The organism is Nocardioides sp. DN36 (assembly GCF_055380375.1).
This window is the reverse complement of sequence record NZ_AP043823.1, coordinates 447,227-504,897: the sequence shown is the minus strand read 5'-3', so window position 1 is coordinate 504,897 and position 57,671 is coordinate 447,227. Positions and strand designations below refer to the sequence as shown.

The window sequence follows — 57,671 nt, the reverse complement described above, 5'->3', positions numbered from 1 at the left end:
GACGCATCACCCGTTGTGGGTGAGGGCGCCCGGTCCGGACCACCCGCGAGGCGGGGCTTTCGACTCTGTCGGCCGCCCGGCGGCAGTGCTCCTCTGGCTGCAATCGGGGGCGTCCACAGGAGGAGCACATGACCACGACCGACGCACGCACCAGCTGCAGCATCGACACCCCGGACGAGACCCGTCCCTTCAAGGACCACGGACACATGGACGTGGTGACTCTCGGTGACTTCACCCTCGGCCGCGGTGTCTTCGAGCCGGGCTGGCGCTGGTCGGAGGACGTCAAGCCGATCGCCGGCACCGACAGCTGCCGGACCCGGCACACCGGGATCTGCGTCTCCGGGCGGATGACCGTGCGGTACGACGACGGCGCCGAGATGTCGGTCGGCCCCGGTGACGTCGTCGTGATCGAGCCGGGTCACGACGCCTGGACCACCAGCGACGAGGCCTGCGTCATGTACGACACCGGCGTCGCGGCGTACGCCCGACCCAGCTGATCCCCCAGCTGGTCCCCCAGCTGGTCCTTCAGCGGCCCGGCAGCACGCCCAGCAGCTCGTAGGCCACGTGGGCGGCGGCGATCCCCGTGATCTCCGCGTGGTCGTACGCCGGCGCGACCTCGACGATGTCGGCACCCACGACGCGCAGCCCGGTCAGGCCGCGCAGCATCTCGAGCAGCTGAGCGCTGCTGAGGCCACCCGCCTCGGGCGTCCCCGTGCCGGGGGCGAACGCCGGGTCGAGCACGTCGATGTCGAGGGACACGTAGACCGGCCGGTCCCCCAGCCGGTCGCGCATCCGGTCCACCAGGTCGTCGATCGGGTGCCGCACGAAGTCGCGGCAGGCCATCGCGGCGAACCCGAGCGCCTCGCTCTCGTCGAGGTCCAGCCGTCCGTAGAGCGGCCCCCGGATCCCGACGTGCAGGGAGTGGTCGAAGTCGACCAGGCCCTCCTCGGCCGCGCGGCGGAACGGCGTGCCGTGGGTGTACGGCGCGCCGAAGTAGGTGTCCCAGGTGTCGAGGTGCGCGTCGAAGTGCAGCACGGCGAGGGGGCCGTGCCGCTCGTGCTGCACCCGCAGCAGCGGCAGCGCGATCGTGTGGTCCCCGCCGAGCGTGAGCAGCGAGCGGGAGGTGCCCGACAGCTGGCGGGCGGCAGCCTCGACGGACCCGATCGCCTCGTCGATCGAGAACGGGTTGACGCCCACGTCCCCGCCGTCCGCGACCTGCGCCCGGGCGAAGGGCTCGAGGTCCTGCGCGGGGTTGTAGGGGCGCAGCAGGCGGGAGCTCTGCCGGACGTGCTGGGGCCCGAAGCGGGCGCCCGGGCGGTAGCTCACGCCGCTGTCGAACGGGACGCCCCAGACCACGGTGTCCGCGTCGTCCACGTCCGCGAGTCGCGGCAGCCGGGCGAAGGTGCCCTCGCCGGCGTAGCGGGGCACCCGGGTCGCGTCGACCGGCCCGACCGGGTCGCTCACGAGACCCGGTCCCAGCCGCGGCGGGGGCGGTGGCTGCCCAGCTGCACGTCCCGGCTTCGGTAGACGATGTAGGGCCGCGTGAGGTAGCCGAGCGGGGCGCTGAAGACGTGCACCAGCCGGGTGAAGGGCCACAGCGCGAAGAGCCCGAAGGCCACCAGCGCGTGCAGCTGGAAGCCCAGCGGGGCGTCTGCCATCAGCCCGGCGTCGGGCTGGAAGGCGAGGAACGAGCGGTACCAGACCGAGACACCCTCGCGGTAGTTGTACTCACCTCCGAGGGTCATGATCGAGCCCGCCACGGTGTTCCACATGCCGAGGACGATGACCACCGCCAGGAAGGCGTACATCACCTTGTCCATGGCCGTCGTCGCGGAGAAGACCGGGCCGACGGTGCGGCGCCGGTAGATCAGGATGGCCATGCCCACCACGGCCATCACCCCGGCGAGGAGGCCGCCCGCGACCGCGACCACGTGGTAGGCCTCGTGGCTGATGCCCACGGCGTCGGTCCACGACTGCGGCACCAGCAGGCCGATGACGTGGCCGCCCACGACGCCCAGCATCCCGAAGTGGAACAGCGGCGAGCCGAGCCGGAGCAGCCGGTCCTCGTAGAGCTGCGAGGAGCGCGTGGTCCAGCCGAACTTGTCGTAGCGGTAGCGCCAGACGTGGCCGACCACGAACGTCGTCAGGCACAGGTAGGGCACGATCACCCACAGGAAGGTGTCCATCAGCGAGCTCCTGGGAAGGACGGCATCGGCAGCGGCGTCGGACCGTCCGGCACCGCCGGGCCCGGGTCGAAGCCGGGGGTGGCGTACGGCGTGAGGCCGACCTCCTCCTCTGGCGGGCCCTCGGCCGCCAGCCGGCGGATCGCCGCGACCTCGTCGCCCACCAGCGGGGGCAGGGTGGCGGTCACCGCCTCGACGGCCCCGGCCCACCGCGAGCCCGAGTCGGCCAGCGCGATCCGGAGCAGCTCGAGCCCGGCACGGTGGTCGAGAAGCAATCGCCGGCCCTGCTCGCGGTCGACGATGGCGGCGTACTCGAGGACGACGCAGAGGTGGTCGGGGAGTTCTCCCCCGGCCTCGTCGAGGACGGCGCCGGACGCGAGGTAGGCCTGCTTGAACCGCAGCAGCGCCATCCCGCGCTTGCGGGTGTCGCCGTGCGCGAAGTAGGTCAGGAACAGGCTGTGCCGCCGACGGCTGTCGAACGTCTCGACGTAGTCCGCCTCCAGCTCCTCCAGGGGGGTCCCGCCCAGGCGTACGACGCTCGCCCGCAGCGGCTCGCCCACGTGGTCGGGGAGCTCCCGGGAGGCCCGGTGCACGAGCTCGAGCCGGTCGAGCAGCGCCCGGTCCGGGTAGTCGAGCAGCAGGGAGGCGGACTGCCAGGCGACCGTGAGCTGGTCGGGGGTGAGTCCTGGGCGGCGGCTCACCGTCCACCCTCTCCGTGCGTGGGCTCGCGGTCCGGCTCCTGCTTCGGCGGGAAGAGCCCCGGTGGAGATCCCTTGCCGTCCCAGTTCAGCAGGTTCACCCGCGCTCGCTTGTCGTCGGGCGCGGCCAGGGTGTCGGCGGTCTGGCGGTCCTGGAGCATCCGGAAGTTCTCGACCGCGAGCGGTGTCAGGCCGCCCGACCCCTCGCCGAACATCTCTGGGTTCCCGCCGCCGTACTCGCTGACCGAGCACTCGGTCGCCAGCTCCTCAAGGGAGTGGGCCTGCTCGGCGTGGGCCGGCGGGATGACGTAGCGCTCGTCGTACTTCGCGAGGGCGAGGAGCCGGTACATGTCGTACATGTGCTCCTCGCTCATGCCGACCGAGGCCGGGATCGAGGCGTCCGGCTCGCGGCCCATGTTGATGTCGCGCATGTAGGAGCGCATCGCGGCGAGCTTCTTCAGCACCCCCTCCACGGGTGCGACGTCGCCGGCCGTGAACAGCTCGGCGAGGTACTCGACGGGGATCCGCAGGGCGTCGATCGCCGCGAACAGGTTGCCCCGGTCCTCGGCGTCGTGGCCGGTCTCCCTGACCACGTCGACGACCGGCGAGAGCGGCGGAATGTACCAGACCATCGGCATGGTGCGGTACTCCGGATGGAGCGGAAGCGCCACCTCGTAGGTGTTGATCAAAGCGTGGATCGGCGAGCGCTGCGCGGCCAGCACCCAGTCGCGCGGGATGCCCGCCTCCTCGGCGGCCCGGACCACCGCAGGGTCGTTCGGGTCGAGGAAGACCTCGCGCTGGGCCTCGTAGAGGCCGTGCTCGTCGGGGGTGGCGGCGGCCGCGAGCACCTTGTCGGCGTCGTACAGGACCAGGCCGATGTAGCGCAGCCGCCCGACGCAGGTCTCCGAGCAGACCGTCGGCAGCCCGACCTCGATGCGCGGGAAGCAGAACGTGCACTTCTCGGCCTTGCCGGTGCGGTGGTTGAAGTAGACCTTCTTGTAGGGGCAGCCCGAGACGCACATCCGCCAGCCCCGGCAGCGGTCCTGGTCGACCAGCACGATGCCGTCCTCGGAGCGCTTGTAGATCGCACCACTGGGGCAGGAGGCCGCGCACGACGGGTTGAGGCAGTGCTCGCAGATGCGGGGCAGGTAGAACATGAACGTCTGCTCGAACTCGAACTTCACCTTGTCGGCGATGTTCTTCAGCATCGGGTCGTGCTGCTGCGTGGCCGCCGAGCCGCCGAGGTCGTCGTCCCAGTTCGAGGACCAGGAGATCTTCATGTCCTTGCCGGTGATCAGCGACTTCGGGCGGGCCACCGGCGTGTGCTCCTGGGCGGGGGCGTCGGTGAGCGTGGCGTAGTCGTAGGTCCAGGGCTCGTAGTAGTCCTGGATCGAGGGCAGCTTCGGGTTGGAGAAGATCGTGGCCAGCTTCTTCAGCCGGCCACCTGCCCGGAGCTTGAGCCGGCCGCGCTGGTTCAGCTCCCAGCCGCCCTTCCACTCCTCCTGGTCCTCGTACCTGCGCGGGTAGCCCTGGCCGGGCCGGGTCTCGACGTTGTTGAACCAGACGTACTCGGTGCCGGTCCGGTTGGTCCACGCCTGCTTGCAGGTGACCGAGCAGGTGTGGCAGCCGATGCACTTGTCGAGGTTCATCACCATCGCCATCTGGGCCATCACGCGCATGTCAGTACTCCACGTCCTGCGAGCGGCGACGGATGACCGTCACCTCGTCGCGCTGGTTGCCGGTCGGTCCGAGGTAGTTGAACGCGAAGGAGAGCTGGGCGTAGCCGCCGATGACGTGGCTGGGCTTGACCAGGATCCGCGTCAGCGAGTTGTGGATGCCGCCGCGCTTCCCGGACGTCTCGGCGAGGGGTACGTCGATCAGCCGGTCCTGGGCGTGGTGCATGTAAACCGTGCCCTCGGGCATCCGGTGGGAGACGATCGCCCGCGCCACGACCACGCCGTTGCGGTTGACCGCCTCGATCCAGTCGTTGTCCTCCACCCCGACCTTGGCGGCGTCCTTGTCGCTCATCCAGATCGTCTGGCCGCCCCGCGAGAGCGAGAGCATGAAGAGGTTGTCCTGGTACTCCGAGTGGATCGACCACTTGTTGTGGGGGGTCAGGTAGCGCACCGTCACCGTCCGCTCTCCCCCGGCCTCGCCCAGCGAGCCGATCGCCGGCTCGCTGAACAGCGCGCCCATGTTCAGGGGTGGCCGGTAGACCGGCAACCCCTCCCCGATCTCGCTCATCCAGTCGTGGTCGAGGTAGAAGTGCTGCCGGCCGGTGAGCGTGTGCCAGGGCTTGAGCCGCTCCACGTTGATCGTGAACGGCGAGTAGCGCCGGCCGCCGGTCTCCGAGCCCGACCACTCCGGCGAGGTGATCACCGGGACCGGTGCCGCGACGGTGTCGGCGAAGGTGATCTGCTTGCCCTCGTGCTCGGCCGCGAGGTCGTGCAGCAGGTGTCCGGTCCGCTTCTCCAGGGTCTTGAAGCCCTGCGTGGCGAGGTGCCCGTTGGTGGTGCCGGACAGCGCGAGGATCGCCTCGCAGGCGTGGACGTCGCGCACCAGCGAGGGCCGCCCGTCGGCGGGACCGCCGCGGACCGCGCCGTTCTTGTGCAGCAGGTACTCCACCGACGCGGTCACGTCGTAGGTGATGCCCTTGGTGGTGGTGCCGAGCTTCTCCATCAGCGGGCCGAGCGCCTGCATCTGGGCGCCGATCGCGGTGTAGTCGCGCTCGACCTCGACGATCTTCGGCATCGTCACGCCCGGGACCGGCTCGCACTCACCGTGCTTCCAGTCCCGCACGACGCCGTGCGGGTTGGCCATCGCGTCGGGGGTGTCGTGCAGCAGCGGCACCGCGACCACGTCCCGGCGGGTGTCCAGGCGCCCGGCGGCGAGCTCGGAGAACTTCGTGGCGATGGTCTGGAAGGCGTCCCAGTCCGTGCGCGTCTGCCAGGGCGGGGAGATCGCGGGGTTGAAGGAGTGCACGAACGGGTGCATGTCGGTGGTGTTGAGGTCGTGCTTCTCGTACCAGGTCGCGGCGGGCAGCACGACGTCGGAGAAGATCGTGGTGCTGGTCTGGCGGAAGTCGAGCGTCAGCAGCAGGTCGAGCTTCCCCTCGGGCGCGTCCTCGCGCCACTCGACCTCCTGCGGCCGCTGCCCCTCGCCGACCTCGGTGGCACGCAGCGAGTGGTCGGTCCCCAGCAGGTGCTTGAGGAAGTACTCGTTGCCCTTGCCCGAGGAGCCGATCAGGTTCGCGCGCCAGATCGCCAGCACCCGCGGGAAGTTCTCCGGAGCGTCCGGGTCCTCCGCGGCGAACCGCAGGTCGCCCGACCGCAGCCGGTCCACGACGTACTCAGCGACCGGGGTCCCCTCCGCCGCCGCCTCGTCGGCGAGGTCGAGCGGGTTGCGGTTGAACGTCGGGTACGACGGCATCCAGCCCATCCGCGCGCTCTTCGCGATGACGTCGGCGGTGCTCATCCCGGCGAACCGGCCGGTGCCGGTCTTCGCGGCGACGACGTCGGCGCCGAAGCTGTCGTAGCGGAACTGGTTGGTGTGGAGGTACCAGTACGCCGTGTGGATCATCTGCCGCGGCGGGCGCTTCCAGTCCAGACCGAAGGCGAGCTGCGCCCACCCCGTGACCGGTCGGCACTTCTCCTGGCCGACGTAGTGCGCCCAGCCGCCCCCGTTGACGCCCTGGCAGCCGGTGAGGGTGGTCAGCGCGAGGAAGCCCCGGTAGATCGTGTCGGAGTGGAACCAGTGGTTGGTGCCAGCCCCCATCAGGATCATCGAGCGGCCGCGGGACTCCTCGGCGTTCTGCGCGAACTCGCGCGCGATCCTGGCCGCGGCGGCTGCGGGCACACCGGTGATCCGCTCCTGCCAGGCGGGCGTGTACGGCGCGTCCGCGTCGTCGTACGACCTGGGCCAGCTGCCGGGCAGGCCGGGACGGCCGACGCCGTACTGCGCGAGCATCAGGTCGAAGACCGTGGTGACCAGGTGGCCGCCGACCCGGCGCACCGGGACGCCCCGCACCAGCGAGTCCGGTGCCCCGTCGGGGCTGTCGAAGCGCGGCAGCTCGACGCGCACGCTGTCGGCCGAGGTGTCGCCGAGCGTGAGCTTGGGGCGCACGCCCTCGAGGTCGAGGTTCCACCGGCCGGCGCCGGTGTCGCCGAAGCGGTGGCCGAGCGAGCCGTTCGGCACCGTCGGCTCGTCGGTCCGCTCGTCCATCACGACGGTCTTGAAGTGGGCGTTCTCGAGGTACTCGTGGCCAGGCAGGTCCGCGGCCGTGAGGAACTTGCCGGGCCGGTACGTCCTGCCTTCGGTGGTCGAGCCGGCTTCGGTGGTCGAGCCTGTCGAGACCTCGTCGAGCACCACGAGGTGGGGCAGGTCGGTGTACCGGCGCGTGTAGTCGGAGAAGTACGCCGTCTCCCGGTCGACGAAGAACTCCTTGAGCACGACGTGGCCCATCGCCATCGCCAGCGCCCCGTCGGTGCCCGGCGCGACCGCCAGCCACTCGTCGGCGAACTTGACGTTGTCGGCGTAGTCGGGCGAGACCACGACGACCTTCTGGCCGCGGTAGCGCGCCTCGGTCATCCAGTGCGCGTCGGGGGTGCGGGTGACGGGGACGTTCGACCCCCACATGACGAGGTAGCCGGCGTCCCACCAGTCACCCGACTCGGGCACGTCGGTCTGGTCGCCGAACACCTGCGGGGACGCGACCGGCAGGTCGGCGTACCAGTCGTAGAAGGAGAGCATCGAGCCGCCGAGCATCGAGGTGAACCGGGCACCCGACGCGTGGGAGACCATGGACATCGCCGGGATGGGCGAGAAGCCCGCGACCCGGTCCGGTCCCCACTTCGCGATCGTGTGCACGTAGGCGGCGGCCACCATCTCGGTGGCCTCCTCCCAGCTGGCGCGGACCAGTCCGCCCTTGCCGCGGGCGGCCTTGTAGCGCTTCGCCCGGGCGGGGCTGTCGACGACGTGGGCCCAGGCCTTCACCGGGTCACCGTCGTGCTGGGCCTTGCCCTCGCGGTACATCTGCAGCAGCACGCCCCGGACGTAGGGATACCGCACCCGCGTGGGCGAGTAGGTGTACCAGGAGAAGGCAGCGCCCCGCGGGCAGCCGCGGGGCTCGTACTCCGGCTTGTCCGGCCCGACCGACGGGTAGTCGGTCTGCTGGGTCTCCCACGTGATGATCCCGTCCTTGACGTAGACCTTCCAGGAGCAGGAGCCGGTGCAGTTCACGCCGTGGGTGGAGCGCACGACCTTGTCATGGCTCCACCGGTCCCGGTAGAAGTCGTCGGCCTGACGGCCGCCCGCCTTGGTCAGGGTGCGGAGGTCGTCGGAGACGGTCCCCCTGGTGAAGTACCGCCCGCTGCGAACCAGAGCGTCGCTCAGTCCCCCGTCCATCCCTGGCTCGTTACTCACGCGGTGGTCCTCTCCTCGGCGGATGCCCGGGCGGTGTGCCGGACGACGGTGACGGTCAGCAGCAGGGTCAGCGCGGCGGTGATCGAGAGCATCCACAGCCCGATCGCGTAGGAGTCGGTGCGGCCGTAGACGTAGCCCATGACCAGCGGCGGGATGAACCCACCGAGCCCACCGGCCGCCCCGACCAGGCCGGTCACGCCGCCGACGCGCGACGGCTCGGTGACCCGGGCGATGAGCGCGAAGGTCGCGCCGCTCCCGGCCCCCAGCGCCGCGGCCATCCCCAGGAAGGCGACGGTGCCGACGTGCTCGAGGATCGGGTTCGTGGCGGCGATGCCGGCCCCGACGACCACGACCGAGTACGCCGTCGCGAGCACCGGGATCGGGCCGAAGTGGTCGGAGAGCCAGCCACCGACCGGCCGCATCACCACGGCCACGACCACGAAGCCGGCCATCCGGTTGGCGGCATCGGCCGGGGTCAGGCCGTAGTCGGTCTTGAGGTACGCCGGCAGGTAGACCGAGAAGGCGACGTACCCGCCGAAGGCGACCGCGTAGAGCAGACAGGCCTGCCAGGTGATGGGCAGCCGGGCGTTGCTGACCAGCCGGCTCGCCAACGAGGTGGTGGGAGCGACCCGGCCGGGTGCGTCGCGCAGGACCAGCCACGCGACGACCGCGTAGACCGCCAGGACCCCGGCGGTGATGAGGAACGGCGCCTTGGGGCCGACGTTGGAGTAGAGCTTCACGGTCGTCAGCGCGCTGATGGCGGTGCCGCCCATGCCGGCACCGAAGATGCCGATCGCCAGGCCCCGCCGCTCCGGCGGGAACCACGCGTTGACGAAGGGGACGCCGACCGCGAACGCCGTACCGGCGATGCCGAGGAAGAAGCCGCCGACCAGGATCAGGGTGTAGGAGTCCAGCGCGAAGAACGCGAGGAACAGGATCGGCAGGATCGTCACCCCGGACACGACCGGGAACATCACCCGGCCGCCGAGCTTGTCGGTGAGCGCGCCGACCACGATCCGGCCCAGCGACCCGACGATCACCGGCACGGCCACCATCAGGGCGACGTCGGACTCGCTGAGCGTGCCGAGGGTGCCCTGGTCGCGGAACAGCGGACCGAGCGGGCTGATCAGCGCCCAGGCCCAGAAGTTGAGCGCGAACCCGATCGTCGCCATCGCGAGCATCAGCCACGGTGAGCCTCCGGCCGCCTCGCCGCTTCGCGCACGCTGGCCCGGGGTCGTCACCGCTGACCGCTCCCCCGCTGCGTCACGGGCTCCACCTTCGTCCACGGAGGAGGTCTTGCCAATGGGCACGCGCTGGTCAGTCATGGCTGCCCACCAGCTCGTGCAGGCTGCCGAGCAGGTCGGCGACCGAGACGTCGGGGTCCGCGACCAGCAGCGGCAGGACCTGGTCGTTCTCCTTGGCGAGGTGGACCTCGAAGACCGCGCGCAGCGCACCGGCGGCCACGGCCGCGTCGACCGCACAGCCCGCGTCGACGAGTCCGTCCACGTGGCGGAGGATCGCCTCGTGCTCGGCGAGCATCGCCTCGACCAGCAGCCGGCCCTCGGGGCGTCCCGCGGCGACCCGGTAGAGGGTGTCCTCCTCGGCGACCGCGTGCGGCACCAGCTCGGTGCTGCACCAACGGGCCAGCTCGTCGCGTGCGTCGGCCGCCGCCCGCTCCCTGCCGGCCCGCGCCCTCGCGGTCAGCGTCTCCGCCCGCAGCGCGAGCGTTCCGGCCATCTTCGCGTGGTGGTGCTCGACGGCGCGGGCCGCGCGCGCGTCCGCCTCGCTGGAGGCGATCTCCTCGAAGTCCATCGGGTTCTCCTCGGGTTGCAGGTCGTCCGCCTGACGGCCCGAGCCCAGATTTACTACAGTGAACTCCGTGGAAAATAGAGGCCGTTCGGCCCCCGTGCGCGGTCCGCGCCCCGGCGTACCGGGCCGCCGGATGTCGGCCTCGCGCACCGCGCTGCTCAACACGCTGCGCGACCAGCCCGAGCCGGTGACCCTCGCGGCACTCGTCGCGGCCACCTCCCTGCACGAGAACACGCTGCGCGAACACCTCGACGCGCTCGTCCGGGCGGGACTCGCCCGCCGACGACGCGCGCAGCCCACCGGACGCGGGCGACCCGCCTGGCTCTACGAGGCCACCGACGGCGACGTGGCGGAGTACGCCGGCCTCGCCGCCGCGCTCGCCGCCAGCATCGCGCGGACCAGCGCCGACCCCGAGCAGGTCGCCGCCGCCGCCGGCGAGGAGTGGGGTCATCAGCTCGCCCGCGGCCGCGGCGCCGTGCCCTCGTCTGCCGAGGAGGCGCGCTCGCAGGTCGTCGCGCTCTTCGACGACCTCGGGTTCGAGCCCGAGACCGGCCAGGGCTCCCCCGCCGACGTGCGGCTCACCCGGTGCCCGCTGCTCGAGGCCGCCCACCGCCACCCCGGCGTCGTGTGCTCGGTGCACCTCGGGATCGTCCGGGGGGTGCTCGAGGAGCACGGTGCGGATCCGAGTGGCACGCGGTTGCTGCCGTTTGCGGAGCCGGGGGCTTGTCGGCTCGTCGTACCGCCGATCGCTGGGGCCTGATTCTTCCGGCGGTTGCCGGGCTTCTCCCGGGCTGTGACTCGCTGCTGGCTTCGTGTGGCCCTCCGCCGCGGACCGTGCGCCGTCGCTTGCTTCGCTGCGGCGCCGGTCCCTCGCCGCTGGGGTTGGGCTCCGTTTCGGCGCCTTCGCTCGCTTTTACGCTCCTCGCGCGCGGTTCGCGGCTGCGGGCCACTCCTGGCCGGCAGCCTCTCCTTCGCCCCTTCTCTGCTGAGGTGGTTGTCGGTCCCTGACCGTGCTCGATGCCCCGTGCAGCTCGCTGATCGCGTTGCTCACTCGCGTCGGGGGCGGGATCGGGTCCACTGATCGGGCGGGTGGCCGGGCCTCGGGGGTGGCCGGAACTCCGGCTTGCCGTCTGCGGGGCTGATCCGGACCTGCCAGGGGGTGTGGTGGACGGTGCGGTGGTGGTGGCCACACAGCAGCACGAGGTTGTCCAGGCTGGTGGTGCCGCCCTCGGTCCAGTAGGCGATGTGGTGGGCGTGGCCCATCACGGGTGGTCGGGTGCAGCCGGGGAAGGCGCAGTGCCGGTCGCGGCAGACCAGGGCCCGCCACAGGGCCGGTGTCACCAGTCGATGTGCCCGTCCGACGTCAAGCACCTCGCCCCTGCCCCCGAGGGCGATGGGGATGATGTCGGCGTCGCAGGCCAGCCGCCTCACCACGGCCGGCGTCAGCTCCAGGCCGTCGTCGGTCACCCCGCCGACCGGGGTGGTGGCGTCCAGGGTGGTGGCGTCGAGTGTGGTGCCGAGGGTGGCCCAGTCGATCCGGCCCCGGAGCACGTCGAGGCTGACGGTGACCGCGATGCGGGGGCGGGCGCCGTGGCAGTCGGGGGGTAGGTCGGTGGTCAGGGCGTGCCGGGCGGTCTCGACCAGCGCGTCCCACAACCGGGCGCCGTGATCCCTCGGGTCCTTGGCCTCGGCGCAGTCCGGGTCCTCCTCATCATCCGTGCCGGTGCCGGTGCCGGTTGTGGTGGCGGTGGCGGGCTGGGGCTTGGTCAGCGGGAGGAGGGCGGCCTTGATCAGGGCGGCGTCCTCGACCGTGCCGCGGCCGCGCAACCGGATGCCGCCGGCACCGTCCTCGGTGATGGCGAGGTACCGGTGGTGGTGCGCGGCCCGGTCCTCCCGGTCCAGCGCGGCCTCGAGCTGGCGTTCGGCCTTGTCCGGGTCCACCAGGACGGCGAGGCGTTTGCCGACCGTGGCCAGGTCGGTGGCGTTCAACCGGCCCGCCTCGGCCAGCAACGCCGCCTCGCCCTCGGCCCGGACCGTTGGGTTCAGGGGGAGTCTGTCGACCGCGGTCACGATCACCGACGCCTGCTCCGGCGAGATCGCACCCCGCGACAGCGCCGCGTGGGTGGTCGCGTAGTCGCCGACGAGGGCCGCGGCCTGGCGGACGGTGCGGTGGCCCTCGGCGTGGTGCAGGCCGGCGAGGTGGGTGAACCACGCCGCGGTCGACCCCCACGCCAGCTGAGTCTTCGCGACCCCGCGGGCCTCGATCTCGGCCAGCACCGGCGCCTGCACGGCCGCAACCTGGCAGCGGACCTGCTCCAACGCGGCGACCACGTCGACCAGCTCGTCACTGGTCTTCGCAGCCCACAGCACCTCGCCGAGCTGGGTGAGCAGCGCGGCCGCGGCGGCGGCCACCCCGGCGGGGCTGGTCGTCGTGTCGGTCGGCTGCTGCTCCATGACCTGACTCAACCAGAAGGCACCGACAGTCCCGGCCTCCTGACCTGTGGATATCTCGCTGAGCGAGATGCTTTCCGAAGAAAGTTTCGAGGAGCAGGTTGAACGCCTTGGCGGCGCTCTTGGGGGCAACCGCAGGGACCCTCGCCGAATGGTCACAGACTCCACCGGATCGGCCAGATTCGATGCGGTTGGTGACCAAACCACACGCCCGGAAGCCGGGAGCCAGCCCCGACCCCAGCTGACCTGCCCCGTAGCCGGCAAAGGACCGTCACCGAAGGCAGCCCGCAGGGCCGGGAGCGATCCGGAGCTGAAGCCGAACGCCAGCCGCCCGGCCGAGTCGCCCAGGAGGGGTGCCGAATGGTCACAGACGGCATCGAATCGCGCCGATCCGATGCGGTTGGTGACCAAACCGCACGCCCGGAAGCCGGGAGCCGGCGCCGACCGAGGCGGACCTCCCCGGTATCCAGCCAGGACCGCCACCGAAGGCAGCCCAAGAGCCGGGAGAGAGCCGGAGCTGAAGCCGAACGCCCGCCGCCCGGCCGGGTCGCCAGGAGGGGTGCCGAATGGTCACAGCCCGCATCGGACTGCGCCGATCGGATGCGGCTGGTGACCAAACCGCACACCCCAAAGCCGGGGGCCGGCGCCGACCGAGCCGGACCTCCCCGTAGCCAGCCAGGACCGCAACCGAAGGCAACCGGAGAGCCGGGGAGTCGGCGTCGACCGAGGCGGACCTCCCCGTAGCCAGCCAGGACCGCCACCGAAGCCAACCGGAGAGCCGGGGAGCCGGCGCCGACCCAGACGGACCTCCCCGTAGCCAGCCAGGACCGCAACCGAAAGCAGCCGAGAGCCAGACGCGGAGGCCGACCCCAGCCGGTCGCCCAGCCCGGGTCCCGATGCGGTTGGTGACCAATCCGCAACCGGAAGCGACTCGGCGGGGAGCAGCTACCCCGAGAGGCCCGCCCGGTCGGCGTCGGTGATCGGGTAGATCGACGACAGGTGCGTCTCGGTGTGCTTGGTGATGACCAGCAGCTCGTCCATGTGCGGCTCGAGCCCGGTGACCTTGTCCAGCGGCACCCCGATCACCAGCTGGAAGCCCAGCCCCTTCCAGGCGCGCACGGCGCGGCCGGCGAACTCCGAGTCGGCCTTCACGAAGCCCTCGTCGAGGAAGACGGGCGCGAAGCGCGGGCGGGAGCGCATCTCGTCACCGAGCCGGAAGCGCAGCGCCGAGCCGACGATGAACGCGACGAGCTCCTGGCTCTCGCCACCGCTCTTCTCCCCCAGGGTGCGGTACGTCGCCTTCAGCTCACCGGTGAGGCGGTCGTAGCGTTCGGCGCTGATCTCCACGTGGCGGCGTACGTCGAGCAGCCGGTCGCGGTCGCCCTCGGTGGGCCCGCCGTGGGGGCTGTCGGGACGACGAAGCTGGCCCATGAAGCGACGCAGCTGCGCGAAGCGCGCCTCCATCTGCTCCTCGTCGAGCTCGCGCGTCGAGCCGCGGGACAGCTCGCGCAGGTCGCGCACGAACGCCTGCACGTGCGCCGGGGCGAGCCGCCGCAGCCGGATCCGGAGCCGGTCCTTCTCGGCGCCGAACTCGAGCCGGCGCAGGATCGCGTTGATCGGCTCGAGCCGGTCCTCGATCTCCTCCACCGACGCCGACATCGCGCCGGCCAGCGGCACCAGGTCCTGCCCGCTCCACTCGGTCAGCCGGCGGCGCCACTCCGAGCGGCGCTGGGCCAGGCCGGTGGCCTCGATGTCGGCAAGGATCCGGGCGAAGTCGGGGTAGGACTCGGCGGTGGTGCCGAGGTTCGGGTCCTCCCACTGCAGCTGGTAGCCGCGGAAGATCGCGCCCAGCTCGCGGTCGACGTGCTCGACCTCCACCTGGGCCGAGGCGACCGCCTCATTGAGGCGCGTCTGCAGGCGGCCGGCGTTCTCGTGGAAGCGGGTCAGGTCCTCGGGGTCGTCGGGTGCGGCAGCCGCGGCGAACTCGGCGTCCAGCCGCGCCATCTGCTCCTCCGAGAGCACCGACCTGTCGGTCCGCTCGATCCGCTCGAGCTCGTCGTTCACCTGGTCCTCGGACTCGACCAGGTCGCCGTGCTCGGCGTCGAGGCGCGCCTTCTGCTCCTCGAGCTGGAAGCGGTGCCGTCGCGCCTCCTCGAGCTGGGTCTCCAGGTCGGCGATGTGCTGCTCGAGGGTGTTCAGCCGGTCGTCGGTGCCGAGGATCTCCTCGCGGCGACGCAGCAGGCGGGCGATCCGCTCGTCGCAGGAGGCCACGTCGAGGTCGTCGAAGCCGTGGTTGCGGACGGCGTCGTACGCCGTGCGCCGCAGCTCGAGCACCCGCGTGGCGGTCTCCACCTGCTGGAGCCGGCCGTCGAGTCCCGCGAGCGACTCCTCGATCGCGGTGAGCTCCTCCTCGAGCTCGGCGACGGCGTCGGCGTTGCTGAAGCCGATGATGTTGCGCCGGTCGCCGCGGCCGTGCGAGCCGCGTCGCCCCGAGCGGGTCTGGCCGGCGAGGCTGACGCGGTAACCGCCCCCGCCGAGCTCGGCCGCGGACTCGACACAGCGGGCGTTGCGCCCGGGCTCGGCGACGTGCCGCTGGACCCAGCCGCGGAACGGCGAGTCCTGGAAGACGAGCTTGCCGGCGACGGTGTCCGGCGCCGCGGCGGTCGGGGCGTCGAGGTCGACCTCGGCGCCCTCGAACGTCAGCCGCCCGCGCAGCCGCACCGAGTCGATCGCGGCCGAGAACTCCTCGAGCCGGTCGGCCGGCACCAGCATGACCCGGGCGGTGCCGGAGAGCACGGTCTCGATCGCCAGCCGCCAGCGCGACTCCTCGGGCGCCACGTCGATCAGCTCCGCCACGAACGGCAGCTCCGCGAGCGACAGCCCGCTGGCGCGGGCGACCTCGCTGCGCAGCGCGTGCAGCTGCTCGGGGACCCGGCCGGCGCGCCCCGCGAGGGAGGTGCGCTCGGCCTCGAGCTCCGTGCGGCGGGCCAGCAGCGGGTAGCGCTCACCCATCACCTCGTCGCGCTCGGCGACCAGGCCGGCCGCCTCCTGCGGGTGCTCGGCCAGCCAGCGCTCGGCGCGGGCCCCGAGCTCGGCGAACGCCTCGCGCGACGCCAGCGACTCCGCGGCGCCTCCGGTGCCCGGCTCGAGCAGCGGGCCCATCCGGTCGAGCAGCAGCTCGCGGCGGCCGAGCCGCTCCTCGCGCACCGCGCGCTCGCGCTCGATGTCGGCGGCGAGCCGCTCGAGGCTCGCTCCCCCGGCCGCCCGGTGCTCCTCCTTGGCGGCCTCGAGGTCGGTGTCGAGCACGCTGACCGCCCGGCCGCCGGCCTGCAGCTCGCCGGCCACGCGGGCCCGCGCCTGCCGGTTCGCCTCCACCGCCGTGCCGAGCAGCCGCGCGTGCGTGCGCAGCAGCCAGAGCCGGACGGGCGTGTCGCCCTTCGCGGTGACGCCGAACGCGTCGAGCTCCTCGGTGCGCGCGAGTGCGGCGGTCTTGCGGGCGTGGAGATCGGTGATCGGCGCCAGCAGCTCCTGCTTCTGCTCCTCGGTGCGCATCGCCGTGTACGCCGACTCGAGGTCGTCGAAGTGCTCGACGGCACGGTCGGCGGCGGCGAACGTCGTGGGCCGCTCGAGGACCATCTCCTTGTAGAGCTCGTCGACACTGCGGACCTGGTTACCGGCCTGGATCCGGGCCAGCAGCCGCAGTGCCTTCGCGCCGTCGCCGTTGGCCCCGATCCCCAGGCGGGCGTAGAGGATCGCGGCGTACTCCGCGTAGGTGCGGTGGACCCGGACGCCCGGGTAGAGCTTCTTGAGCGTGTTGGCGTGGAAGCGGTCCGGCACCGCCGCCTCCAGGCCGGCCAGGTCCACGGGTGCGTCGAGCGTGGCCAGCTGCATCTGCACCTCGCTGGAGCGAGCGGCCCGGCGCGGGACGTAGTAGGTGCGCAGCGCGGTGAAGCGGCGCTGCTGGTCGTTGACGAACGTCATCGCCACCGCACCCCACGTGTCGCTGCCGCGCCCGCGGAGCAGCTGCTCGACCGGGCGGCCGGTGCGCGGGTCGTCGACGACGTCGACCGCGCCGCGCAGGTAGGACAGCAGGTTGCGCTGGCCGGCCCCGCGGGCCCGGCCGGCCACGGCGTCGTTCGAGGCGCCGTTGAACTTGGTGTCCGAGGGCATCATCAGCGCCGTGTAGGCGTCGAGCACGGTGCTCTTGCCGACCCCGGAGGCCCCCGAGATCATCGTCGCGTCACCGTGCAGGTCGACGGTCACGCGGCCCGAGAAGCCGCCCCAGTTGACCAGCTGGAGCACCTCGGCGCGCCACTGCAGGGTGTCGTCGGAGGGTGCCGCGACGACGCCCTGCTCGAAGAGCCCCTCACCCTCGACCGTGACGTCCGGCAGGTTCTCGACGTCGGTGGTCATGCGCGCTCCTGGTCGTCGTCGGCGGACTCGTCAGCGGACTCGTCAGCCGGCTCGGGCTCGGGACCGTCGAAGAGGGCGTCGTCGGCCTCGTCCCCGGCGGGGTCGTTGGTCTGCTGCAGGCTCACCAGCAGCTCCTTGAGCAGCTCCAGCGGGAGCAGCGACTCGATCGCCTCGCTGATCTCGAAGCGGTCGTCGGTGGGCGACCCGATCAGCAGGCCGGCCTTGTTGACGCTGGTCACCGCGTTGCGGGCCCGCTTCTCGTCACCGGCCACGTCGGTGGCGTGCGCGGGGCGGAAGCCGGCGACGTACTCCACGACGTCCTCGCGGTCGACGTAGACCCGGCCCTCCCCCGCCGCGCTGGCGGCCCGGAACCGGTCGCGCAGGTGCACCAGGACGACGGTCTCCTCGCGGCTCCACGCGGCGTCGTAGAGCAGGGTGGGGAACCTGGGCCCCGTCTCGGGGACGGCCTGGCGCTTCCAGGCAACCTCGCGGACGGGGTCGATCTGCAGCTCGAGGAACAGGTCGTTGAGGCGCGACCGGATGACCCGCTCGTTCTCGGTGAGCGCGCGCCAGTCCCTCGGGTGGGTGCGGGCGCTGATGAACCGCTGCTTGAGCAGCGCGACCAGGGCGCGCCGCTCGGCGTACTCCAGGCCGCCCTCGTCACCCTCGAACAGCGAGACCGACGTGGTGGCCTCGCGCTCGGGGTCCTCGGGGTCGACCGCCACGAAGTCGGCCCCGTCGGTGTCGAGGTCCGCGCGGAGGGTGGTGACGTCCTCGTGCTCGTCCGCGGTGGTCGTCATCGTGCGTGCTCCTTCGGCCTCGGCGGCAGGTCGGGGTCGTCCAGGGGTACGCGCGGCACCGCGAAGGTCCGCGTCGACCCGTCGGGGCGTACGGCGCGGTAGAGCTCGAGCGCGGTCTCCGCCGGCAGCTGCTCGTCGGCCGCCAGGTGCAGCAGGCCGAAGATCTCGACCGGCCGGCGCAGCGCGGGCTCGAGGGAGTCGAAGACCTCGCCGAGGGACGCGGCCGGTTCGAGCGAGCGCAGCGCCTCGTCGAGGCGTTCGCGCAGGACCGTCACCGACGGGCCGCCCTGGGCCATCAGCTCGGCGTACGACGGCGGCGCGGCCTCCTCGCCCCGACTGTCGGCGAGCCGGGTGGGCGCGATGTCGTCGGCGGGGTCGTAGAAGCGCTCGCGGAAGTGCTCGACGTCCGCGCGGGCGGGCAGGAGGGGTACGTCGACGGTGGCCCGCGGCCCCGACTCCGCCATCCAGGTCATCAGCTCGGACTCGATCTGGCGCAGCGTCTGCTCCAGCTCGCGGTCGCGGGCGCCGTCGTGGGAGACGATGTAGTCCTTGAGCGTGGAGGTCACCCGGGAGCGCTGCGAGAGGACCCGGTCCAGGCCGTCGCGGACCAGGCGGACCGTGCCGCGCAGCTCCGCACGGTCGGCGTCACCGAGGATGCCGTCGGCGAGCGGATGGTCGAGCAGGGCGCCGAGGTCGTCGCGGAGCTGGGCGACCAGGGCGTCGTCGCGCAGCAGGGCGAAGGCACCCTCGAAGGCGCGGCCCTCGGGGGTCGCCGTCACCAGCGCGTCGGCGCGGGCGAGGTAGTCGTCGATGACCTCGCCGGCGGGCCGGTCCTCGGCGCGGAACGACGCCAGGATCTGCGCGCGGATCTGGGCGAACCGCTCCTCCACCCGTGCGAAGTCGCTGGGCAGCGCCGAGATCAGCAACTGCAGCTCGGTGAACCCCTCGAGCATGTAGTCCTGCGACGGCGGCTCCAGCTCCACACCGTCGACGAGCCGGTCCCGCTCGGCGGTCAGCCGTGCGATCTCGGCGTTGAGGATGTCGACGCGGGCCGTGCGGTCCGGGTTCGCCTCGCTGTTGAAGCGGCGCACGGTGGTGAGGATCGTGGCGATCCGGTGCTCGCTCAGGGTGGCGCGGTCCCGAGAGAGGGTCTTGACGAGCTCGAGCGCCTGCTGGGCGTGGGAGGTCAGGGTGTAGACCTCCTGCCCGGTGTCGTCCAGGGACCGGACCAGCCACTGGCCGCGCATCCAGCGCTGGCACAGGTCCCGTCCGCTGCCCGTGGGCACGTCCACCCCGCCGGTACGTCGCAGCTCGGCGAGATGGTCCTCGACCTGGGTGTGCAGGCGGGCCGTGGGGATCGGCCGGTTGTCGCGGCCGAAGGCGGACCTGAAGACCGCGATCACCACCGGCGCCTGGCGCTGGTGCAGCAGGGTGAGGGTGGGCTGCGCGAACGCGCCACGCACGCGCCCGAGCTCGGCGGCCACCTCGCTCATCGAACCTCCCAGACTGCACCGCACCCGGCCGGGCGCGGCGAGACAGCATGCCACCGGAGGCCGTCGTTCTCCCAGACGGGGTGGACCCAGCCCGCTCTGCGGCCGGACCGATCCTGCCGCGGGCTAGGGTCGCCGCGTGAGCGAGCCGCCCGAGGTCACCCCGTGCGGGAGGTACGTCGTCATCGACGGCCGCCGCTGGCGAGCCACCGATCCGGCCATCCCCGAGGACCGGCGCGACGAGCTCACCCGGCTGCTGATGGCCTGGCGGCGCGAGGTGCGGCGTACCAAGGGCACGGACGGCGAGGCCGCCGCCCGGGCCGGGGTGCAGGCCGCCAAGGTCGCGCTCGGCGAGCGGGGCACGCCGTGGTGGGAGCAGTCCGACGACGAGCGGCGGGAGCGGTGGACCGCCGAGGTGCCGGCGCCACCCGGGTGACCTCGGCAGGGATGTCGCCGCCGGGTGCCAAGGTGTCCCCCGTGACCCGTGTCTCGCTCTCCCGGCTCCCCGGTGAGCGCGTCCTCGTCGTGGACGGTGAGGTCGAGCACGAGGTCGCGATGGCCGACCTGCCGGCGTTCGCGCGTGCCCGGGAGGCCGACGAGCGGGGCGGTCCGCGCTGGGTGTGGGACGACACCGCCCGGTGGTACCCACCACTGCTCGCCGCCGGCGTGCGGGTGGCGCGCTGCCACGACCTGCGGCTCGGGCACCACCTGCTCCTGCGGGCCCCGGCGGTGGATGCGTCGCTGCTGGCCGGGGAGCAGTCGGAGCAGTGGGACAGGCTCGGCCCGAACACCCCGTCGGACCCGGTGCTGTTCGCCGTCGACGACGTGAGCGAGCACCTGCGCGCCGACCTCGAGGACGCCCGGCAGCTGGCCGCCGTGGCCGCGTCCCGGGAGCCGGCGCGGCTCGGCCTGCTGCTCGCGGCCGAGTCCTCCGGCGCCCTCGTCGCCGCGGAGATGACGTACGCCGGCGTGCCCTGGCGCGTCGACGTCCACGAGCGGCTCCTGACCGAGCAGCTCGGCCCGCGGCCGCCCCGCGGCGTCCGGCCGGTGCGGCTCGAGGCGCTGGCCGACGACGTACGCACCGCGCTCGGCGCTCCGGGTCTCAACCCCGACTCACGTCCCGAGCTGCTGGCCGCGCTGCGCCGGGCGGGGCTCGAGGTGAACGACACCCGGGCCTCGACGCTGCGCGTCCTCGACCACCCGAGCATCGCGCCGCTGCTGCGCTACAAGCAGCTCGCCCACCTGTTCTCCACCAACGGCTGGGCGTGGATCGACCAGTGGGTCAGCGACGGCCGGTTCCGTCCGTCGTACCAGCCCGCCGGGTCGACGACAGGCCGGTGGTCGTCGAACGGCGGAGGCGCCCTGTCGTTCCCGGCCCAGGTCCGTCCGGCGGCCGTGGCCGACGACGGGTGGGCGCTGGTCGTCGCCGACGTCGCGCAGCTGGAGCCGCGGGTGCTGGCCGGTCTGAGCGGCGACCCCGCGCTCGCGAGGTCGGCGCGCGGCACCGACCTCTACCAGGGCATGGTCGACGACGGTGCCGTCGCGAGCCGCACCGAGGCCAAGCTCGGTCTCCTCGGTGCGATGTACGGCGCCACCAGCGGCCAGAGCGGTCGCATGGTCGCCGACCTGACCCGGCGCTACCCGCGCGCGTTCGGCCTCGTCGAGGACGCCGCCCGCGCCGGTGAGCGGGGGCAGGTGGTGCGCACGCTGCTGGGGCGCGGCTCCCCGAGCCTGAGCGAGGCGTGGGACCGCGACCCCGAGAGCCCCGGGCCCGATCCCGACAGCCAGGCGCTGCTGGACCGTCGACGGCGCGCCTACGGCCGGTTCACCCGCAACTTCGTCGTGCAGGGCACCGGCGCCGAGTGGGCGCTGTGCTGGATCGCCGACCTGCGCAACCGGCTGTGGCGTCTGGGTGGCAGCGGCCCGCTCACCTCCCGGCCGCACCTGGTCTTCTTCCTGCACGACGAGGTGGTCGTGCACACGCCCGTCGAGCTCGCCGAGACCGTCGCCGAGCAGGCTCGCGAGGCCGCCGCGAACGCCGCCGGCCTGCTGTTCCGGGACCTGCCCGTCGACTTCCCGCTGAACGTCTCGGTGGTGCGGTCCTACGCGGAGGCGGGCAAGCCGGGTGCGGTGGGAGCGACGTAGCCGTTTCCCGCCCGGATCGCCGGACTGGCAGTCTGGGCACATGGAACGCGTGCTCGGCATCGGCGGCTACTTCCTGCGGGCGACGGACCCGGAGGCGCTGAGCGCCTGGTACCGCGAGTGCCTGGGCCTGGACGCCGACGAGCACGGGCTCTGGCACCAGGAGGCCGGCCCCACCGTGTTCGCGGCCTTCGAGTCCGGGACCGACTACTTCGGGTCCCGCACCCAGCAGACGATGCTCAACTTCCGGGTCCGCGACCTCGACGCGATGCTCGCCCAGCTGCGCGCCAAGGGCGCGGAGGTCGACGAAGAGACGCAGGACATGGCCGGCGTCGGGAGGTTCGGCTGGGTCACCGACCCGGAGGGCCACCGGATCGAGCTGTGGCAGCCCGCCTGACCCGTGCCCCGAACCTGATCTCGGCGTGAACGCACCCCTCGTCGCGGCATGAGCCTGCACTCGGCGAGCTCAGAACCGTTCGGCGATCGCACTCAGCTTGGCGACGTACGCCGGCCAGTCCATCTCCCCCGGCAGGTTGCTCGCGCGGGGCAGCAGCCCCGTCGACCCGTCGATCTGCTCGCGCACGATGTCGGCGTGACCCGCGTGCCGCTGCAGGTCGACGATCTTGTGCACCATGATCTGGTGGAGCGTGACCTCCGCTCCTCCCCAGTGCGCGACATGGCCGATCGCGTCGAGCGGCAGCGCGTCGATGGTCTCGTCGGCGAACGCCTGCACGCGCCGGTAGAGGTCGACGACGCCGGACGCCGACTCCTGCTCGGTGGCGTACCAGTCGGCCTGCGGGTCACACCCGCCCGCGGGCACGAGCTCCTCGGGCGTGGGCCACGCGCGACCGAAGGTGGGACCGAAGTAGACGGCCTCCGTGTTCAGCGCATGCTTCACGATGCCGAGGAGGTTCATCCCCGTTGGCGTGCGCGGCAGCCGTTGGTCGCGCTCGGACAGTCCTTCGAGCTTCCAGATCAGCGTGTCCCGCGCGCCTCGCAGGTAGTCCTTGAGGACGTCCTTGGGATCGGGTGGCATGACGCCATCGTGCCCGCTGTCGGGACGCGGTGATCGGACACGAGCCGCGTGTTGCCTCGGGCACCGAGGACGCGCCTGGCGACCCGGTCCGGCGCAGACGTCATCCGTTTTGGCTGCTCCCGCTACCACGACGTACGACGTTGCCGGGGACGTCATACGGAGCGGCAGCCAGGCCGACCGGACCGTACGACGTCCCGGCGAAGGCAGGCCGCATGAGCTCGGCACCGCTCAGCCGGGCCACGCCGCGCCGTCGGGCCAGGCGCAGATGCACACGCGGTTGCCGGCGCGGTCGCTGAGGATCCAGTTCCCGGGAGCGCGGGACTCGTCCACCACCCGTCCTCCCGCTGCGAGCGCCGCCTGCACGCGCTCCTCGACCTGGTCGCTGGCGACGGACACGTCGACGTGCATCGCGTGACGCAGCGGCTTGGCCGCGTCCAGGTCCTGCAACCAGACCGTCGACCCGTGACCCAGCGGGTCGACGCCGTTGTCCTCGGCCAACGGTGCGTACCCCAGGGCGGCGCGCCAGAAGCCGACGTCGATGTCGTCCGGCCTCGCCGCGATCGCGAACGACACCTCCTGCGCGCTCGCGCGGTCGGCGACCGCCCCCCGCTCCTGGGCGACCGCCGAGATGCCGCGGGCCAGGTCGACGTGCCGAGCCTCCAGCCGGAAGACGCCGCGGGTCAGCCGCACGGTGAGGCGGTCCTGCGCGAGCGTCATCAGCGCTCCCGAGCTCTCGACGCCCGGGACCCGCGCGATCGACGCGGCGAGCTGAGCCGCATCCCCGAGCGACCGGGCGCGGAACACCGCGGCCGCGCCGCCGTGGAGCACGACCCAGTCGTCGAGACCCTCCGCGGCGAGGAACGCCAGCCAGCCCTGCTCGCTCATCTCCGCCTCCCCCTGCCGGCCACCAAGGTAGCGCGGAGCGACCGCCGGCCGCGGCTCAGCGCTCGGTGGCAGCCCGCCTGTAGGTCAGGAAGCAGGCACCGCCGGGCAGGACGGTGTGGTCGGCGAGGCTCCAGGTCTGCGGGTCGAAGGCCGCGCTGCGACCGAAGAGCGGGATCCCGGACCCGATCGTCAGCGGACTCAGCTTGAGCACGATCTCGTCGATCTCCGGAAGCAGGCTGGCGGCCAGGTCACCTCCGCCGACGAGCCAGATCCCCGAGCCCTGCTGGGACTTGAGGTCCTGCACGGCGCTCACCGGGTCGCCGGTGACCAGCTCGACCGAAGGGTCGGGACTGCTGGTCAGGGTCGTCGAGCAGACCAGGTGACGCAGGTGCGGGTAGGCGTTGGTGATGCCGGCCGCGAGCCCCAGCTCGTAGGAGCGACGCCCCTCGATGACGGTGTCGAACCGCGTGCCCTCGGCGGAGACACCGAGCGCCTCGCGCGCCAGGAACGGCAGCGTCTCGGGCAGCTCCGCGACCAGGTGGCCGACGTAGTCCTCCGTGATCGGCCAGAAACCTCCCGGCGCGGTCGGGTCGGCGCCGTCCGGCCCCGCGATGAACCCGTCCAGGGTGGTGGCGACGAGGTAGGTCAGGGTGCGCATCGGCGTACGGGCTCCTCGCAAGGTCGTCGGGCACACGCGTCGGCGGCCGGCGGTCGGGACGGCGACCCTACCGACCCTGCGTCACGAGCCGGCCAGCAGATCGACGACGACGCCCACCGTGTCCCGCGCCGAGCGGCCGACACCGATCAGGGTCGCCGAGGCGGGTCCGGTCCAGTCGCCGTACCCCACGAGGAACAGGCGCGGCTCCCCCACGGCCTGCGTGCCGGCGGGCCCACCCACGGCGACGCGCCCACCCTCGTGGCGGAGCCGGAGGGGGGCGAGGTGGCGCAGCGCGGGCCGGAACCCCGTGCACCAGATGACCGCGTCGGCGGGGCACTCCCTGCCGTCGGGCCAGGCCACACCGGTGCGGGTGAGCCGCGAGAACATCGGCTGTGCCTCGAGCACGCCCCGGTCGCGGGCGTCGCGCACGGCGGCGACCATGACGATGTCGCCGAGCCCGCCGACGCCGGGGTGGTCGCGGCCCTCGCGCAGCGCCCGGATGCGGGCCGTCGCCGCTGCGAACAGCGCTCGACCGTCGACGTCGTCGGGCAGGAACCGCGGCGGCCGTGGCGCGACCCACAGGGTGTCCGCGACGGTCGAGACCTCCGCCAGCACCTGCGCGGCCGAGTTGCCGCCGCCGACGACCACGACCCGCTGCCCGGCGAAGTCGCGCGGGCTGCGGTAGTCCGCAGCGTGCAACTGGCGGCCCGCGAACACGTCCGTGCCCGGGTAGGCGGGCCAGAAGGGTTGCTCCCACGTGCCGGTGGCCGAGACCACCGACCGAGCGGCGACCGTCAGCCCGTCCGCGTCCAGGAGGAGGCGCCCACCGGGGTCGTCGTCCGCGCGGGTGACCCGCGCGACCCGGTGCGGTCGCAGCACCGACAGCCCGTACCGCTCCTCGTAGCGGGTGAGGTAATCGACGACGTGCGTGCGCGGCGGGAAGCCGCGCACGGCGTCGTCCCACGCCGGCATCATCCAGCCGGGCAACGAGGAGTACGCCGACGGTGAGAAGAGCCGCAACCCCTCCCACATGCGGGACCATGCTCCCCCGGGCTGCCCGGCGGCATCGAGGACGACGAAGTCCTGCCCGGGGACCAGGCCGGACCGGCGCAGGTGGAACGCGGTCGCGAGGCCGGCCTGTCCGCCGCCGATGACAGCGACCTCCACATCGGTCATGGACGTCATCATGTCCGCCCGGGCCAGTGGGTCACCACGCGCGCTCGGCAAGGGCGCAGGCCCGGTCACGGAAGTCCTCAGAGTCGGGTAGGTGCCTCAGGACTCTGGTGCCGCGGATCCGGGAGTCGTAGATTGCGAGGCCACCAAGCCAGCCGCAGGATGCGACGATTCGATGACGGGAACGACCGTACGTACGCCGCGCGAGCGGCGCCGCGTGACCCTTCGCGGCGTCGTCCAGGGCGTGGGCTTCCGGCCGCACGTCTACGCGCTCGCCCGCTCCCTCGACCTGGCCGGCGCGGTGTGGAACAGCGCGGACGGGGTCGTCGTCGAGGTCGAGGGTGCGGCTGCGGACGTGCGCGCCTTCTGCGACCGGGTGGCCGGGGAGGCACCGCCGCTGGCGTCCGTGACCGGCGTCGAGGTCGTCGTGCTGCCGGCGCAGGGCGGCACGTCGTTCACGATCAAGGACTCCGAGCCCGGTGCCGGTCGCACCTTCGTCTCCCCCGACGTCACCGTGTGCGACGACTGCCTCGCAGACCTGCTGGACCCCGGGAACCGCCGCCACCGGCACCCGTTCGTGACGTGCACGAGCTGCGGGCCCCGCTTCACGATCACCACGGCGCTCCCCTACGACCGGCCCACGACGACGATGACCGGCTTCCCCCTCTGCGCCGACTGCGCGACGGAGTACGCCGATCCCGCCGACCGTCGCTTCCACGCCCAGACGGTGTGCTGCCCCGGCTGCGGCCCCCGGCTCTTCCTCACCCGACCCGGTCGCGACACGACGTACGACGAGGCGGCGCTGGCCGAGGCGCGACGTCTCGTCGCCTACGGGGCCGTGGTCGCCGTCAAGGGCGTCGGCGGTTACCACCTCGTCTGCGACGCCACCAGCGAGCAGGCCACCACCACGCTGCGCAAGCGCAAGCAGCGTGGCGACAAGGCGTTCGCCCTCCTGGTGCGCACGCTCGAGGACGCCGAGCGGCTGGTGCACCTCGACGGTGCGGAGCGAGCCGTGCTCGCCAGCCGGGCCCGGCCCGTCGTGCTCGCCCGCCGCCGAGCCGACGCACCCGTGGCCGACGCCGTCGCCCCCGGCAGCGCCGACCTCGGGGTGATGCTCCCGTCCACGCCCCTGCACCACCTGCTGCTGGGCCTTCCCGGTGACCCACCCGGGCCCGCGGCCCTGGTGATGACCAGCGGCAACCTGACCGGCGAGCCCATCGTGACCGACGACGAGGAGGCCCGCACCCGCCTCGCGGCCGTCGCGGACGCGTGGCTCGGGCACGACCGTCCCATCCACGTGCCGTGCGACGACTCCGTCAGCCGCGTCGTCGACGGCGAGGAATCGCCCGTCCGGCGCTCGCGCGGGCACGCCCCGCTCCCCCTCCACCTGCCCTTCGACGCGCCCGCAGCGCTGGCCGTGGGCGGCGACCTGAAGAACACCTTCTGCCTCGCCGAGGGGCGTCTCGCCTGGCTCTCCGGCCACGTCGGGGACATGGACGACGTCGCCACCCTCGACTCCTTCGACCGGGCCGTCAGCCACCTCGGCACGATCACCGGAGTGGTGCCGCAGACGCTGGCGGCCGACCGGCACCCGGCGTACCGCTCCCGCCGGTGGGCCCGCGCGCACGCCGACGGCCGCCCGGTGCTCGAGGTGCAGCACCACCACGCGCACGTCGCCTCGACGATGGTGGAGCACGGCGTCCCCACGGGCACGCGGGTGCTCGGCATCGCGTTCGACGGCACCGGGTACGGCGACGACGGCGCGGCGTGGGGCGGCGAGTTCCTGGTGGCCGACTACGCGGCGTACTCGCGCGTCGCCCACCTCGCCTACGTGCCCCTCCCCGGCGGCGACGCCGGGGTCCGCAACCCGTGCCGGACGGCGCTGTCCCACCTGCGCAGCGCCGGCCTCGACTGGGACGACCGGATCCCGTCCGTCCGGGCCTGCACCGACGACGAGCTCGCCCTCCTGGACCGGCAGCTCACCACGGGCCTGCGGTGCGTGCCGACCTCGAGCATGGGGCGGCTCTTCGACGCCGTCGCCTCGATCGCCGGCATCCGGCACCGGGTCGGGTACGACGCCCAGGCCGCCATGGAGCTCGAGGCGGTCGCGCGCGGGGCGAGCGTGTCCGGCGGCTACCGGTTCGGGCTGGACGACGGCGCCCTCGACCCGGGTCCCGTGGTCGCCGCCGTCGCCGCCGACGTGCTCGCCGGCGTCCCGGCGGCGCTGGTGGCCGCCCGCTTCCAGCACGGCGTGGTCGACCTGGTGGTCGCCGTCCTCACCCGGCTGCGCGAGGAGACCGGACTGGGCCGGGCGACCCTCAGCGGCGGGGTCTTCCTCAACGCCGCACTCACCGCCGGCTGCGCCCGCGCCCTGTCGGAACAGGGCTTCGAGGTGCTGCGGCACCGCCGGGTCCCGCCCAGCGACGCCGGCCTCGCGCTCGGACAGGTCGCGGTGCTCGCGCACCGCCGGAAGGAGACACCATGTGCCTAGCCGTGCCGGGCCGGGTCCTGGAGATCACCGAGCGCGACGGGACGAGGGTCGCGCAGGTCGACTTCGGTGGGGTCATCAAGGAGGTCTGCCTGGAGTACGTGCCCGACCTCGAGGTGGGCGAGTACACCATCGTGCATGTCGGGTTCGCGTTGCAGCGGCTCGACGAGCAGTCCGCGCTCGAGACGCTCGCGCTCTTCCGGCAGCTGGGCGAGCTGGACGCGGAGTTCGGGGACCAGTGGGGGCGGGCGGCGGAGCAGGCGGGACTCCCCCGCCCGGACCGCGACGCGGCCGGAGGAGGAGGGCTGTCGTGAAGTACCTCGACGAGTTCCAGGACCCGGCGCTGGCCGCCCGGTTGCTGGACGACATCCGGGCGACGGTGACCCGTCCCTGGGCGCTGATGGAGGTCTGCGGTGGCCAGACGCACTCGATCATCCGGCACGGGCTGGACCAGCTGCTGCCCGACGGCATCGAGCTCATCCACGGCCCCGGCTGCCCGGTCTGCGTCACCCCGCTCGAGGTGATCGACAAGGCGCTCGAGATCGCGGCGCGGCCCGATGTCATCTTCTGCTCCTTCGGCGACATGCTCCGGGTCCCCGGCAGCGACCGGGACCTGTTCCGGGTCAAGAGCGCAGGCGGCGACGTGCGGGTCGTCTACTCCCCGCTCGACGCGCTCACCATCGCCCGCGAGAACCCCGACCGGCAGGTCGTGTTCTTCGGCATCGGCTTCGAGACGACCGCGCCGCCGAACGCGATGACGGTCCACCAGGCGAGGAGGCTCGGGATCGAGAACTTCAGCCTCCTGGTCAGCCACGTCCGCGTGCCGCCCGCGATCGAGGCGATCATGACCTCGCCCGACTGCCGGGTGCAGGCCTTCCTCGCCGCCGGTCACGTGTGCACGGTCATGGGGACGGGCGAGTACCCGCCGCTCGCGGAGCGGTTCGGCGTACCCATCGTCGTGACCGGGTTCGAGCCGCTCGACATCCTCGAGGGGATACGGCGCGCCGTGCACCAGCTCGAGGCGGGCCGGCACGAGGTCGAGAACGCCTACCCGCGCGTCGTCTCGGCCGACGGGAACCCGGTCGCGATCCGGATGCTGGAGGACGTCTTCGAGGTCGTCGACCGGTCCTGGCGCGGCATCGGGATGATCCCGCAGAGCGGGTGGCGGCTCTCGGAGCGCTACCGCGAGTACGACGCCGAGGAACGCTTCCGGGTGGGCGACATCCACACGCAGGAGTCGGCGGTGTGCCGCAGCGGCGAGGTGCTGCAGGGGCTGATCAAGCCCCACGAGTGCTCCGCGTTCGGTACGACGTGCACGCCGAGAACCCCGCTCGGGGCCACGATGGTGTCGAGCGAGGGCGCGTGCGCGGCGTACCACCTCTACCGGCGGCTGCAGGTGCCGGGCGCGGCCGGCCCGCAGGAGGTGAGCTCCGTTGGCTGAGCTGACGCTGGAGGGCTGGACCTGTCCCCTGCCGCTGCGCGACAGCCCGACGATCGTGATGGGCCACGGCGGCGGCGGGGCGATGTCCGGGGAGCTGGTCGAGCACGTGTTCCTGCCGAGCTTCGCCGACGCCTCGCTGCAGCAGCTCGGCGACTCCGCGGTGCTGGAGGTGCCCCACGGGCGGCTGGCCTTCTCGACCGACTCCTTCGTGGTGCGCCCGCTCTTCTTCCCCGGCGGATGCATCGGCGACCTGGCCGTCAACGGGACCGTCAACGACCTCGCGATGAGCGGCGCGCAGGCGCTCTTCCTCTCCGCGGCGTTCATCCTCGAGGAGGGCACCGACGTCGCCCGGGTCGGCGTCGTCGCGCAGCGGATGGGCGAGGCCGCGCGGCGTGCGGGTGTCCGCGTCGTCACCGGCGACACCAAGGTCGTCGAGTCCGGTCACGGGGACGGGATCTACATCAACACCGCCGGCATCGGCTTCGTGCCGGAGGGCGTCGACATCCGGCCCGACCGCGCCGAGCCGGGTGACGTGGTCATCGTCAGCGGCGACATCGGCGTGCACGGGGTCGCGATCATGAGCGTGCGCGAGGGGATGGAGTTCGGGACGGAGGTGCGCAGCGACAGCCAGCCGCTCGGCGGTCTGGTCGCGGCGATGCTCGCGGTCACGAGGGACCTGCACGTGCTGCGCGATCCCACTCGCGGCGGGGTCGCCACGTCGCTCAACGAGATCGCCCGCGCGTCCGGGGTGGGCATCGCGCTCGACGAACGGAGCCTGCCCGTCCCCGAGGTGGTCGCCAACGCGTGCGCGTTCCTCGGGCTGGACCCGCTGCAGGTCGCCAACGAGGGCAAGCTGCTCGCGTTCGTGCCGCGGGACCGGACCGAGGAGGTGCTGGCGGCGATGCGCGCACACCCGGCCGGAGCCGGCGCCACCGTGATCGGCGAGTGCGTCGAGAGCCACCCCGGCATGGTCTCGGCCCGGACCGGCTTCGGGGCCCAACGGGTCGTGGACCTGCCGATCGGCGAGCAGCTGCCGCGGATCTGCTGACGCGGACGCGGCCCGCTCAGTCCGCGTGCCCCAGCTGGTTGCTGAGCGCCCAGACCACGAGCACGTCGAGCGCGATGAGGGTGATGGCCCAGAACGGGTAGTGCGGGATGAACGCGAAGTTCGTCAGCATCGACAGCCCGGCCACGAGCATCCCGGAGACGAAGGCCCACGACTTCCGCATCAGGATGCCCACGGCGACCAGGACGCCGATGGCGCCCAGGACGAGGTGCACCCACCCCCAGGCCGTCATGTCGAACTGGTAGAGGTAGTCGCTGCCCTGGGAGTAGAGGTCGTCGTTGGCGACCGCGGACGCACCCTGGATCATCCCGAACCCGCCCGCGACCAGCAGGATCACGCCGGCGAAGGTGCTGACGACGTCTGCCCAGGCACCCTTCGTCGAGTCCTCGTACGCCTCGTGCGTGCCCATGCCGACCTCCTCGACGCCCGCCCTCGCGGCGGAGCGCACTGGCTCCACCTTCGGTGAGCCGGCCGGCCCCGTCATCACCCGCCGCGGGTGAGCGGGGCCGCGCGCGCAGGAGCGGGCGGTGAGCTGGCCACCATTCCGCAGACGTAAACGGTGGCTCACTCACCGCCCGACCCGGGCATCAGGAGCGGGCGGTGAGCTGGCCACCATTCCGCCGACGTAAACCGTGGCCCACCCACCGCCCGACCCGGGCATCAGGAGCGGGCGGTGAGCTGGCCACCATTCCGCCGACGCGAACGGTGGCTCACCCACCGCCCGACCCGGGCCGTGGGCACTCTTCGAAGCTCAGCCGTCAGCCCTCCCCGCGTGCGTGCCTCTCGATGACCGCGATGATCTCCGGGCGCAGCCGCGCAGCGGGGATCACCGCGTCGACCGAGCCGACCTCGACGGCGCGGTGGATGTTGTGGATCCCGTCGAACTCCGCCGCCACCTCGCTGATCTTTTCCGCGCGGGTCGCGGCCCGCAGCTCGGCCTGCTCGACGACGAGCGCGCTGCGCTCGGCGCCCGTCGCCTCGCTGATCCGGGCCTGGAGCTCGACCATGGCGGGGCTGGCGGCAGTCCGCTTCTCGACCTCGCCGGTGAAGACGACCGCGGCCGCGGGCGCCCCACCGATGACCGAGGCGTAGGAGCCCTCGAGCGCCAGCACCGTCATGTTCGGGTTGAGCGCCTTGGAGAACACCACGAACGCGCCGCCGTGGTAGCGCGAGATCACGCAGAACACGATCGGGCCGCGGAAGTTGACGATCGCCCGGCCGATCTCGGCGCCGTACTCCAGCTGCAGGTTGCGCATCGAGTCCGGCGACCCGTCGAAGCCCGACAGGTTCGCCAGCACCACGAGCGGCCGGTTGCCGCTCGCGGCGTTGATCGCCCGCGCCGCCTTCTTCGACGACCGCGGGAACAGCGTGCCCGCGGTGTAGGTGTCGGGACCGTCGGTGGGCGGGAAGCCGCGCCGGCGCACCGGCCGCGACTCGATGCCGAGCAGGCAGACGGGGTGGCCGCCGAGGTGGGCGTCCTGGACCACGGCCGTGTCGGCGTCGGCCATGCCGGCCCAGCGCTCGAGCGTCGGGTGGTCCTGGTCGGCGACGGCCCGCATCACGGTGCGGATGTCGAACGCCTTCTTCCGGTCCGGGTTGGTGACCGAGGAGAAGATCTCGCCGACGGTGCGGAAGTCGCTGCCCTCGGCGTCGTGGGGGTACGACGAGATGTCGCGCTCCACGTCGTCGGTGGTGGGCGCGCGGCGCGGAGACGACTCGCCGGGCACGACGTACGTGTGCTCGTAGTGCGCCATCAGCACCTCGAAGGCGCCCGCCAGGTTCGGCGCCCAGTACTGCGCCTGGCCGTTGGGACCCATCACCCGGTCGTAGCCGCCGATGCCGAAGTTGTCCTCGGCGGAGACGCCACCGGAGAAGTCCAGCGACTGCTTGCCGGTGAGCACCATGGCGCTGTCCGGCGTCATCACCAGGATGCCCTTGGTGTGCATGAGCATCGTCGCCTCGGCGTTCCAGTACGGCTGCGCGCCGACGTTGATGCCGGCCACCACGACGTTGATCTCGCCGCCGGCCTGGGTGAACTCCACGATCCGGCGCAGCGCCGCCGCGACCCAGTCCATGTTCTCGGTGCCGGAGTCCATCGAGATCCGGGCACCGGCCGAGAGCGCGAACCACTCGACGGGGACCTGCATCCGCTCGGCGAGGTCGAGCGCCGCGATCACCCGCAGGCACTCGGGCTCGGAGACCGAGCCCAGCGACTTGGTCGGGTCGCCGCAGAGCACGACCCGGGTGACGCCCTCGGGGTGCAGCGGCGTGGGCGTGGTGACGACCGCGACCAGGATCCCGGCCTTGTTGAGGCCGCGGGGACGGTCGACCGGCACCAGCACGCCGGTGTCGTCGAGGTCGTGCTCGACCGAGCTGCCGCCGGGACCGGTGAGCACCGCCTCGAGCTCGTAGGGGTAGACCAGGCCGCGCCGGCGGGCCCGCAGCACCTTGGCCGCGTAGTCGTCCAGCGGGCGCAGCAGCTCGGTCGGCGGCTCCTCGATCGAGGAGACGACCCCGGCGCCGGGCTGGGCACCGAAGCGCACGACCACCGGGACCGGCGCGCCGTCCGGGGTGGCGACCCTGCCCTGGGCGAGCACCTCCTCGATGCCGGCGCCGTCGGTGAGCGGGCGGATCTTGTTGCCGAGCGCCTTGAGGCCGCTCTCGTCGATGTCGACGACCGGCCAGACGTGGACCCACACGTGGTTCATGTCGAGCTTGGCGCCGGCCGTGCCGCGGGCCACCCGGGCCCGCCGGATCGCCTCGAGGCAGTTCTCCACCGCGCGCTCGGCGTGCGGGAGGCCGGTGACCACGCCGTCCTCGTCGCGGACCACGGCGAGCTGGCGCACCTGGGCCAGCGCCACGAGGCGCCGGTCCGCGGGGTTCTCCCGGGCGACGCACTCGTAGAGCAGCACGTCCTCGGGCGCCTCGATGCGGGTCACGTGGAAGTTGCGCAGCCGCCACAGGTTCAGGCGGCGGCCGACCATCGGGTGCACGCCCCTGGTCAGGTCGTCCTCGGCGACGGTGCCGTCCTCGGTGGGCCGGAACGCGTAGTAGCCGACCGGCCGGCTCCCGCCCGCGCACACCGCGACGGAGACGCGGCGTACGTCGCGGGCGAACGGCAGCGCCTCGACCAGCGGCCGCAGCTGCTCGCTCGCCGCGTCGGCGGACTCGGGCGCCTCCGGCCAGTGCAGGTAGAGGTCGACGACGGCCTCGTCGCCGGTACGCCGCTCCGCGAGGTGGGTCGCGACCGCGGTGGCCAGGCCACCGGACGGGTCGCCCAGCTCGGCCATCGTGCCCACGGTCGAGACGACGCGGGTGGGACGGTCGTCGAGGGTGTAGTCGGCGACGACGAAGGGCCGACCGTTCTCGATGGTGCGGAGGTCGTGGAGGTCGAAGTCGCGGTAGTGCCGGCGCACCAGCACCTCGAGCATCGGCTCCCGGGCGGGCACGCCGCCCTCGAGCCGCTCGGCCAGGAAGCGGACGATCTGCTCGGGGATGGCCGCGAGCGCCTCGATCCGGTCGGCGCGGTCGGTGAGGTCACCGTCGGCCACCAGCGCCGCGAGCTCGTCGCGCACACCGGCGAGCACGTCGGCCCGCTCGGCGTCCACCGACGGCTGGTCGAACCAGCGGAACCGGACGCTGCGGGCCAGGTCGCCCACGACCGGGAAGCGCAGCTGGGTGGCCCGGCCGAGGCGCTCGAGCAGCAGCCGGGCGCGGGGGGCCTCGTCGCCGGAGGGCGGCGGCTCCTCGATCCAGCGACCGAGCACCGCGGACGCCAGCGCCACCTCGGGCGCGGACCGCTGCTGGGCCAGGAAGATGCGGAACACCGCTTCCTCGAGCGCGGGCGTGCGCTCGAGGTCCTCCACGCCGTAGTGCCGCAGCACCCGCAGCAGCCGGTCGCGGAACTCGTCGGGCAGCCCGCCGCGCTCCACGTCGAGGCTCTGCAGGAACGTGTGGAAGTGCTCGCGCGAGCTGTGCACCCGCAGCTCGGTGTGGCGCTCCTCGTCCAACGGCCGGTTGCGGCTCAGCTCGGCGAGGTCGGCGAACGTGCCGAGCAGCTCCATCTCGTCGGTGACGACCGGGACGCCCTGCGCGCGCAGCTCCTCACGGGCGGTGAGGTAGTCACGGAGCACGGCGTCCTGGTCCTGCGGCGGCAGGTCGTAGCCGAGCAGCACCGCGCTCAGGCCTTCGAGGGCGCGCGCCGCGCGCACCTGGGCCGACTGGCCGTCGTCGGGACCGGGCAGGTCCAGCGCCGGCCCCTCCGGGGCCACGACCGCCTCCTCGGCACCGTCGCCGACGGGCTCGAGCTTGACCAGCGCGGCACCGGTCTCGACCTGGCTGCCGGTGATCACCAGCAGCTCCTTGACGCGGGCGGCGAACGGCGCGTGGAGCACCGTCTCCATCTTCATCGACTCGAGCACGAGGACCGGCGCGCCGGCCTCGACCTCCTCGCCGACCGCGGCCGGGGTGGCGACCACCAGGGCGGGCGCCGGCGAGCGGAGCACGCCGCCCTCGTCGCGGCTGACCCGGTGGGCGACGCCGTCGACCTCGACCAGGGTGCTGGGGCCGTGCGTGGCGGTGACGACGTGGTGGCGACGCCCGCCGACCACGAGCCGGCGGTGGAACTGGTCGATCCGCTCCAGCTCGACGTCGACGGTCTGCCGGCTGGTGCCGGCGGCGACCGTGACGCGGTAGCGCGAGGGGCCGGTGTTGACCGTGGAGACCTGGTACGTCGTGCCGCGCAGCTTGAGCTCGACGGGCCGGCCGGTCTGGTGCTGGGCCTGGGGGCGGCCACCGTGGGCCGTCTCGAGCAGGCGGGCGACCTCGAGGTCGAGGCCGTCGGCGTACGCCTCGATCGCGGCGGCGACCACGGCGATCCCGGCGTGCTGCTGGGCGACCAGCCGGCCCTCGCCGCGGACCCGGTCGATCCAGCTGGTGTCGGCCCAGCCGCCGGTGCCGTCGACCACCTCGGGCTGGGCGAGCAGGTCGAGCACGAAGCTCTTGTTGCAGGCGCCGCCCTCGATGACGACCGTGGTCTCGGTCATGGCCCGGCGGAGCCGGGCGAGCGCCTCGTCGCGGGTGCGGCCGTAGGCGATGATCTTGGCGATCATCGAGTCGAAGTCGGGCGGGATCGTGTCGCCCTCGGCGACGCCGGTGTCGACGCGGACCCCCGGACCCGACGGCAGGTCGAGGCGAACGATGCGGCCGGGCGCCGGCGCGAAGTCGCGGTCCGGGTCCTCGGCGTTCAGGCGGGCCTCCACGGCGTGCCCCGCCTCGCCCGGCTTCTCGGCGTACAGGTCGGTGAGGCGGCCGCCGGCCGCGACGTGGATCTGCGCCTTGACCAGGTCGACGTCGGTGGTGGCTTCGGTGATCGAGTGCTCGACCTGCAGGCGGGTGTTGACCTCGAGGAACGCGAAGGTGCGCTCCCCCGGGTGGTAGAGGAACTCGACGGTGCCGGCACCGACGTACCCGACCGCGACGGCGAGCCGCTCGGCGGCGGCCTTGAGCTCGTCGGCCTGCTCGAGGCTCAGCAGCGGCGAGGACGACTCCTCGATGACCTTCTGGTTGCGGCGCTGGATCGAGCAGTCGCGCACGCCGATCGCCCAGGCCGTGCCGTGGCCGTCGGCGATCAGCTGCACCTCGACGTGCCGGGCACCGGTCACCAGGCGCTCGAGGAACACGGTGCCGTTGCCGAAGGCGCGCAGCGCCTCGTCGCTGGTGCGCTGGTAGGCGTCCTCGAGGTCGGCGGCGGAGGCCACCATCCGGATGCCCCGGCCGCCACCACCGGCGGTGGCCTTGAGCATCAACGGGTAGCCGATCTCCTTGGCGGCGGCGAGCGCCCCGTCGAGCGTCTCGACGGCGCCGCGGCTCCAGGGAGCGACGGGCACCCCGACCTCCTCGGCGATCAGCTTGGAACCGATCTTGTCGCCGAGCTTGCGCATCGCCTCCGCGCTGGGGCCGATGAAGGTGATCCCGAGCCGGTCGCACAGGTCGACGAACGACGGGTCCTCGGCCACGAAGCCCCATCCGGGCCAGACCGCGTCCGCGCCCGACTCGACCAGCGCGCGCTCGAGCACGGCGAGGTCGATGTAGGGGCGTGCCGACGCGGGCCCGAGGTCGTGGGTGAGGTCGGCCTCGCGGGCGAACATCGCGCCGCTCTCGCCCTCGGTGTGCAGCGCCACGGTCTGGATCGGGCCGGCGCCGGAGGCGTTGATCTCCCTCACTGCGTGGATCAGCCGCATGGCGGCCTCGCCACGGTTCACGATCGCAATGCGAGAGAACGACATGCACACCTCCGGTCGGACCGACGGGACCGCCTGCGTGTCCCACACGCAACCTGTCACGACTCGAGGGTTACGAGCCAGTCACATCGCTCGTGGGGCGCGTCGGTCCGGGTACCGGACGCCCGTCCTCGTGCCGTCGGCCGCCGGCCAGCTCCGTCACGGCGCCGGCCAGCTGCCCCAGCCCCCACACCAGGTCCCGCTCCTCGATGGTGAGCGGCGGGGAGATCCGCATCGTCGAGCCGTGCGTGTCCTTGGCCAGCACCCCGCGCCGGGCCAGCGCCTCGCAGAGGTCGCGGCCGGTGCCGAGCGCGGGGTCGAGGTCGACGCCCGCCCACAGGCCGTGCACGCGTACGGCGAGCACCCCCCGGCCGACCAGCGGGGCGAGACCGTCCCGCAGGGTGGCCTCGAGGGCGGCGGCCCGACGCTGGGGCTCCCCGCTCTCCAGCAGCCTGATGACAGCGCGGCCGACGGCGGTCGCGAGCGGGTTGCCGCCGAAGGTGCTGCCGTGGCTCCCGGGGGTGAACACCCCCATCACCTCGCGGTCCGCAGCCACCGCCGAGAGCGGCACGATGCCGCCGCCGAGCGCCTTGCCGAGGACGTAGACGTCCGGCACGACCGACTCGTGGTCGCAGGCGAAGGTCCGGCCGGTGCGCCCGAGGCCGGACTGGATCTCGTCGGCCACCATCAGCACGTCGTTGGCGGTGCAGAGGCGGCGTACGTCGCCGAGGTAGCCGCGGGGCGGCACGATCACGCCCGCCTCGCCCTGGACCGGCTCGACGAGCACGGCGGCGGTGGTGTCGTCGATCGCGGCGGCGAGCGCCTCGGCATCGCCGTACGGCACCGCACGGAAGCCGGGCGTGTAGGGACCGTAGTGCGCCCGGGCCACGTGGTCGTCGGAGAAGCTGACGATGCTAATGGTGCGCCCGTGGAAGTTGCCGTGCATGACGATCACGGTCGCCGTGCCGTCGGGGATGCCCTTCACCTCGTGACCCCAGCGCCGCGCCAGCTTCAGGGCCGTCTCGACGCCCTCGGCCCCCGAGTTCATCGGCAGCACCACGTCCTTGCCGGTCAGCGCGGCCAGCTCGTCGCAGAACGGCCCGAGCTGGTCGTGGTGGAAGGCCCGGCTGGTGAGCGTGAGCCGGTCGAGCTGCTCCCGGGCGGCGGCGACGAGCTGCGGGTGCCGGTGCCCGAAGTTGAGCGCGGAGTAGGCCGCGAGGAAGTCGAGGTAGCGGTTGCCCTCGTCGTCGGTGAGCCACGCGCCCTCGCCGTGGGTCACCATCACCGGCAGCGGGTGGTAGTTGTGCGCGCCGTGCACGTTCTCCAGCTGGATCGGGGTGGCATTCACCTGTCGGCCCCTTCCGTGCGTCGCGGGGGCGTCCGGCCCGCCGGACCCCGTGTCGTCGACTCTACGAGGGTTGGCCGGGTCCGACGCCCGGGCAGCGGCCCGGAATGCCGTGGGATACCCCAAATCGTTGATGCAGCGTCACCCGCGCCTGCGGTTCCGGCCGCGAACGTGCTTCCCTGCCACTGGAGGGGTGATGAGACGAGTGCTGGGGGGCATCGTGGGACCGGCGACGGCGCTGGTGCTGCTGGTGGTGCCCGGACCCTGCTCCGCCTCGGTCGTCGGCGACTGGCAGATGAACGAACCGCCGGGCTCGACCGCGATGGTCGACGCGTCGGGCCACGGCCTCACCGGCGACGTCGGTGACCTGGTGCAGACGGGCGTCCCCGTCAAGTCCGGTCTCGGCTACCGGTTCGGCGGCAAGGGCACCGAACGCGACCCCGAACGGCTCGTCCTGGTCCCCGACGACCCCCTGCTCGACCCCCACTCCCGGCCGTACTCCGCAACCGTGAGGTTCAAGACGCGGACGGGCTCGCGCAACCTGGTCCAGAAGGGCCAGTCCGGCGAGCCGGGCGGGTACTGGAAGCTGGAGGTGCACTCGGGGTGGCCGACCTGCCTCTTCCGGGACGAGACCGGCCGGAGCAAGGGGGTCGGGCTCGTGAACGGGCGGCAGTCGTGGCGCGTCGACGACAGCCGGTGGCACACGGTCCGCTGCCAACGACGGCCGAGGAGCGTGCGGATCACGCTCGACCCCGGCACCCGGCACGCGGTCAGCAAGAAGGTCCACGGGCGGCTCGGCCGGATCGCCAACACGCGACCGCTCATGATCGGCGGCAAGCTCGACTGCTCCGGGGAGGGCGTCGGCTGCGACTACCTCGGCGGAAAGATCGACTGGTTGGTCATCCGGAAGGGCTGACCCGCTCAGCTCCAGGTGAGGCGGTCTTCGAGCGGCGTCTGCTCCCGGGGTTGCGGTTTGGTCACCAACCGCAACCATCCGGCCCGATCCGATGCCGTCTGTGACCATTCGACACCTCACTCGGCGGCCGACCTGACGGCTGGCGCCGGCTTCGGTCCCGGACCGCTCCCGGGTCTCGGGCTGCCTCGGTTGCGGTCCTGGCTGGCTACGGGTGAGGTGGGCTCCGCTCGGCGTCGGCTCCCGGGCTTGCGGTTTGGTCACCAACTGCAACCATCCGGCCCGATCCGATGCGGTCTGTGACCATTCGACACCTCACTCGGCGGCCGACCTGACGGCTGGCGCCGGCCTCGGTCCCGGTTCGCTCCCGGCTCTCGGACTGCTTTCGGTTGCGGTCTTGGCTGGCTACGGGTGAGGTGGGCTCCGCTCGACGTCGGCTCCCGGGCTTGCGGTTTGGTCACCAACCGCAACCATCCGGCCCGATCCGATGCGGTCTGTGACCTTTCGGCACCTGCCCCGGCAACGGCCTCGCACGCCGTCGGCTTCTGTCCCCGGTTCGCTCCCGGGTCTCGGGCTGCCTCGGTTGCGGTCTTGGCTGGCTACGGGTGAGGTGGGCTCCGCTCGACGTCGGCTCCCGGGCTCGCGGTTTGGTCACCAACCGCAACCATCCGGCCCGATCCGGTGCCGTCTGTGACCATTCGACACCTGCGCCGGCAACGGCCTCGCGGTCGCCGCCGGCCTCGGTCCCGGTTCGCTCCCGGCTCTCGGACTGCTTTCGGATGCGGTCTTGGCTGGCTACGGGTGAGGTGGGCCCCGCTCGACGTCGGCTCCCGGGCTTGCGGTTTGGTCACCAACCGCAACCATCCGGCCCGATCCGATGCGGTCTGTGACCATTCGACACCTCACTCGGCGGCCGACCTGACGGCTGGCGCCGGCCTCGGTCCCGGTTCGCTCCCGGCTCTCGGACTGCTTTCGGTTGCGGTCCTGGCTGGCTACGGGTGAGGTGGGCTCCGCTCGACGTCGGCTCCCGGGCTTGCGGTTTGGTCACCAACCGCAACCATCCGGCCCGATCCGATGCGGTCTGTGACCTTTCGGCACCCCCTCGCGAGCGAGGAGACTGAGCAAGCCTGACGAGGCCTCGAACACGTTCAGGGATCGACAACCACCCAGCAGGGACGGGGCGAAGGACGAGGCAGCCGGCCAGGCGCGGCCCGCAGCCGCGAACCGCGCGCAAGGAGCGTGAAAGCGAGCGGAGGCGCCGCAGCGAACCGCAAGGACAGGCGAACAGGAGCGGCGCCGCAGCGAAGCAAGCGACGGCGCGCGGTCCGCGGCGGAGGGACGCACACGAGCCAGCAGCGAGCCACAGCCCGAGGAGAAGCCCGGCCACCGCCGGCAAGGCCACCGCCGGCAAGGCCACCGCCGGAACAGCCGCCGGAACAAGGCAACCGCCGGCCAGCGATCACCCCAGGTAGAGCTTGCGCAACGGCTCCTCGACCACCCACGTGGTCGCGTCCCCGGCCACCAGCCGGACCAGGACACCGGGGCGCAGGTCCAGCCGGGAGCCGTCGGCGAAGATGACCGCACCGGATCCGGCCAGCACCAGGAAGACCTCGTCGGCCTCGATGTCGGTGTCCGTGCCGGGCGCCATGTCCCAGAGGCCGACCTCACGGTCGCCGAACGTGGCCAACGGCGTGGTCACGGTCGCGGGCCGCTCCCCCGCCGCCGCGCCGGGAGACGGAGGTAGCCCGGACAGCACGTCCCCGGCCAACAGCCTCTCGTGCGCTGTGCTCACGAGTCGAACCCCAGCCCGAGCCGGTCGAGCACCCGCAGCCACAGGTTGCGTCGCCCGGTCGCGTCCTCGCGGGCCAGCGCCCAGCGGGTCAGCTGGATCCCGAGCCAGGCCAGCGGCTCGGGCGGGAAAGGCAGCGGGCGCGTGCGCACCATCGTGAGCCGGGTCCGCTCGGTGTCGGCTCCGGCGAGCAGGTCGAGCATCACGTCGGCGCCGAAGCGGGAGGCCCCGACGCCCAGGCCGGTGAACCCGGTCGCGTAGGCGATCCGCCGACCGCGGGTGACGCCGAAGAACGCGCAGAAGCGGGTGCAGGTGTCGATGGCCCCGGCCCAGCGGTGGGTGAACCGGACGCCGGCGAGCTGGGGGAAGGTCTCGGCGAAGTGCCGGGCCAGGGTCTCGAAGCTCGCCGTCCGGTCCTCGTGGGCGGCGTCGACCGAGCGCCCGTAGTGGTAGATCGCGTCGTAGCCGCCCCACAGGATCCGGTCGTCCGGCGTGAGCCGGTAGTAGTGGAACTGGTTGCCGGTGTCTGAGATGCCGACCCGGTCGGTCCAGCCGATCTGGTCGAGCTGGGCGGCGGTCAGGGGCTCGGTGGCGAGCACGTAGTCGTAGACGGGCACGATCGAGAGCCGCAGCCGGCGCAGCAGCGGCTTGAACACGTTGGTGGCCAGCACGACCTGCTGCGCGAACACCTGCGCGTGCGACGTGGCCACGACCACCCGGCCGCGTTCGGTGCGGACGCCCTCGACCGGGGTGTGCTCGGCGATCCGCACCCCCAGGTCCTCGGCGACGCGGGCCAGTCCCCAGGCCAGGCGGGCCGGGTCGAGGGTGGCGCAGTCGTCGCGGGAGACGCGCCCGGCGAGGTACGTCGGGGAGTCGACGACCCGGCGTACCTGCTCGGCACCGAGGAAGCCGGGTACGTCGGGCTCGAGTGCCGCGACCTCGTGCGGGCGGGTGGCGACGGCGAGGGTGCCGGAGCGGTCGAACCCGCAGTCGATGCCGTACCGCTCGATGGTGGCGGCGATCTCGTCGAGGTTCTGCAGCCCGAGGCGCTCGAGCTGGTCGTACTCCTCGGGCCAGCGCTGCCGTCCGTTGGCCTCGCCGTGGGTGAGGCTGGCCTCGCAGAAGCCGCCGTTGCGCCCGGTGGCGTGCTCGGCGATCCGGTCGGCCTCGACCAGCAGCACCTCGCGGGAGGGGTCGCGCTCCTTGGCGCGCACCGCCGCCCACAGCCCGGTGAAGCCGCCGCCGACGACGACCAGAGGGACCGTGAGGCCGTCGTCGGCCGCGGTCAGGGCCGGCCGCGACACGGGCCGCTCCGGTGAGTCCAGCCAGAGCGGGTGGAGCACGGACGACGCGAGCATCGTCCGCGCTCCGCCCCGGTCAGCCGTCCGAGCGCGCACGCGTCAGCGCCCGGTCGAGCATGTCCAGCCCGGTCCGGGCCTCCTCCGCGGAGATGGTGAGCGGCGGGACCACGTGGATCCGGTTGAAGTTGGCGAAGGGCAGCAGGCCCTCCTCGCGGCACGCCTTCAGGACGGCCGCCATCTGCGGGCTGCTGCCGCCGTACGGCGCGAGCGGCTCGCGGGTCGCCCGGTCGGACACCAGCTCCAGGGCCCAGAAGACACCGGTGCCCCGCACCTCGCCGATCCAGTCGTGCCGGCCGGCGAGCTCGTGCAGGCTGGGGCCGAAGACCTCCTCGCCGAGGGCCGCGGCGTGCTCGACGACCCGCTCCTCCTCCATCACCTCGATGGTGGCGACGGCCGCCGCGCAGGCGAGCGGGTGGCCGGAGTAGGTGAGGCCGCCGGGGTAGGGACGGTGCGCGAAGGTCTGGTGGATCGGCTCGCTGATCGCGACCCCGCCGAGCGGGACGTAGCCGGAGTTCACGCCCTTGGCGAAGGTCAGCAGGTCGGGGACGACCTGGTCGTGCTCGACGGCGAACCACCGACCGGAACGGCCGAAGCCCGACATCACCTCGTCGGCGATGAGCACGATGCCGTGCCGGTCGCAGATCTCCCGGACCCCGCGCAGGTAGCCCGGCGGCGGGACCATGATGCCGGCCGTGCCCGGGATCGACTCCAGCACGATCGCGGCGATCGTGCTCGGCCCCTCGAGGGCGACGACCTGCTCGAGGTGGGCCAGCGCACGCTCGCACTCCTCCGCCTCGGTGGTGGCCGAGAACGCGCTGCGGTAGAGGAACGGCCCGAAGAAGTGCACCGTGCCGGTCGAGGCGGTGTCGTTGGCCCACCGCCGCGGGTCGCCGGTCACGTTGATGGCCAGCTGGGTGCCGCCGTGGTAGCTGCGGTAGCGCGAGAGCACCTTCTGCCGGCCGGTGTGCAGCCGCGCCATCCGGATCGCGTGCTCGTTGGCGTCGGCGCCCCCGTTGGTGAAGAAGACCCGCTCGAGTCCCTCCGGGGTGTGCGACGCGATCAGCCGCGCAGCCTCCGAGCGGGCGCTGTTGACCGTGGACGGGGCGATGGTGCAGAGAGTCGCCGCCTGCTCCTGGATCGCCCGCACGATCCGCGGGTGCTGGTGGCCGAGGTTGGTGAAGACCAGCTGCGAGGTGAAGTCCAGCAGCCGGTTGCCGGCGCCGTCCCAGAGCCAGGAGCCCTCGGCCTTGGTCACGACCATCGGGTCGAGCTCGGCCTGGGCGGACCAGGAGTGGAAGACGTGGCGGCGGTCGAGCTCGTAGGCGCGGGCGACGTCGTCGTGGGCGGTCTGCGTGTCAGTCATTCTGCGGGAACCCCAGCTCGAGGCCGCCCTCGGGACGGGCGGCCGGGTTGATCCAGCGCGAGGTCACGACCTTGCCGCGCGTGAAGAAGTGGACGCCCTCGGTGCCGTGGGCGTGGGTGTCGCCGAAGAGCGAGCGCTTCCAGCCACCGAAGGAGTAGTAGGCGACCGGCACCGGGATCGGGACGTTGACGCCGATCATGCCGACCTCGACCTCGTTCTCGAAGCGCCGGGCGGCCCCGCCGTCGTTGGTGAAGATCGCCGTGCCGTTGCCGTACTGGTTGCTGTTGACCAGCGCCAGCGCCTCGTCGTACGACGCCACCCGGACCACGGAGAGCACGGGGCCGAAGATCTCCTCGGTGTAGATCTCCATGTCGGGGGTGACGTGGTCGAAGAGCGTCGGGCCGAGCCAGAAGCCGTCCGCGTCGCCGCGGGCCTCGACCTCACGACCATCGATGACGAGCTTCGCGCCGGCCTTCTGGCCGGACTCCACGAAGCCCGCGACGCGGTCGCGGTGGGCGCGGGTGACGAGCGGTCCCATGTCGGACTCTCCCCCACCACCGGCCGAGCCCTCGCGACCGTCGCCGATGACGAGGGTGCGGGTGCGGTCGGCAATCCGGGCCACCAGCTCGTCGGCGACGGGCTCCACCGCGACGAGGACGCTGATCGCCATGCAGCGTTCGCCGGCGCTGCCGTAGCCGGCGTTCACGGCCGCGTCGGCGGCGAGGTCGAGGTCGGCGTCGGGCAGCACCACCATGTGGTTCTTGGCGCCACCGAGGGCCTGGACCCGCTTGCCGTGCCGGCTGGCCTGCTCGTAGACGTACTCCGCGATCGGGGTGGAGCCGACGAAGCTGATCGCCGCTACGTCGGGGCTCTGCAGCAGCGTGTCGACCGCGACCTTGTCGCCCTGCAGGACGTTGAAGACGCCGTCGGGCAGGCCGGCCTCCTGCCACAGCGCGGCGAGCCACAGCGCAGCCGAGGGGTCCTTCTCGCTGGGCTTGAGCACGACCGTGTTGCCGGCCGCGATCGCGACGGGGAAGAACCACATCGGCACCATCGCCGGGAAGTTGAACGGGCTGATGATGCCCACGACGCCGAGGGGCTGGCGGGTCGAGTGGACGTCGACACCGGTGGAGGCGCCGGCCGAGTGACCGCCCTTGAGCAGGTGCGAGATGCCGCACGCGAACTCGACGACCTCCTGGCCGCGGGCGATCTCGCCGAGGGCGTCGGAGTGGACCTTGCCGTGCTCGGCGGTGATGATCGCGGCCAGCTCCTCCTTGCGGGAGTTCAGCAGCTCGCGGAACGCGAACATCACCTGCGTACGCCGGGCGAGCGACGTCTCCCGCCAGCTGCGGGCCGTGGCGGCCGCGGTCGCGATGACGTGCCGGGCGTCCTCCTCGCTCGCCAACGCGACCCGGCCGGTCACGCGCCCGGTCGCAGGGTTGGTCACGTCGGCGGCGCGCTCCGACGCGCCGGCGAAGGGGGCGCCGTCGGCCCAGTGCCCGATGGGGGTCACGGTCGTGCTCGTCATGGGTTCTCCTCCTCGATCGTGCGTCCATCCTCGCCGGTCGACCCGGTCGCGCAGGGCGACAGAATGTACGATCAGGAAACAATTCCCGACGATCTGTCGGGTCCTGAGCCCGGAGTGGCCGATGCCCGACGTGACCGTCCGCGACGTGCTGGGCATGCCGGTGATCCGGGGGGCCGGGCCCACCGTGCTCGCCGGCGAGGACGAGCTGGACCGGCGGGTTCGCTGGGTGCACGCGACCGAGCTCGCCGACATCGCGCCGCTGCTCCGCGAGGGCGACCTCGTGCTGACCACCGGCATCGCGCTGCCCGAGAACGAGCGCGGCCTGACGACGTTCGCCGAGAGCCTTGCCGAGGTCGGCGCGGCCGGGCTGATGGTCGAGCTGGGCCGGCGCTGGCAGGACGAGCTCCCCCCGACCCTCGTGGACGCGTGCCGGCGCTTCTCGCTGCCCCTGGTGCAGCTGGCGCGGGTCTCGAGGTTCGCCTCGATCACCCAGGCCGTGGGCGAGCGGGTCGTGGACGAGCAGCTCGCCGAGCTCCGCGACGCCGAGCGCGTGCACGAGACGTTCACGGCGCTGAGCCTCGCCGAGGCGGACCCCTCGGAGATCCTCACCGCGGTGCAACGGCTGGCCGGCGCCGCCGTCGTCCTCGAGAGCGAGCAGCACCAGGTCCTCGACTACCTCGCCGGCCCCGACGACGTGGCCGGCTTCCTCGACGACTGGCAGGCCCGGTCGAGCCGGGTCCCGCTGCCCGGCCGGACCGTGTGGGACGAGCAGCAGGGCTGGCTGGTCACCCGGCTCGGGCCGCGGGAGCGCGGCTGGGGCCGGCTGGTGCTCCAGGCCCCGACGCCGCCGTCGCAGCGGCAGGTCGCGGTCGTCGAGCGCGGGGCCGCCGCCCTGGCCCTGCACCGGCTCCACGACCGCGACCGCGACAACCTGGTGCGGCGTACCCACCACGAGCTGCTGCTCGCCCTCCAGAGCGACCCCACCGCCGAGGACGTCGTACGCCGGTGCGAGCTCGCGGGCTTCCCCACCACCGGGCGGAGCTACGTCGGGCTGACGATCCGCCCGCGCCCGGCCATGGACGGCAGCGGGGCCGTCACCCGCCGCGCGTCGGGCGGCGAGGTCCTCGCGGCGGTGGTGCGCGCCGCGCACGAGCTCCGGACCCCGGCCCTGGTCAGCGAGATGGACCACGACGTGCGCGTCCTCCTGGCGGTCCGGCCCTCCAGCTCGGAGGGCCGGACGGTCGAGCGGCTGGCGGCCGACCTCGCGCGGCGGCACGCAGTGGTGGTCGCCGCCGGCCGCGGGACGAGCTCGCTGCGCACGGTCGACCGCGAGCTGCGCGAGTCTCGCCAGGTCGCCGACGCGGTCCGCCCCGACGCCGGCGACCGGCTGGTGCACCGGCTGGAGGACGTGCACCTGCGCGGGCTGCTCGCCCTCTTCGGCGACGACGACCGCCTCGGTCTCTTCGTGGCCCGCGAGCTCGACCCCCTGCGCCGGTACGACGCGCAGCACGGCACCGCGCTGGTCGACGCGCTGCGGGCCCTCGTCCGGCACCCGGCCAGCAAGTCCGACGCGGCGGCGAGCCTGCACCTGTCCCGTCCGGCTTTCTACGCCCGACTCGCGAAGATCGAGTCCGTGCTCGGCGCCCGCCTCGACGACCCGGACATCCGGGTCTCGCTGCACGCCGCGCTGATCGCCGACGAGCTGGCCGACCGGACCTGACCGGCTCGGACCACCGGCCACATCTCCCCCTCGGCAGACGATCCGCCCGACGCCGGGTCCCGATAGCGTTCCGCGCAGGTGGTCGGACAGGGTGGACCGGATGAGCGACGGCACGCAGGCACTCTCGGACCAGCGCTGGCGCCGGATGCCGATCGCCGCCTGGCTGCCGCGCTACCGGGGCGCCTGGCTGCGCGGGGACCTGGTGGCCGGGGCCGTCGTCGCGGCCCTCGCCGTCCCGCAGGCGCTCGGCTACGCGTCGATCGCCGGCGCTCCGGTCGAGGTGGGCCTCTACGCGGTCCCGGTGGCGCTCGTCGCGTACGCCGTGTTCGGCTCGTCCCGCCAGCTCGTCGTGGGGCCGGTGTCGACCGTGTCCGTCCTCTCCGGTTCGTTCCTCGCCAGCTTCGGGGTGGCCGGCACGGCGCAGGCGGCGTCCTACACGGCGGCCCTGGCCCTGGGCTCCGGCCTGGTGCTAGTCGCCGCCGGCTTCCTCCGGATCGGGTGGATGGCCGAGTTCCTGTCCAAGCCGATCGTCACCGGGTTCGTCCTCGGCCTGACCATCCTGGTCATCCTCAACGAGGTGCCACACCTCCTCGGGGTGCCGACGCCCGTCGGCCAGGTGGTCGAGCGGGTCGGCGCCCTCGGGTCGAGCCTGGGCCGTGGCGACGCCGACCTGACGACCGTCGCCGTGTCGGCCGTGTCGCTGGTGGTCCTCTTCGGCGGTTACCTGGTGGCGCCGAAGCTGCCGTGGGGCCTGCTGGTGCTGCTCGCCGGTCTGGTGACCTCGGCGGCGCTGGACCTGGAGGCGCGTGGCGTCGAGGTGGTCGGCCACGTCCCCCGGGGACTGCCGACACCGGGCGTGCCGACGGTCGACGCCGGCGACCTGGTCAGCCTGTTCACGGCGGGCGCGGCGCTGGCCCTGGTGGGCCTGGCGGAGGGCCTGAGCGCTGCCCGGCTGTTCGCCGGCCGCGGGGACTACCGCATCGACGCCGACCAGGAGCTGGTCGCCTCGGGCGCGGCCAACGTCGCCTGCGGGCTCTTCGGTGGGCTCGGGGTGGCCGGGAGCCTCTCCAAGACGGCGACCGCCGTGGACGCCCGCGGCCGCACGCAGGTGACCGGGCTGGCCGCGGCCGTGCTGTCCCTCGTCGTGATCGTGGCCATCGCGCCTGCCCTGTCGGACCTTCCCCGGGCGGTGCTCAGCGCGATCGTCGTCAACGCGGTGTGGAAGCTGATGGACCTCCCGGCCCTGGGCCGCTACGCCCGGGTGCGCCGCAACGACATCGTCGCCGCCTGCGTGGCCGCCGTGGGCGTGGTGCTGCTCGGTCCGCTGAACGGGCTCCTGCTGGCCGTCGGGGTCTCGGTGCTGGGCCTGGTCTTCCGGTCCAGCCGCGTCGACGTCGAGATGATGGGCAAGGTGCCGGACGAGAAGGCCGCCTGGGGAAGCCTGCGTGACCACGCCGAGCGACCGACGTACCCCGGGGTGATGGTCCTGCGCATCGACGTGCCGATCTTCTGGGTCACCGCGGCTCCCGTCCACGACAGCGTGCTCGCCCTGGTGGCGTCCGCACCGGGCACCCGTGCCCTCGTGCTCGACCTGGAGGCCACCAACCAGATGGACACGACCAGCGCCGACGCGCTGGCCGGCCTGCTGGCGGCCCTGCGCAAGCGGGACGTCGACCTCTACCTCGTGCGCGTGATGTGGCCGGTGCGCAGGGCACTGCGGCGCTCGGGCCTGCTCGATGACCTCGGCGAGGACCACCTGTGGCACAGCATCTCCCAGGGGGTGCGGGAGGCGCGCCGGGCGCACGGCCTGCTCGACCTGCCGGCGCGCGAGGGGGGCCTCGACGAGGGTCCCCTCGACACCGACCACGAGGAGCACATCGTGGCCCACCACCCCGGTCCCGCTCCCCCGGAGATCCCCTGAGCGGACCGGTCGGGCCGTCCAACTTCGCTGCTCGCTCGATGCGTCCTCAGGGGTAGAGGATATTCGGTGACCGGCCTGAGGAGCGGCCATGGCGACACGGAGCCAGCAGCACGTCTCGGCGTTCGCGGACCTCGTCGAGGCCCGGTCGACATCGCTGCTGCGCCTCGCGTACGCCGTCGTCGGCGACCACCAGCTGGCCCAGGACCTGCTCCAGGAGGCGCTCGTGAAGGTCTACGTGGCGTGGCCGCGGCTGCGGGACTCGGCGGCGGCCGAGGCCTACGTGCGACGCACGATCGTGACGACGGCGATCTCGTGGCGGCGCCGGAGGTCCTTCCACGAGCCGCCGGTCGCCGTCGTACCCGAGCGTGACGACGGCGACGAGACCGACCGGCTCACCACCCACGGCGTGCTCTGGCAGCAGGTCCGCGAGCTGCCGCCGCGGCAGCGCGCCGCGCTGGTGCTGCGCTACTACGAGGACCTGTCCGAGGCGGAGACCGCGGAGCTGATGGGCTGCTCGGTGGGCACCGTGAAGAGCCAGGTCGCCACCGCGCTGGGCAAGCTGCGCGACCGCATGGGTCCCGGCTCCGGCGTGCTGTTCCCCGAGGGCGAGGCGGTGACCCGATGAGCACCACCCTGCATGACGCCCTGACGCGGCGGATCGACGAGGTCGGCCCGGCCCGCCTCGACATCGACCATCTGGTCGGCCTGGGCGAGCGACGACTGCGCCGGCGCAGGCTCACCGCCGTCCTGGTCGCCGGTGCGGCCGTGGTCGTCGCGATCGCGCTCGCGGTCGGCCTGGCCCTGACCGGCCCGGCCACCCGGGACCAGGGGCCGGTGAACCGCCCCGACACCGACCACCACCGGACCGACGACTCTGCACCGGACGGGCCGCGCCGGGATCTCGTGTACCGCGACATCGGGCGGCGGGCCGGCATCGTGCACGTCGGCGACCTCGCCCTCGACACCGGCAGGGAGTTCGAGCACATCGACCTGACCGACGACGGCTTCGTGTTCACGACGACGGACGGTCGGCTGTGGTTCAGCGACGGTGGCGAGCCGGCCCGGGTCGCGGCGCACCTCTGCGGCCGCAGCTGGGACGTCGATCCCCACAGCCACTACCTGGGGCTCGCCGAGGAGGGCATGGTCATGTCCGCCAACGTCGGCTCCCTGGTCGCCTGGTTCGAGTGCGACCCGGGGACGGTGGGGACGCTGGTCGGTCTCGACACGGACTCCGGCCGGGAGATCGTCCGCGAACCGATCGCGGCCTGCGCCCCGCACCGGCGCGCCTCCTGCAGCCTGGCCGGGGTCGTCGGCGAGCACGTCTACGTCACCGTTGCCGTCGAGCACCGTCCCGGTCACTGGCACGAGCGCCTGGTCGTGGTCGACGCCGAGAGCGGCGGTCACCAGGCAGCGACGCCGGCGGCGTACGCCGCGGACCTCAGGAGCCAGCCTCGGGGCCTGGTGGTCGGCGACTCGCGGCGGACCGGGACCTCGACGGACGGGATCGGGCAGCTGCTCGGCCTGGTGGGATCACGGCTGGTGCCCGTGACCGGTGAGGGCGGGGCGCCGACGCGTGCCTTCGACACCGTCACCGGGCGGTCCGTCTGGTTCCGGCTGCCAGCCGGGTACCACCCCGAGCCCTCGGAGGATTGCCGGTGGGGAGCGTGCTTCACGACCTTCGAGTGGCTCGACGACGACACCGTCGCGCTCTTCGGGGTGTCCACGCAGCCGGAGGGCGACGTCCTCACCTGTCGGCTCTCCGACCGGACCTGTCACCTGGCGGCGCCCGCTCCGCCCGCGGACAGCTGGCGCAGCCTGCCCGACCTCCCGCTCCCGGGGTGACGACTCACCTCGTCCGCTCGGCGGGCGGGTGGTCGGGCCACGCGACGGCGTACGCCGGGTCGCGGCCGTCGAGGACCCGGGCGTGGCGCAGCAGCTCACGCACGATGCCGGCGTTGCCCATCGCCCAGCCGTGCCGCGGTGCCAGCTCCGGCGGGTCGGCGCGGTGCTCGTGGTTTGACCAGCGCGCACCGTCGGCGTCGACCGTCGCGCGGGCCTCGAGGTCCAGGACCAGGACGTCGGCGAGGTCACGCCCGTCGCCCCGCTCCACCGCGCGGTCGAGGGCGAGGGCGAGGACGCCGGCCGTGCCGCAGCAGCGCCCGCTGTTGTCCCAGAAGCCCGGCCGCAACCGCCGCGGGAGACCGGACCCGCGGACGGTGTGCCAGCACCGGTCCTCCAGCGTCGACCAGCGCTCGTCGCGGGTCAGCCGGCGCAGCAGCCGGAACACCTGGGCGTCGCCGGCCGGACCGTGGCACCAGCCGTAGCTGAACCGCTCGATCCCCTCGTGCTGCTGCTGCGGGTCGGAGTGCGGGACCAGGAACCCCGGCTTCCCCGCCTCGTCGCGCGCCACCACGTCGGCCACCCCGGCCAGCGCGAGGTCCATCAGGTCGGCGCGTCCGGTCGCGTCGGCGGTGGCGGCGAGCGCGTAGGCAACACCGAGGGTGCCGTGCGAGAGGTGGTGCCGGCGGGCGGCCAGCCCGACCCGGTTCTCCCAGGTGACCCCGTGCGGCGTGGCCTCCGCCGTCCGCAGGTACGGCGCCACCGCCGTCTCGGCGAGCCCGACGTCACCGAGGCGCAACGCACCGAGCGCGATCCCTGCGTTGCCTCCCATCAGCTCGAACATCGGCCCCCAGCGCTCGCCGTCGAACGAGGCCCGCACCCGGTCGAGCGCCCGGCGGGCCGCCGCCTCGGCGTCCTGCTCCCCCAGCTGCCCGGCCACCGCGTGCAGGGCGAACGCCATCCCGGTGGCGCCGAAGTAGAGCGAGGCGTGGTCCCAGTGCTCGACCTGCCTCGCGAGCGTGCGCGCTCCGCGCACCGCCACGTCTCCCCACCGGTCGTCGTCGAAGTGCCGCTGCGCCTCGAGGAAGGCCAGCACGATGCCGGCGCCGCCCGCATACAGGTCCGGGTCGGGTGCGTCCCGGTCCGGTGTGCCGGTCCACTCGGTCCCGTCCCCCTCAGGGCGGCCCGACGCGGCGAGCCACTCGAGCGCTGCGAGCGCCAGCTCCTCGGTCGGCATGGCCACATTGTGGCGGTCGGCCCGAGCGAGCTCAGTCCGGAGTGACGATGGCGAAGTCCGGGTCGGGGGCCTGCAGGACCGCGAACAGCCGCGCCGGCACCGATGGATCGCCGGTCAGCTCGATGCCCGCCGAGTCGAGCGTCGCGGCGTCGACGGCCCCCGCGGCGAGGACGCCCAGCGAGGCCTTCGGCAGCCGCAGCGTGGCGTCGGCGGCGCCGGGCTGCCGCGCCGCGCTGTGGGTGAGGACGCCGTTCGCCAGCCGCAGGCGGAACCGCTGCCCGGTGTCGGTCAGGACCACGTCGATCGTCAGCCGCTCGTCCCACGCGCGCGGTCCGTCGACCCGGATCGCGAGGGCGTCGAAGAGCATCTGCGGGGTGAGCGCGGCGAGCAGGTCCGCCGAGCTGGCCTGCGCGGGTGTGCCGAACCCGCCCTCGCGCAGCTCGGTCGCCCCGGAGAGGTAGACGCAGCGCCAGGTGCCGTTCTCCGCGCCGTAGCCGAGCTGCTCGTAGGTGGCGGCCAGCAGCTCCCGCGCGGCGGCGTGGCCCGGCTCGGCGAACACGACGTGGTCGAGCACCTCGGCGACCCACCGCAGGTCACCGGCGTCGTACGACGCCCGCGCCTTGGCCACGACCGCGTCGGCGCCACCCATGAACTCGACGTACCGCCGCGCCGCCTCCACGGGCGGGTGCTGCCACAGGTGAGCCGGGTTGCCGTCGTACCAGCCCAGGTAGCGCTGGTAGATCGCCTTCACGTTGTGGCTGACCGAGCCGTAGTAGCCGTGCGTGTGCCAGGCAGCCTCCAGGGCCGGCGGCAGCTGCATCCGCTCGGCGATCTCGGCGCCGACCAGTCCCTGGTTCAGCATCCGCAGGGTCTGGTCGTGCAGGTAGGCGTAGAGGTCCCGCTGCAGGGAGATGAACTCCACGATCCGCTCGGTGCCCCAGGTCGGCCAGTGGTGGGAGGCGAACGCCACCTCCGCCTGGCGGCCGAACAGGTCGATCACCTCGGTCAGGTAGCCCGCCCAGGCATGCGGGTCGCGGACCAGCGCGCCCCGCAGGGTCAGCAGGTTGTGCAGGGTGTGCGTCGCGTTCTCTGCCAGGCAGAGCGCCCTGCGGTCGGGGAACCAGAAGTGCATCTCCGACGGGGCCTCGGTGCCGGGCGCCATCTGGAAGACCATGCGCACCCCGTCGACGACCTCCTCCTGCCCGGTCGTGGTGATCTCGAGGGTGGGTGCGATCAGGGTGACCGAGCCCGTCGAGGTGGTCTGCCCCAGGCCCGCGCCGATCTGGCCGGCGGGGCCGCGCTCCAAGGCCGCGCCGTACATGTAGCCCGCACGCCGGGCCATGGCGGTGCCGGCGTAGACGTTCTCCGCCACCGCGTGCTCGACCAGGCCCTCCGGCGCCACGACGACGACCCGGCCGGCGTCGACGTCCTCCTGGCTCGTGACGCCCTTGACGCCGCCGAAGTGGTCGACGTGGGAGTGGGTGTAGACCACCGCGGTGACCGGCCGCTCGCCCCGGTGCTCGCGGTAGAGCGCCAGCGCCGCCGCCGCTGTCTCCGTCGAGATGAGCGGGTCGATCACGATCACCCCGCGCTCACCCTCGACGAAGGTGATGTTCGACAGGTCGAGCCCCCTCACCTGGTAGATGCCCTCGGTGACCTCGAACAGGCCCTGCATCGCGACCAGGCCGGACTGGCGCCACAGGCTCGGGTTCGCGGTCTCGGGCGCCGGCCCGGCCAGGAACGCGTAGGAGTCGTTGTCCCACACCACCCGCCCGTCCGCCCCGCGCACGACGCCCGGCTCGAGCCGGGCCACGAAACCCCGCGAGGCGTCCTCGAGGTCGCGGTCGTCGGCGAACGGCAACGAGCGGCGCAGCGCCTCGTGCTGGTCGGAGATCTGCGGGACGGGCGCGGCAGCGGCGGTCGACATGCGCGTGAGTCTGACGTCGCCGTCGGGCCGCCACATCCTCCGGAGCGGGTGAGCCACCCGTGTGGGGAGCACCCGGAGCACGTCGCGCCCGACGCCGCGGACGGTTACGGTGAGGCAGGAGTCAGGCGTTCACCGGAGGTCGTGATGCGGGTGCTCTTTGCCGACTCGGTCGGCGGTACGACGGTCGACGAGCTCGAGGCGCGCGGCCACACCTGTGTCGTCGAACCGGGCCTCGGGGCGGCCGACCTGGCGGGGCGGGTCGCGGGGTTCGACGTGCTGGTGGTGCGCAGCACGAAGGTGGGGGGCGAGGTCTTCGAGACCGCCGACCGGCTGGCCCTGGTGATCCGGGCGGGCGCCGGGACGAACACCATCGACACCGAGGCGGCAGCGGCCCGCGGCGTGCTGGTGGCCAACCTGCCCGGCCGCAACGCCGCGGCGGTCGCCGAGCTGACGATGGGCCTGCTGCTCGCCATCGACCGGCGGATCGTGGACGCCGCCGCCGACCTGCGCGCCGGCCGCTGGGACAAGAAGACCTACAGCGCGGCCCGCGGGCTGCTCGGCTCGACGATGGGGATCATCGGGCTCGGCTCGATCGGCCTCGAGGTCGCCCAGCGGGCCGCGGCGTTCGGCATCGACCTCCGGGCCCTGGCCCGACCCGGCCGCAGCGCGGAGGTCGAGACCCGCGCCGCCGACCTGCGCATCCACCTGGCCGACTCGCTCGAGGACCTGTTGCCCGCCTGCGACGTGGTGACCCTTCACCTGCCGTCGAACGCCGACACCGCCGGGCTGGTCGACGCGGCGTTCCTCTCCCGGATGAGGCGCGGGGCGATCCTGCTCAACACCTCGCGGGGCGACCTGGTCGACGAGGGCGCGCTGCTCCGGGCTCTCGACGAGCACGACCTCCGCGCCGGCCTGGACGTCTACGCCGACGAGCCCGGCACCGGGCGGGCCGAGTGGAGCTCACCCCTGGCCCGGCACCCGCGCGTCGTCGGGACCCACCACGTCGGCGCCTCCACGCAGCAGGCCCAGGACGCCGTCGCCGCCGGCGTGGTCGAGCTCGTCGACGCGTTCGTGCAGGGCGAGGCACGCAGCTGCGTCAACCTGACGCCGAGCCGGATCGGCTCGGCGACGCTCACGGTGCGCCACCTCGACCGGGTCGGGGTGCTCGCGCACGTGCTCGACCGGCTGAGCCGGGCCCGGCTCAACGTCGAGCACATGGAGAACCGGGTGTTCCGCGGCGGCGCCGCGGCGGTGGCGACGATCGACGTGGCCGGCCCGGTGTCCGAGGACCTGCTCGCGGACCTCGACGCGCTGCCCGACGTGCTCGGCGTCTCCGCGACCAGCATCGACGCGGCCGGCTGACCGCTCACGTCCCGTCGAGCGCGGCGACCAGGCGCGGCAGGTCGGCGATCGAGTCGATCACGGCGTCGGGCTCCACGTCGCCCTCGAGGTCGGCCGGCGAGAACTTCCCGGTGCGCACGAGCACGCCGGCCAGGCCGGCCCGCTGGGCACCCTCGACGTCGGTGCGCACGTCGTCACCGACCATCACCACCTGCCCCGGGTCGAGGCCGAGGGCGTCGACGGCGGCCGCGTAGAACGCCGGGTCCGGCTTGCCGAGGACGACGGCGGTGCGGCCGATGGCGTGCTCCAGGGCGCGCACGAACGGGCCCGCATCCAGGCGGAGCCCGTCGTCGGCACGCCAGTAGCGGGTCATCCCCAGGGCGACGAGCGGGGCTCCGGGGTTGCTCGCGAGCAGCCGGAAGGCCCGGTTGAGCGTCGCGAAGTCCCAGCCCTCGCCGAGGTCGCCGACGACCACCGCGCCGGCGCCCTCCTCGACGTCGTCCGGGAGCGGGTCCAGCCCGGCGAGCTCGGCGGCGGTCGCAGGGGGCAGGAACAGCGCCGGCCGGCGTACCTCGTGGTGCCGCAACCAGGCCTCGGCGGCGACGGCCGGGGTGAGGACCTCCTCGGCCGTGGCCGTGATGCCCATCCCGGTCAGCTGGTCGACGATCGCCTGCCGCGGCCGGGACGTGGTGTTGGTCAGGTAGCGGTACGCGACGCCCCGACGTCCGAGCCGGGCGACGGCCTCGGCGGCGCCCGGCACCGGCTCGTCGCCGACGTAGACGACGCCGTCGAGATCCAGCAGGACTCCGGTCACACCTCCATCATGCGTCCGTCCCGTTCGGGGCTGACAACGGCGGAGATCGGGCGCACCATGGAGGTGGAGCGGCGGGTGCCGACACCACGCCGGCACGGGAGGACCGTTCCGGAGGTGGCCATGGGCACCTCGCTGCAGGAGTGGCCCGCGCTCGTCATCACCAGCGGCCCGCAGGCCGGGCGCAGCTTCACCATCGGGCCCGGCCGGATCACGCTCGGGCGCGCCACGGACGCCGACATCGTGCTGGACGACGCGTCGGTCAGCCGCCACCACGCCGCGGTCAGCCGCGACGGCGGGACCGTCACCCTCGAGGACCTCGGCTCGACCAACGGCACCCGGGTCAACGGCGCGCGGCTCACCCGTGCGTCCGCCCTGCAGACCGGTGACCTGCTCCGCCTCGGCGAGGTCGACCTGCAGTTCGGTGTCATCGGCATGCCCGCGCAGCGAGGCGGCGAGGGGCCCGCCACGTCGTACGACTTCGGCGACGTGGGCGGTCCGGTGAACGCCGGCAGCGGGGCGATGAACGTGGGCAGCGGGACGCAGTACGTCGCGGGCGGCGACATCCACCACGGCGACACCTACGACGTCGAGGTCACCAACGACTACGACTCCTCCGACGAGATCTTCCAGGGCGTCGGACCCGGACGGGTGCTCGCGGTCCTGGGCACGATCGTCGCCCTGGTCGGGTTCGGCATCTGGATGACGCTGATCTTCTCCGGCTTCGGCGTCAACGACCCGACCGACACCACGCCCTTCGACCGGAGCTTCGCCGGCATCCCGCTGCTGGCCATCGGGTTCGCCCTGTTCGCGGGCGGCGGCGTCCTGGCCGGCATCGGCACGGGCATGTCGAAGGCGGCCCGGAAGCGGCAGAGACAGCAGACCCAGAGGAGACAGCGATGAACGACACCTTCCGGTTCGGCAACGTGTCCGGCCCGGTCAACGCAGGGTCGGGGAACATGAACGTCGGCAGCGGCAGCCAGCACGTGGCCGGCCGCGACGTGGTCGTGGACAGCCGGGTCGGTGCCGACCCCGACATGGCCGCCGAGATCGAGGCGCTGCGGGCGGCGGTCGCGGACCTGCGGCTCACGACCCCCGAGCGCACCGAGGCCGAGGCCCGGCTCGGGGCCCTGGCCGAGGCCGGCGACAAGCAGGAGGCCGCCGGGCACCTCGAGTCGTTCGTGAAGGGGCTGGACAAGGCCGGTGCGCTGGCGACCGCGAGCTCGACGTTCCTCGAGTCGCTGACCAGGCTGGCCACCTGGATCGGTCCGCTGGCGGCCGGGGCCCTCGCCCTCCTCTGACCGGCCCCGGGAGGAGCGACCCCATGCCGGTGAGCTGCCGCTGCACCGAGACCCACACCCGGCACCGGGTCGTGCTGACCGGCGGCCCGGGCGGGGGCAAGACCGCCCTGCTGGAGCTGATCCGGCAGTCGCTCTGTCCGCACGTGCACCCGTTGGCCGAGTCGGCGGGCATCGTGTTCGGGGGCGGGTTCCCGCGCGCCGACGAGCCGGAGTGGCGACGGGCCGCGCAGCGCGCGATCTTCCACGTCCAGCGCGAGCTGGAGGTCATCGGCGACACCCACAACGCCGCCCTGGTGCTGTGCGACCGGGGCACCGTGGACGGGCTGGCCTACTGGCCGGGGAGCCCCGAGGAGTTCTGGTCCTCGGTCGGCACCCGGCACGCCGACGAGCTGGCGCGGTACGACGCCGTGATCCACCTGCGCACCCCGCCGGCCGGGCACGGCTACAACCACGTCAACCCGCTGCGCACCGAGACCGCCCGCGCCGCGGCCCGGATCGACGAGCGGCTGCTCGAGGCGTGGGCGGACCACCCGCGTCGCATCGTCATCCCCTCCGAGAGCAGCTTCCTGACCAAGGCGACCCACGCCCTCGAGGCGCTGCGCGGCGAGCTGCCCTCCTGCTGCGCCGCCGGCGGCATCCCGCTCCCCACCGCGGGGTGAGGCCGCGCCGTCACCGCGTGGTGGTCGGGAGCGCCGCCACGACGGCGCGGACCGCGTCGTCGGCCCGGTCGCGGACCGGTGCCGACAGCGGGGCCCCGACGTCCACGCCGCCGGACTCCACACCGACCAGCGTGAGCCGCGCCGGCAGCCGCCCCAGCGCCCGCGCCAGCTCGATCGCCTC

Annotated in this window: 44 protein-coding genes (1 of these 44 cut by a window edge); 18 read left to right on the top strand and 26 right to left on the bottom strand. The window is 73.2% G+C overall.

Annotated elements, in window-relative coordinates; genetic code table 11:
- Positions 1–128 precede the first annotated feature (128 nt).
- Complete coding sequence (locus tag ACZ43H_RS03290) at positions 129–497, top strand: cupin domain-containing protein (protein ID WP_464587727.1); 369 nt, start codon at positions 129–131, stop codon at positions 495–497.
- Positions 498–525: 28 nt separating this feature from the next.
- Here ACZ43H_RS03290 and speB read toward each other — a convergent pair whose 3' ends face one another.
- The 7 genes from speB to ACZ43H_RS03255 form a co-directional block, all read right to left on the bottom strand.
- On the bottom strand, positions 526–1,464 hold the full coding sequence (gene speB / locus ACZ43H_RS03285) for an agmatinase (RefSeq protein WP_464587726.1): 939 nt from the start codon (positions 1,462–1,464) through the stop codon (positions 526–528).
- Positions 1,461–2,186, bottom strand: coding sequence for a respiratory nitrate reductase subunit gamma (gene narI / locus ACZ43H_RS03280; RefSeq protein WP_464587725.1), 726 nt, complete (start codon positions 2,184–2,186; stop codon positions 1,461–1,463). Before narI ends, speB begins: the two co-directional genes overlap by 4 nt.
- A complete protein-coding gene (gene narJ, locus ACZ43H_RS03275; protein WP_464587723.1) occupies positions 2,186–2,884 on the bottom strand; it encodes a nitrate reductase molybdenum cofactor assembly chaperone in 699 nt (232 codons plus the stop codon). Before narJ ends, narI begins: the two co-directional genes overlap by 1 nt.
- Positions 2,881–4,560: a nitrate reductase subunit beta gene (narH, locus tag ACZ43H_RS03270; protein ID WP_464587722.1), complete on the bottom strand. Its 1,680-nt coding sequence runs from the start codon at positions 4,558–4,560 to the stop codon at positions 2,881–2,883. The genes narJ and narH overlap by 4 nt, the downstream gene beginning before the upstream one ends.
- A gap of 1 nt (position 4,561) precedes the next feature.
- On the bottom strand, positions 4,562–8,284 hold the full coding sequence (locus ACZ43H_RS03265; protein WP_464590725.1) for a nitrate reductase subunit alpha: 3,723 nt from the start codon (positions 8,282–8,284) through the stop codon (positions 4,562–4,564).
- Between the two features lie 14 nt (positions 8,285–8,298).
- Entirely contained in the window at positions 8,299–9,543 is a 1,245-nt protein-coding gene (locus ACZ43H_RS03260) for an MFS transporter (RefSeq protein ID WP_464587720.1), read from the bottom strand.
- A gap of 76 nt (positions 9,544–9,619) precedes the next feature.
- A complete protein-coding gene (locus tag ACZ43H_RS03255; RefSeq protein ID WP_464587718.1) occupies positions 9,620–10,261 on the bottom strand; it encodes a hemerythrin domain-containing protein in 642 nt (213 codons plus the stop codon).
- Between ACZ43H_RS03255 and ACZ43H_RS03250 the strand changes: the two genes are divergently transcribed.
- Complete coding sequence (locus ACZ43H_RS03250) at positions 10,245–10,871, top strand: helix-turn-helix transcriptional regulator (protein WP_464587716.1); 627 nt, start codon at positions 10,245–10,247, stop codon at positions 10,869–10,871. The two genes, ACZ43H_RS03255 and ACZ43H_RS03250, sit on opposite strands and share 17 nt — an antisense overlap.
- A gap of 287 nt (positions 10,872–11,158) precedes the next feature.
- Here the strand turns inward: ACZ43H_RS03250 and ACZ43H_RS03245 are convergent, their stop codons facing one another.
- The 4 genes from ACZ43H_RS03245 to ACZ43H_RS03230 form a co-directional block, all read right to left on the bottom strand.
- Positions 11,159–12,565, bottom strand: a complete 1,407-nt coding sequence (locus ACZ43H_RS03245; protein ID WP_464587714.1) for an HNH endonuclease — start codon at positions 12,563–12,565, stop codon at positions 11,159–11,161.
- Positions 12,566–13,507: 942 nt separating this feature from the next.
- The gene (locus tag ACZ43H_RS03240) at positions 13,508–16,975 is read right to left on the bottom strand and encodes an ATP-binding protein (RefSeq protein ID WP_464587713.1); all 3,468 of its coding nucleotides are present in this window, start codon (positions 16,973–16,975) and stop codon (positions 13,508–13,510) included.
- Entirely contained in the window at positions 16,972–17,775 is an 804-nt protein-coding gene (locus tag ACZ43H_RS03235; protein WP_464587711.1) for a DUF4194 domain-containing protein, read from the bottom strand. The genes ACZ43H_RS03240 and ACZ43H_RS03235 overlap by 4 nt, the downstream gene beginning before the upstream one ends.
- Positions 17,772–19,268: a DUF3375 domain-containing protein gene (locus ACZ43H_RS03230; protein ID WP_464587709.1), complete on the bottom strand. Its 1,497-nt coding sequence runs from the start codon at positions 19,266–19,268 to the stop codon at positions 17,772–17,774. The genes ACZ43H_RS03235 and ACZ43H_RS03230 overlap by 4 nt, the downstream gene beginning before the upstream one ends.
- 136 nt (positions 19,269–19,404) lie before the next feature.
- Here ACZ43H_RS03230 and ACZ43H_RS03225 point away from each other — a divergent pair, with 136 nt between their 5' ends.
- Genes ACZ43H_RS03225 through ACZ43H_RS03215 form a run of 3 tightly spaced genes read left to right on the top strand, consistent with a single transcriptional unit; the run spans position 19,405 to position 21,804 of the window.
- The gene (locus tag ACZ43H_RS03225) at positions 19,405–19,701 is read left to right on the top strand and encodes a hypothetical protein (protein ID WP_464587708.1); all 297 of its coding nucleotides are present in this window, start codon (positions 19,405–19,407) and stop codon (positions 19,699–19,701) included.
- A gap of 41 nt (positions 19,702–19,742) precedes the next feature.
- Positions 19,743–21,410, top strand: coding sequence for a bifunctional 3'-5' exonuclease/DNA polymerase (locus ACZ43H_RS03220; protein WP_464587706.1), 1,668 nt, complete (start codon positions 19,743–19,745; stop codon positions 21,408–21,410).
- Between the two features lie 40 nt (positions 21,411–21,450).
- Positions 21,451–21,804, top strand: coding sequence for a VOC family protein (locus ACZ43H_RS03215; protein ID WP_464587704.1), 354 nt, complete (start codon positions 21,451–21,453; stop codon positions 21,802–21,804).
- Positions 21,805–21,873: 69 nt separating this feature from the next.
- Here the strand turns inward: ACZ43H_RS03215 and ACZ43H_RS03210 are convergent, their stop codons facing one another.
- The 4 genes from ACZ43H_RS03210 to ACZ43H_RS03195 all read right to left on the bottom strand — a co-directional run bounded on the left by ACZ43H_RS03210 (position 21,874) and on the right by ACZ43H_RS03195 (position 25,162).
- On the bottom strand, positions 21,874–22,443 hold the full coding sequence (locus ACZ43H_RS03210) for a DinB family protein (RefSeq protein ID WP_464587703.1): 570 nt from the start codon (positions 22,441–22,443) through the stop codon (positions 21,874–21,876).
- Positions 22,444–22,671: 228 nt separating this feature from the next.
- On the bottom strand, positions 22,672–23,328 hold the full coding sequence (locus tag ACZ43H_RS03205; protein WP_464587702.1) for a VOC family protein: 657 nt from the start codon (positions 23,326–23,328) through the stop codon (positions 22,672–22,674).
- Positions 23,329–23,383: 55 nt separating this feature from the next.
- A complete protein-coding gene (locus ACZ43H_RS03200; protein WP_464587700.1) occupies positions 23,384–23,986 on the bottom strand; it encodes a dihydrofolate reductase family protein in 603 nt (200 codons plus the stop codon).
- An 81-nt stretch (positions 23,987–24,067) separates the two neighbouring features.
- Positions 24,068–25,162, bottom strand: coding sequence for an ArsO family NAD(P)H-dependent flavin-containing monooxygenase (locus ACZ43H_RS03195; protein ID WP_464587698.1), 1,095 nt, complete (start codon positions 25,160–25,162; stop codon positions 24,068–24,070).
- Positions 25,163–25,334: 172 nt separating this feature from the next.
- Between ACZ43H_RS03195 and hypF the strand changes: the two genes are divergently transcribed.
- The 4 genes from hypF to hypE are packed head-to-tail and all read left to right on the top strand — an operon-like array spanning position 25,335 to position 30,136.
- Positions 25,335–27,650 carry a carbamoyltransferase HypF gene (hypF, locus tag ACZ43H_RS03190; protein WP_464587697.1) on the top strand — a complete coding sequence of 772 codons (2,316 nt, stop codon included), beginning with the start codon at positions 25,335–25,337 and terminating at the stop codon, positions 27,648–27,650.
- On the top strand, positions 27,641–27,961 hold the full coding sequence (locus ACZ43H_RS03185) for a HypC/HybG/HupF family hydrogenase formation chaperone (protein WP_464587695.1): 321 nt from the start codon (positions 27,641–27,643) through the stop codon (positions 27,959–27,961). The genes hypF and ACZ43H_RS03185 overlap by 10 nt, the downstream gene beginning before the upstream one ends.
- On the top strand, positions 27,958–29,088 hold the full coding sequence (gene hypD, locus ACZ43H_RS03180; protein WP_464587694.1) for a hydrogenase formation protein HypD: 1,131 nt from the start codon (positions 27,958–27,960) through the stop codon (positions 29,086–29,088). Before ACZ43H_RS03185 ends, hypD begins: the two co-directional genes overlap by 4 nt.
- Positions 29,081–30,136 (top strand): hydrogenase expression/formation protein HypE, encoded by a 1,056-nt coding sequence (gene hypE / locus ACZ43H_RS03175; RefSeq protein WP_464587692.1) that lies wholly within the window; start codon positions 29,081–29,083, stop codon positions 30,134–30,136. The genes hypD and hypE overlap by 8 nt, the downstream gene beginning before the upstream one ends.
- Before the next feature lie 16 nt (positions 30,137–30,152).
- Here the strand turns inward: hypE and ACZ43H_RS03170 are convergent, their stop codons facing one another.
- From ACZ43H_RS03170 to rocD, 3 genes are all read right to left on the bottom strand, one after another.
- Positions 30,153–30,563: a DUF7144 family membrane protein gene (locus ACZ43H_RS03170; protein WP_464587691.1), complete on the bottom strand. Its 411-nt coding sequence runs from the start codon at positions 30,561–30,563 to the stop codon at positions 30,153–30,155.
- 349 nt (positions 30,564–30,912) lie between these two features.
- Positions 30,913–36,441, bottom strand: a complete 5,529-nt coding sequence (locus ACZ43H_RS03165) for an ATP-binding protein (protein ID WP_464587689.1) — start codon at positions 36,439–36,441, stop codon at positions 30,913–30,915.
- 67 nt (positions 36,442–36,508) lie between these two features.
- On the bottom strand, positions 36,509–37,717 hold the full coding sequence (gene rocD, locus ACZ43H_RS03160) for an ornithine--oxo-acid transaminase (RefSeq protein WP_464590723.1): 1,209 nt from the start codon (positions 37,715–37,717) through the stop codon (positions 36,509–36,511).
- 259 nt (positions 37,718–37,976) lie between these two features.
- Between rocD and ACZ43H_RS03155 the strand changes: the two genes are divergently transcribed.
- A complete protein-coding gene (locus ACZ43H_RS03155; protein ID WP_464587687.1) occupies positions 37,977–38,696 on the top strand; it encodes a LamG domain-containing protein in 720 nt (239 codons plus the stop codon).
- A 1,456-nt stretch (positions 38,697–40,152) separates the two neighbouring features.
- On the opposite strand, the gene ACZ43H_RS03150 is transcribed toward ACZ43H_RS03155, so the two are convergent.
- From ACZ43H_RS03150 to ACZ43H_RS03135, 4 genes are read right to left on the bottom strand one after another with little or no spacing between them, the layout of a single operon-like run.
- Entirely contained in the window at positions 40,153–40,485 is a 333-nt protein-coding gene (locus ACZ43H_RS03150; RefSeq protein WP_464587685.1) for a cupin domain-containing protein, read from the bottom strand.
- Complete coding sequence (locus ACZ43H_RS03145; protein ID WP_464587683.1) at positions 40,482–41,840, bottom strand: NAD(P)/FAD-dependent oxidoreductase; 1,359 nt, start codon at positions 41,838–41,840, stop codon at positions 40,482–40,484. The genes ACZ43H_RS03150 and ACZ43H_RS03145 overlap by 4 nt, the downstream gene beginning before the upstream one ends.
- 19 nt (positions 41,841–41,859) lie before the next feature.
- Positions 41,860–43,206, bottom strand: coding sequence for an aminotransferase class III-fold pyridoxal phosphate-dependent enzyme (locus ACZ43H_RS03140; protein ID WP_464587682.1), 1,347 nt, complete (start codon positions 43,204–43,206; stop codon positions 41,860–41,862).
- The gene (locus tag ACZ43H_RS03135) at positions 43,199–44,734 is read right to left on the bottom strand and encodes a CoA-acylating methylmalonate-semialdehyde dehydrogenase (RefSeq protein ID WP_464587680.1); all 1,536 of its coding nucleotides are present in this window, start codon (positions 44,732–44,734) and stop codon (positions 43,199–43,201) included. Before ACZ43H_RS03135 ends, ACZ43H_RS03140 begins: the two co-directional genes overlap by 8 nt.
- Positions 44,735–44,855: 121 nt before the next feature.
- Here ACZ43H_RS03135 and ACZ43H_RS03130 point away from each other — a divergent pair, with 121 nt between their 5' ends.
- The 4 genes from ACZ43H_RS03130 to ACZ43H_RS03115 all read left to right on the top strand — a co-directional run bounded on the left by ACZ43H_RS03130 (position 44,856) and on the right by ACZ43H_RS03115 (position 50,217).
- The gene (locus ACZ43H_RS03130; RefSeq protein ID WP_464587678.1) at positions 44,856–46,454 is read left to right on the top strand and encodes a PucR family transcriptional regulator; all 1,599 of its coding nucleotides are present in this window, start codon (positions 44,856–44,858) and stop codon (positions 46,452–46,454) included.
- A 100-nt stretch (positions 46,455–46,554) separates the two neighbouring features.
- Positions 46,555–48,375 (top strand): SulP family inorganic anion transporter, encoded by a 1,821-nt coding sequence (locus ACZ43H_RS03125; protein WP_464587676.1) that lies wholly within the window; start codon positions 46,555–46,557, stop codon positions 48,373–48,375.
- A gap of 88 nt (positions 48,376–48,463) precedes the next feature.
- Positions 48,464–49,000, top strand: a complete 537-nt coding sequence (locus ACZ43H_RS03120) for a SigE family RNA polymerase sigma factor (protein WP_464587674.1) — start codon at positions 48,464–48,466, stop codon at positions 48,998–49,000.
- A complete protein-coding gene (locus ACZ43H_RS03115; RefSeq protein WP_464587673.1) occupies positions 48,997–50,217 on the top strand; it encodes a hypothetical protein in 1,221 nt (406 codons plus the stop codon). Before ACZ43H_RS03120 ends, ACZ43H_RS03115 begins: the two co-directional genes overlap by 4 nt.
- Before the next feature lie 4 nt (positions 50,218–50,221).
- Here ACZ43H_RS03115 and ACZ43H_RS03110 read toward each other — a convergent pair whose 3' ends face one another.
- Entirely contained in the window at positions 50,222–51,451 is a 1,230-nt protein-coding gene (locus ACZ43H_RS03110) for a lanthionine synthetase LanC family protein (protein WP_464587672.1), read from the bottom strand.
- Positions 51,452–51,482: 31 nt separating this feature from the next.
- A complete protein-coding gene (locus ACZ43H_RS03105) occupies positions 51,483–53,378 on the bottom strand; it encodes an alkyl/aryl-sulfatase (RefSeq protein WP_464587670.1) in 1,896 nt (631 codons plus the stop codon).
- Between the two features lie 144 nt (positions 53,379–53,522).
- Here ACZ43H_RS03105 and ACZ43H_RS03100 point away from each other — a divergent pair, with 144 nt between their 5' ends.
- On the top strand, positions 53,523–54,740 hold the full coding sequence (locus ACZ43H_RS03100; protein ID WP_464587668.1) for an NAD(P)-dependent oxidoreductase: 1,218 nt from the start codon (positions 53,523–53,525) through the stop codon (positions 54,738–54,740).
- 4 nt (positions 54,741–54,744) lie between these two features.
- Here the strand turns inward: ACZ43H_RS03100 and ACZ43H_RS03095 are convergent, their stop codons facing one another.
- Positions 54,745–55,533 carry a TIGR01458 family HAD-type hydrolase gene (locus ACZ43H_RS03095; protein WP_464587666.1) on the bottom strand — a complete coding sequence of 263 codons (789 nt, stop codon included), beginning with the start codon at positions 55,531–55,533 and terminating at the stop codon, positions 54,745–54,747.
- Positions 55,534–55,542: 9 nt separating this feature from the next.
- Here ACZ43H_RS03095 and ACZ43H_RS03090 point away from each other — a divergent pair, with 9 nt between their 5' ends.
- From ACZ43H_RS03090 to ACZ43H_RS03080, 3 genes are read left to right on the top strand one after another with little or no spacing between them, the layout of a single operon-like run.
- Positions 55,543–56,433, top strand: a complete 891-nt coding sequence (locus ACZ43H_RS03090; protein ID WP_464587664.1) for an FHA domain-containing protein — start codon at positions 55,543–55,545, stop codon at positions 56,431–56,433.
- Positions 56,430–56,831, top strand: a complete 402-nt coding sequence (locus ACZ43H_RS03085) for a hypothetical protein (protein WP_464587662.1) — start codon at positions 56,430–56,432, stop codon at positions 56,829–56,831. Before ACZ43H_RS03090 ends, ACZ43H_RS03085 begins: the two co-directional genes overlap by 4 nt.
- Before the next feature lie 23 nt (positions 56,832–56,854).
- Positions 56,855–57,490 (top strand): ATP/GTP-binding protein, encoded by a 636-nt coding sequence (locus ACZ43H_RS03080; protein WP_464587660.1) that lies wholly within the window; start codon positions 56,855–56,857, stop codon positions 57,488–57,490.
- Positions 57,491–57,500: 10 nt separating this feature from the next.
- Here the strand turns inward: ACZ43H_RS03080 and ACZ43H_RS03075 are convergent, their stop codons facing one another.
- A protein-coding gene (locus ACZ43H_RS03075; RefSeq protein WP_464587659.1) for a hydrogenase maturation protease crosses the window boundary here: on the bottom strand, positions 57,501–57,671 show its 3' end. It continues 288 nt past the right edge of the window; 171 of the gene's 459 nt are visible here — the last part of the coding sequence; its start codon lies beyond the right edge, outside the window — the gene reads right to left on this strand; it ends in the stop codon at positions 57,501–57,503.

Excerpts from the sequence above, each read along its gene's own strand:
- ACZ43H_RS03195 (WP_464587698.1), bottom strand. The coding sequence starts at position 25,162 with ATGACCGATGTGGAGGTCGCTGTCATCGGCGGCGGACAGGCCGGCCTC.
- ACZ43H_RS03105 (WP_464587670.1), bottom strand. The coding sequence starts at position 53,378 with ATGTCGACCGCCGCTGCCGCGCCCGTCCCGCAGATCTCCGACCAGCAC.
- ACZ43H_RS03140 (WP_464587682.1), bottom strand. The coding sequence starts at position 43,206 with ATGACTGACACGCAGACCGCCCACGACGACGTCGCCCGCGCCTACGAG.
- ACZ43H_RS03265 (WP_464590725.1), bottom strand. The coding sequence starts at position 8,284 with ATGGACGGGGGACTGAGCGACGCTCTGGTTCGCAGCGGGCGGTACTTC.
- rocD (WP_464590723.1), bottom strand. The coding sequence starts at position 37,717 with ATGGTGACCCACGGCGAGGGCGCGTGGCTCACCGACGACGAGGGCAAC.
- ACZ43H_RS03100 (WP_464587668.1), top strand. The coding sequence starts at position 53,523 with ATGCGGGTGCTCTTTGCCGACTCGGTCGGCGGTACGACGGTCGACGAG.
- ACZ43H_RS03235 (WP_464587711.1), bottom strand. The coding sequence starts at position 17,775 with ATGACGACCACCGCGGACGAGCACGAGGACGTCACCACCCTCCGCGCG.
- ACZ43H_RS03125 (WP_464587676.1), top strand. The coding sequence starts at position 46,555 with ATGAGCGACGGCACGCAGGCACTCTCGGACCAGCGCTGGCGCCGGATG.
- ACZ43H_RS03250 (WP_464587716.1), top strand. The coding sequence starts at position 10,245 with ATGTCGGCCTCGCGCACCGCGCTGCTCAACACGCTGCGCGACCAGCCC.
- ACZ43H_RS03185 (WP_464587695.1), top strand. The coding sequence starts at position 27,641 with ATGTGCCTAGCCGTGCCGGGCCGGGTCCTGGAGATCACCGAGCGCGAC.
- ACZ43H_RS03215 (WP_464587704.1), top strand. The coding sequence starts at position 21,451 with ATGGAACGCGTGCTCGGCATCGGCGGCTACTTCCTGCGGGCGACGGAC.
- narH (WP_464587722.1), bottom strand. The coding sequence starts at position 4,560 with ATGCGCGTGATGGCCCAGATGGCGATGGTGATGAACCTCGACAAGTGC.
- ACZ43H_RS03155 (WP_464587687.1), top strand. The coding sequence starts at position 37,977 with ATGAGACGAGTGCTGGGGGGCATCGTGGGACCGGCGACGGCGCTGGTG.
- ACZ43H_RS03120 (WP_464587674.1), top strand. The coding sequence starts at position 48,464 with ATGGCGACACGGAGCCAGCAGCACGTCTCGGCGTTCGCGGACCTCGTC.
- narI (WP_464587725.1), bottom strand. The coding sequence starts at position 2,186 with ATGGACACCTTCCTGTGGGTGATCGTGCCCTACCTGTGCCTGACGACG.
- ACZ43H_RS03230 (WP_464587709.1), bottom strand. The coding sequence starts at position 19,268 with ATGAGCGAGGTGGCCGCCGAGCTCGGGCGCGTGCGTGGCGCGTTCGCG.
- ACZ43H_RS03085 (WP_464587662.1), top strand. The coding sequence starts at position 56,430 with ATGAACGACACCTTCCGGTTCGGCAACGTGTCCGGCCCGGTCAACGCA.
- ACZ43H_RS03165 (WP_464587689.1), bottom strand. The coding sequence starts at position 36,441 with ATGTCGTTCTCTCGCATTGCGATCGTGAACCGTGGCGAGGCCGCCATG.
- ACZ43H_RS03110 (WP_464587672.1), bottom strand. The coding sequence starts at position 51,451 with ATGCCGACCGAGGAGCTGGCGCTCGCAGCGCTCGAGTGGCTCGCCGCG.
- ACZ43H_RS03290 (WP_464587727.1), top strand. The coding sequence starts at position 129 with ATGACCACGACCGACGCACGCACCAGCTGCAGCATCGACACCCCGGAC.
- ACZ43H_RS03200 (WP_464587700.1), bottom strand. The coding sequence starts at position 23,986 with ATGCGCACCCTGACCTACCTCGTCGCCACCACCCTGGACGGGTTCATC.
- ACZ43H_RS03145 (WP_464587683.1), bottom strand. The coding sequence starts at position 41,840 with ATGCTCGCGTCGTCCGTGCTCCACCCGCTCTGGCTGGACTCACCGGAG.
- ACZ43H_RS03205 (WP_464587702.1), bottom strand. The coding sequence starts at position 23,328 with ATGAGCGAGCAGGGCTGGCTGGCGTTCCTCGCCGCGGAGGGTCTCGAC.
- ACZ43H_RS03090 (WP_464587664.1), top strand. The coding sequence starts at position 55,543 with ATGCGTCCGTCCCGTTCGGGGCTGACAACGGCGGAGATCGGGCGCACC.
- ACZ43H_RS03115 (WP_464587673.1), top strand. The coding sequence starts at position 48,997 with ATGAGCACCACCCTGCATGACGCCCTGACGCGGCGGATCGACGAGGTC.
- hypF (WP_464587697.1), top strand. The coding sequence starts at position 25,335 with ATGACGGGAACGACCGTACGTACGCCGCGCGAGCGGCGCCGCGTGACC.
- ACZ43H_RS03210 (WP_464587703.1), bottom strand. The coding sequence starts at position 22,443 with ATGCCACCCGATCCCAAGGACGTCCTCAAGGACTACCTGCGAGGCGCG.
- ACZ43H_RS03170 (WP_464587691.1), bottom strand. The coding sequence starts at position 30,563 with ATGGGCACGCACGAGGCGTACGAGGACTCGACGAAGGGTGCCTGGGCA.
- ACZ43H_RS03240 (WP_464587713.1), bottom strand. The coding sequence starts at position 16,975 with ATGACCACCGACGTCGAGAACCTGCCGGACGTCACGGTCGAGGGTGAG.
- ACZ43H_RS03245 (WP_464587714.1), bottom strand. The coding sequence starts at position 12,565 with ATGGAGCAGCAGCCGACCGACACGACGACCAGCCCCGCCGGGGTGGCC.
- ACZ43H_RS03130 (WP_464587678.1), top strand. The coding sequence starts at position 44,856 with ATGCCCGACGTGACCGTCCGCGACGTGCTGGGCATGCCGGTGATCCGG.
- ACZ43H_RS03135 (WP_464587680.1), bottom strand. The coding sequence starts at position 44,734 with ATGACGAGCACGACCGTGACCCCCATCGGGCACTGGGCCGACGGCGCC.
- ACZ43H_RS03080 (WP_464587660.1), top strand. The coding sequence starts at position 56,855 with ATGCCGGTGAGCTGCCGCTGCACCGAGACCCACACCCGGCACCGGGTC.